The sequence below is a fragment of the Alteromonas halophila genome (assembly GCF_014651815.1).
Classification (GTDB): domain Bacteria; phylum Pseudomonadota; class Gammaproteobacteria; order Enterobacterales; family Alteromonadaceae; genus Alteromonas; species Alteromonas halophila.
On sequence record NZ_BMXP01000003.1, the window covers coordinates 115344 to 173014 of the forward strand.

Here is a 57671-nt window from a genome sequence, read left to right on the forward strand (position 1 = left end):
GACTGTCGCCTTTACACCACCACTCATATTCAGCAGTTTCATGCCGCGATTGTACGACGCGACCAGCGTGCCTTCTGTGGTCGCCAGCGGCACGGTAAATTCGCCTTTTGCATATTCGCCGTCAATGTTAATCGGACCGGCAATCCCCATGGGGACCTGCGCAACCCCGATAAAATGCTCGATATTGCCTTTCAGCGCCTGCGGATCGATGGAGTACTTGCCCACATGGTCGACCTTGCCGCCACTTTGCTGCTCAAAATATTGCTGGCGGGTTTTGATGATCTTCTCGCCATAATCATCAAAATTATCCCGTGGAATATGGCCGCCGCGTGATTTGGGTGTGGTGATGTTATCTTCCACTTCAAATTTCAGTTTTCCAAAGGGCGAGGCAACGAAGGAAATACCTATTTTACGCTTCTCCGGACTGGCTTGTTCGTCAAGCTTCAGGTGTACCGTAATAATCTGCTTAAGATCAAAGGGTGTCTCACCCGCACGGTTCAGCTCGTCTACCGATAACAGAGTATCGCTGCCGACCTGAAGCGTAATTTTGTCATCACTGATTTTTTCACCGTCCAGAGCGATCCATTTCAGCTCTTTTAGCGACGCGTCCTTCAGCCGGTTTTTCAGCATGAATGACAGGCCATCCTCGGTTTTGGTCAGACTGCCGTGCGTATAGAGCTGCTTAAGTAATATACTGGGTACAAACATGCGGGTTCCTTACACTGCCTGGGTACTGTTATTTTTTTGTAAAAACTTTTCACGATTTATGGTTTATAGCATAGCCTTTGTCCATAAAAACAGCAGTAATTTTGCCTGTCCTTTGCCGCTTTCAGTGGCATTCTGAATACAAAATTGGGCCATCGGCTTATAAAATCGCGACATTACCCACCTCTCTAGCCCCCCGTTTTGGCCGGTCTCCGGCCAGAAAGAGCAAAAAACACCGCCTGCATAAAGTTAATAGCGTCAGCACGGATGACTGACGATGCGCAAACGTACCCGGCAAGTTGCAAACGGAGGTGTCAGGGAAAGACGCCAGGGATTGCCAGCCCCGCATGGAAGCGGGAAGCCGGGTGCGGCATGCTCACAATACAGGCAAACAGGAATGAGACGAAAATCACTTTTCAGACAACAGGCAATCGATCATCAGCAACAGCGTCTGCCGGGCGATGTGCTGTTAATTCCCCGCTTATCTTATGCCGTTGTCACCGGGATCATACTGACCTGGCTGGGTGCACTGGTCTACTTTCTGTGTACACACAACTACAGCCGGCACGCCACCGTCACCGGGTGGCTGGAACCCGAGCGTGGCGAAATACGCACGTTTGCACAACGTCAGGGGACTGTAACCCGTCTGCTTGTTACACAGGGGGAGCGTGTGGAGGCGGGAACGCCTATCCTTGAGCTGGACGTGACCGCGCCATTATTAAGTGGTGCCAGTACGCAGGGCGAGCAAATTGAACAGCTTCAGGAGCAGGTGGCACGTCTTGAAACACAGCAAACGCATGGCACCAGCCTGTTTAAACAGCAGCGCAATGCCGCTCAGCGCAAGCTGACTTTACTCACCCAGGACTTAGAAACCCTCTCAACCATGATGACCCTGGCCAGTCAGCGCCTCGAGCTTGCTGAAACCCGCCATAGAAGTATGCGCCTGTTGTCTGACGACGGGTATATTTCAGCCCGGGAACTGTCGCTTTCTACTGCCGAGACCTTACAGGTGCGCCAGGAATTTCAGCAACTCAAACGGGAACAAACCGCCCTGACCCGGCAATATGATGAGACGGCGTCGACGCTGCAGAGCCTGCCCGATGAGTTTGCCCGCCAGACGCTTACGCTCAACAACCAGATAAGCGATTTGCAACAGCGAATTGTGCAGCTTCAGAGCCAGCAAAATACGGTTGTGCTCGCCTCGCGGGCTGGCATTGTCAGCCAGCTTGACGCCTATCAGGGACAGCAGCTTCGCGCAGGTCAGCTGGTTATGACCCTTGCACCGGACAATAGCAACATTGAGGCACGAATGGTGGTGCCTGTTACCGCAGCGGGTTTTCTGGCACAGGGCCAATCGGTACAGCTTCGCTATGACGCCTTTCCGTTTCAGAAATACGGACTTCACAGCGGCCAGATTACCCGTATCTCCGACACGCTCATGCTGCCCGGCGACTGGCCTGACGCGCCGGTTGTTTTCAGCGAACCGGGGTATCTGGTGCGGGTAACGCTGGATAAAGCCCAGCTTACTGCACATGGCAGTACCATTGGCCTTAAATCCGGCATGACGTTTTCTGCCGACATCCACCTTGGCCAGCGTTCGTTGCTCGAATGGTTGCTTGAGCCACTGCTGAGTATTAAAGGAAGGGTATGAACATGGCAGGGAACGAAAACGTGTCGCAGGGACTGCTGAACAGACTGACTACCGGGCGCCGGTTGCCACTGCGGTTTCAGGCTGAGTCAGCAGAATGCGGTCTGGTTTGCCTGAGTATGGTGGCCGCTTATTTTGGTGACAACACCAGCCTGACCCAGTTGCGCGAACGCTTCGCCGTATCAATGCGCGGTGCATCCCTCAAGTCGTTAATGGACATGGCCGCGTCAATGCAACTGAGCCCGCGAGCACTGAAGCTGGAAATGCAGGAATTAGACAAGCTTCGCTGCCCCGCTATTTTGCACTGGGACATGCAACACTTCGTCGTTCTTAAAGCCGCAGAGCGCAACCGCGTCATCATTCATGATCCTGCGATTGGCCGCCGTACTCTTTCTTATGAAGATGTATCCCGGCACTTTACCGGTGTTGCGATGGAATTACAGCCAACCCAGTCGTTCACGCCCGTACGTCAGCCTTCCCCGCTGTCGCTTTTTCGACTGTGGGATCAGGCTCGCGGCCTTAAACGTAGCCTGCTTATTCTGTTTGTTCTGTCACTGCTGTTACAACTTGCTGCGATAGCCTCACCCTATTATTTACAGACCATCATTGATGATGTGTTACTAAACAGCAACCGTGATTTGTTGCTGACACTGGCGATTGGCTTTGGTTTACTGCTGATGATGGAACTGCTGCTAAGCGTGCTGCGCCGAAGCCTGATCCTGTCTATGTCCACACGGCTACAACTACAGCTGTCTGCCAATGTGTTCCGGCACTTAACGCAACTGCCTATGGATTATTTTGCCAAACGCCACACCGGCGACCTGGTCTCGCGTTTTGGTGCCCTTAACCATATTCGTGAGTTTATCACGGTGGGACTGGTTACCGCCTTTCTTGATGGCCTGACCGCCAGTCTGACGCTCGTTGTCATGTATCTCTACTCGCCGTTGCTGGCCGTCATCACGCTGGCAGCGCTGCTACTGTATCTTGCGGTAAGACTTGCGCTTTTGCCCTGGGTAAAACGGGAAACGACTGAGCGCATTGCCATGGCGGCCAGTGAACAGAGTCATTTTATTGAAACCCTGCGTGCCATTCAGCCCATTCGCCTTTACCAGCAGGATGGACGGCGGCAGAGTCAGTGGCAAAATCACCTGGTAGAAACCCTCAACCGTGATCTGCGCCTGGGAAAACTGGATATCGGTGCCAGTGCCGCCAACCAGTTGCTGTTTGGGCTTGAGCACATTGTGGTTATTTATCTTGCAGCGACCCTGGTTATGGACAGCCAGTTTACCATCGGAATGCTTTACGCGTTTACCGCCTACAAAACCCGCTTTGCTTCATCGTTTGACAGTCTTATCACCAAACTGATTGAGTTTCGTATGCTGGGTGTGCACCTTGATCGACTGGCCGATATTGTCCTTACTCCCGCCCTTCCACCACCTGTCTCCCCCGGTATTTCTGCGTTGCCCGAACCGCAGTCAGCCGCACTGAAGGCAGAACGACTGGCATACCGGTATGGCGAACTGGAGCCAGATGTATTCAGTAATATTTCTCTGCATGTTGCCCCTGGTACCACCGTCGCCATTGTCGGCAACAGTGGGAGTGGCAAAACGACGTTACTCAAATGTCTGATGGGATTGCTGACACCCTCTGAGGGAAAGATCCAGTTTGGTCAGCAGCAAATATCACCGAGATGTGCATTCCGCCATCTGTTCGCTTCAGTGATGCAGGACGACACCTGTATGAATGGCACGCTGATTCAGAACATTGCCTGCTTTGATGAGCCACCGCAATTAGAAAAAGTCGCTCAGGCCGCGCAGCTTGCCTGTCTGCATGATGAGATTATGCGCATGCCCATGCAGTATCAGACACTGATAGGCGATATGGGGAGCGCACTTTCAGGTGGTCAGCGTCAACGCCTGCTGCTGGCCCGCGCATTATATCGTGAGCCTGCCGTCCTGTTTCTTGATGAGGCCAGCAGTCAACTGGATATCGACAACGAAGCACAAATTAACCGCCATTTGAAGTCAATGGCGATCACCCGGATTGTCGTGGCACACCGCCCGCAAACCATCGCAATGGCCGACCAGATTTACTCACTTTCCAGTGAGGGGCTGACGCGACTTGACCGTTCTGCCATACCCGGTATTGCAGACACTTAACCCAGCATAAGGAGATACGTATGTATCCGTTAAATGAGAAGGAGTTGCCCCTGTCACAACTGTCCAGACGTGAACTGCAGGTGGCACGAAAAATCATGGAAGGTCTGCCCAACAAGGCAATTGCCGCAGACTTGTTCATTAGCGAGCGCACGGTGAAGTTTCACTGCGCCAATATCTATCGCAAACTGGCGATACCTAATCGCGCTGCATTGATGGCCGCTTACTTTCGGTCGCTGTACATCCCATCAAGCGCAGCCTGACAGAACCATACACACCTGTTTACGGGTGATGATATGCAGGGCTGCATGGTGTAGCCCGCCCTTAACCGGCAATGATGCCGTAACGACATAAATAAGGAGATACTTATGTCAGCTATTACTACTCCCCAGCAAGACCTGACCCACGACGACATTGAGCACGTCAGCGGTGCCGCGTTTATTCCCTTTCCCCTGCCTGATGTTACGGTTAGACCACCGGTCTACACCACCCAGGCAATAGGTGAAGACGGTGGCGAATACCCACCTGAAGTCCTGTACTAACAGTGGTTGGCCACACCGTTCAAGGTGTGGCCGTATACAGATGATCATTTTACTTGGCTCAGAGACCGACCCACAAATCCGCCACCTGTACAATCGTCTGCTCGAACGCGGGCAAACGCCCTGGGCACTCGATACGCAACAGTTTGGCTGTCAGTGGACTTTATCCTTTCTTCCGGATAGCGCTGTCGGGGCCATTGAATGCACAAATCAGCGCGTTCCCTGGACCCACATCACAGCAGTGTACTGGCACCAGTACAGGCCACCCGCGGGAACACAGGATAGTGCCCGCAGCCATATGATGGACCATGTAAGCACACTGCAAAGCTGGTTTCGTTGCCCGGCAATACACTGGGTGAATGGCATTGATGCGATCCGTTATCATCAGTGTAAGCCCATACAACTTCAGCACGCCAGACAACTGGGTGTCCAGATTCCGGCTACCTGGATAGGCAATAACAGTGAGAGCGCCCTGGCGTTTGCCCGTGACCATCAGACACTGATAGTAAAACCGGTGCATGGCGGTGAGACCGCCACCCGTTTAAACAGCCAGGATACTGAGCGGCTTTGCGCGCGGCTTGCCCTGTCACCCGCCACCGTGCAGGCCTGCATACCCGGCACCAATATTCGAACCTATGTGATTGGCGAAAAGGTTTTTCACTTTGCCCTGGATACCACGCACACTGATTTTCGCACCGATACCACGGTTGTACCGGAAGTGGCTAGCGCGCCTGACGCTGTAACCCAGCAAGCAAAGGCAATATGTCGTGCATTCGGCATGCACTGGTGTGCCATCGACTGGCGGCGAACAGGCGATAATACTTACTACTTTCTGGAAGCTAACCCCTGCCCTTACTTTCTGTATGTAGAAAACACTACGGGTGTGGATTTGAGCGGCGCATTGATGACCTTGCTGATAAGTCGCGATAAACAAAAAAGCCCCTGATAAATACCAGGGGCTTTGACAGACATTCGCGCTGTTTTTAAAGAATGAAGCGTGACAGATCGTCGTCTTCTATCAGTGAGTCAAGATGCGCGTTAACATAGTCTGCATCAACCACCAGCGATTCGCCGGTTTTCTCAGAGGCGTCGTAAGAAATATCCTCCATCAGACGCTCCAGCACGGTATGCAGGCGCCGCGCACCGATATTTTCGGTTCGCTCGTTAACCTGCCAGGCGGCTTCGGCAATCCGCTGAATACCCGACTCCTCGAATTTCACATCCACGCCTTCTGTTTTCATTAACGCAATGTACTGCGCCGTGAGTGACGCATTGGGCTCGGTCAGGATCCGCTTGAAGTCTTCAACCTTCAGCGCCTGTAGCTCTACCCGAATTGGCAGACGGCCCTGAAGCTCAGGGATCAGATCCGACGGCTTACTCATCTGGAACGCACCGGAGGCGATAAACAGAATGTGGTCGGTTTTCACCATGCCGTGCTTGGTTGACACGGTAGAGCCTTCAACCAGCGGCAGCAGGTCGCGCTGCACCCCTTCGCGGGACACGTCGCCGGAGGTATTGCCTTCGCGCTTACAGATTTTGTCAATTTCATCGACAAACACAATGCCGTGCTGCTCTACAGCTTCGATGGCCTTTTCTTTCAAATCGTCCTGATTCACCAGACGCGCCGCCTCTTCTTCAATCAGCAGCTTGTAAGCTTCTTTGATTTTCAGCTTTTTCTTTTTCGATGACTGTGAGCCAGATAAGTTCTGGAACATGCCCTGCAGCTGGTTTGTCATCTCTTCCATACCAGGCGGTGCCATGATCTCCACACCCATTTGCGGCTGTGCGATATCAATCTCAATTTCTTTATCGTCCAGCTGGCCTTCGCGCAACTTCTTACGGAAATTCTGGCGCGTGCCCCGGTCTTCGACGTCTTCTTTTTTGCCCCAGGCGTCTTCCGGTGGCGGCAACAATACGTCTAAAATTCGCTCTTCCGCTGCTTCTTCAGCCCGGTAGCGAACCTTCTTCATTTCCTGTTCCTTGGTTAGCTTGACGGCTATATCAGTAAGATCGCGGATAATCGACTCCACTTCCTTACCTACATAGCCAACTTCTGTGAACTTGGTCGCTTCGATTTTTAAAAACGGCGCATTTGCCAGTTTCGCCAGCCGGCGGGCAATTTCCGTTTTTCCGACGCCGGTCGGGCCTATCATCAGAATATTTTTAGGCGTCACTTCCTGGCGCAGCTCTGGTTCAAGCTGCATGCGGCGCCAGCGGTTTCTCAATGCAATAGAAACCGCACGTTTCGCCCCTTGCTGACCGATAATATGGCGGTCAAGTTCATGAACTATTTCTCTTGGTGTCATCTCAGACATGCAAAACCCTTATTTTTTCTCGCGGCCAGCGGCCACGCAGCGACCTGTGTTGTCGCTAGTAATCCAGTACTTCAATTGTTTGATTCTGATTGGTGTATACGCAAATATCACCCGCAATGCTCAGACTTTTCTCAGCGATTTCTTTGGCTGACAGCTCGGTGTTGGCCAGTAACGCTGTGGCTGCTGACTGGGCATAAGGCCCCCCTGAGCCAATGGCAATCAAATCCTGCTCAGGCTGCACCACGTCACCGTTTCCGGTAATGATAAACGACGCGGTTTCATCTGCGACCGCAAGCAGCGCTTCCAGCCGCCGTAAATGACGGTCCGTTCGCCAGTCTTTTGCCAGTTCGACCGCAGCGCGGGTTAAATGACCCTGATGGGTTTCCAGTTTTGCTTCGAAGCGTTCAAACAGGGTGAAGGCATCTGCCGTGCCGCCAGCGAACCCGGCCAGCACTTTGTCATTGTACAAACGGCGCACTTTGCGCGCGTTGCCTTTCATTACTGTGTTGCCAAGTGATACCTGGCCGTCACCCGCAATCACGACCTGATTGTCGCGCCTGACTGATACTATCGTTGTCACGTTGATTCCCCGTTGTTGTGGGTACGCAGCAATGCCACGCAGGTTAACTTGATGATAGGGAAGTGGGGGGCGTTAACGTAAATTCAAGAGGCACCGGGGCGGTACAACCGCCCCGAATGTTAAAGCTACAGATTCCAGTACCAAATCTGGCAGGTAGAGATATTCACCTTGCGCAGGCTGTGTTTAGCGCGTTCAGCGTCTCGCTTGGCGTCAAATGGCCCCAGGATCACACGAAACCATTCGCCGTTGTCACCGCTACTGGGGCGGATTTGCGCTTCCAGCCCCTGAAACGCAATTTTTGCTTTCATTTCTTCAGCCTGTGCGCGTGTCCGAAATGACGCACACTGCATCAGATAACGTTTATCTGACGCTTCCTGTTCTTTTACTTCCACTTCTACTTCATAGCCCGGCAGCGTTTTAATGTACTCCCATTCTTCTTCGGGCAATTCTGGCAATGCGTCTGGCGATGTCCTTCCAGCGCGCTCTGCAGGCGCATCCGGTGTGGTGTCAGACGCATCTTTAATTGACCACAGGAAATAACCAAAGCCAATTAACAGCATGATAACCACCACCAGCCTCGCTTTCGGGAAGGACGCCACAGGCGATGACGCTGGGGATGCCTTGCGGCTTTTACCGGTTGTTTTTTTATTCTGTTTTTTCTGTGGCGCACGACCACGGGATACATAATCTCGCTGAGCCATAAGCAGCAACTTACCCTTACAAATACGAATTCCTGCCATACCGATGACAATACATGTGAGTATTTCCGGCCCAAGTGTACCCACTATTGCGACGGAATGCTGCCCACAATCTCCCCATTTTTTATAAATTCTTAACCAAAGGTATCTGTGTGCTTTACTTCTGTTTGCGGGAGTCCACAAAAAACACGCCTGCGGTTACCGGTTGAGGCTGCCCTGGGGTGTGGACTGGATGTGATGCATGTTACTGGTCCGGCAGAGCTTAACTGAAATCGGTGGGATCAACGTCGACTGACCAGCGCACTCTGCCCGCTTCGGGTAGCGCACTAATGCCGGGAAGTGCCAGTCTTAGCGCCTCATGCAGTGGCGCTCGCTTCGCGTGCGTGAGTACCAGCATAAAACGGTAGCGCCCCTGACGTTTTTCAATCAGTCCTGGTAACGGGCCTGCCTGCGCGGGCGGATTGTGGGTCGCAACGCGGTGGATTTCAGCCTTACACTGGTTTAAGAACCCGAAGGCCTGACCTGCCTCACCCGCTTCAGCCCGAATCACAATCTGGCTGGCGTGAGGTGGTAGCAGTGCGGCCTTTCGTTCGGTCAGCTCGTGACGGGCAAAGTGTGCATACCCGTTATGAATCAGATCCAGTAACAACGGATGATCGGGGTTGTGCGTTTGCAGCCACATTTCTCCTGGCTTCGAGGCGCGGCCTGCCCGCCCGGCCAACTGTGTCACTAGTTGACCAAGTTTCTCCGATGCGCGAAAGTCACCACTAAACAGCGCCCCGTCACAGTCTAAAACAACGACCAGCGTTACATGAGGGAAATGGTGACCTTTCGACAGAATTTGGGTACCGATCAGCAACTGATAATCCCGACGATTGATGGCGTTCAGGGTATGCTGCAGCTTGTCTTTACCGCGCACAGCGTCACTGTCAATACGCACCTGTGGTGCATCCGGAAACAGATGAGCCAGCGCACCTTCTACCTGTTCGGTGCCCACTCCCGCAGTAACCATGTCCTGGCTGTGGCACTGCTCACACTGTTTGGGAATGGCGCGCGTGCCCGCGCAATGGTGGCACTGCAGAACATTCTGCGCGCGATGTACAGTGTAAGGTCTGTCGCAACGTGAACAGTGCATGGTATATCCACAGTGATGACACAGCAGTGCTGGCGCAAAGCCCCGCCGGTTAATAAACACCAGCACCTGATTGCCCTGTTCCAGATGGCGCCGCATAACGGGCAAAATGCCATCGGCCAGGCCGGCGTTAACTACCTGGTCGCGGATATCCAGCAAATGCATATTGGTAGCACTGGCCCCGCCCGCACGCTGACTGAGCGTTAGATGGGCATAACGACCCGCCAATGCATTATTTAACGACTCCAGAGACGGGGTAGCAGTACCCAGGACCAGCGGAATATTTTCTTCTTTTGCGCGCATGACGGCCAAATCGCGTGCATGGTAGCGCACCCCGTCCTGCTGCTTGTACGATTCATCATGTTCTTCATCAACAATCAGCATGCCGGGAAATTTAAGCGGCGTGAAAATCGCTGACCGGGTGCCAATGATCAACCCCAGCTCACCGTCTTTGGCCTGCTGCCAGACTCGCAGCCGCTGACGGTCGTTAAGCTGCGAGTGCAGCACACCAACATCAATACTAAAACGTTCCTGAAATCGCGCCACTGTCTGCGGGGTCAGGCCAATCTCCGGAACTAATATCAGCACCTGCCTGCCATTTTTCAGTATCGATTCGATCGTCTGTAAATACACTTCGGTTTTGCCACTGCCCGTGACACCTTCCAGCAGGCTTACCGAAAAGCCTGATGTATTTGTCAGCGCTGCCACGGCAACGGCCTGTTCTTTGTCCGGCACAGGCTTTTCAGCGATTGCGAGCGTGTCCAGCCAGCGTTGCGGCTGAGGGCCAGGGGTATGACGTGATTCTGTGATCAGCCCCTTTTCTTTCAGCGCACTGATAACAGCTGCTGAATAGCGCTGTGTTAACACGCGTTTTGTTTCTGCCCGGGTCTGAATATCGTGAAGACAAGACTGTTGCTTCGGCGCTCTCTCCAGACTGCCCTTTTCCGCCTGCATAGCTGATGGAACGAGATAGGTTTCTTCATCAGGCCCGGTTTTCTCACCTTTTCTGATTTTGACCGGCAACATGGTGTGCAGGACCTCACCGGGGCTGTGGTGATAATATTGCCAAAGCCACTGGGCCAGCCGGACCATCACCGGTGCTAAGACAGGCGATGTATCCAGTATTTCTTCGATGTCTTTAATGTTAACCGACGTATCCCTGGGCGTCGCCGCCGCCCCGATAACAATGCCTGTGAGTTGACGGTTTCCGAAGGGCACCCGCACACGCACACCGGTTTGTAACTCAGTCTCAGCCCGGTATGTGAACGTACGGCGCAGAGGGACGGGCACGGCAACATCTATAAAATGCAATGATGGCTCCTTCAGGTGCCGGCTGGCGTGGATCAACGACGGAAGAAAACGGATTGATTGCCTGTTTACTGGACAATTCACTTGATTCTTATGCCTCCATACATTAATATGCGCCGCTCTTTACGGCAAGGCCTGTCTTTGATTGCCCGCAATCTGCGATGGGCGTTGCATTGAATATAGTTGCGTATGGTGTTCAGCTTCGGGCTGGATAGCGATACGGCCTTATATGATGAGGTAATCCATGAAACAAGGTATCCATCCTGACTACAACGAAATTACTGCAACCTGTTCTTGCGGTAACGAAATGAAGATCCGTTCTACTCTGGGCAAAAACATCAACCTGGACGTGTGTTCTTCATGCCACCCTTTCTATACTGGTAAGCAACGTAACGTTGACACCGGTGGTCGTGTTGATCGCTTCAAAAAGCGTTTTGGTGGTCTGGGCAAAAAGTAAGTCCATTGAATACCCTGAAAAGGCGCCGTCAGGCGCCTTTTTTGTATCCATTGCCAGCGCCCCACCATATCAGCCCTCTATATTTATTCTCACCTTGATAAATATAATAAATGACAACTATCTTGCAGATAGATTAGCAATTCGTCTGTCATTCCAATAGATTAGCATCGTAGATTCAGTGTGTGTCTCATCACAAATGCAAACAATGTCTATCTGAATTTCAGGTAAAGCGTCTGATCAGATATGTCTGGTAATTAGCATCATGATAGAGTTCGCACCGCTGTAGCAGCGAGCCGAGCAAGGCTCCTCATGAATCCAGGCGATAAAAAAAGCTAATAACAAATTGTCCGCCATACATCATAATTTCGTGCATCACAGCATCAACCTCAACCCTATTTAAGGATACTGTTACGATGTCAGATTTCAGACAACGCGCTCTTGATTATCACGCTAAGCCGACGCCCGGAAAAATTCGCGTAGAACTCTCTAAACCCGCAGACAGTGTTAACGATCTTGCGCTGGCCTACAGCCCAGGCGTAGCCGAGCCCGTCCGTGAAATTGCCGAAGACCCGAATGCCGCCTATCAGTATACGGCTAAAGGCAATATGGTGGCAGTGATCAGCAATGGCACCGCCATACTGGGACTGGGTAACCTGGGACCATTAGCTTCAAAGCCAGTCATGGAAGGAAAGGCATTACTGTTTAAGCGCTTTGCCAATCTTGACGCCATCGACATCGAAGTGAAACACCGGACCACAGAAGAATTTATCAATACGGTTGCGAATATTGCCGATACATTTGGTGGGATTAATCTGGAAGATATTAAAGCACCGGAATGCTTCGAGATTGAGCAGGAGCTGATAAAACGGTGCAAAATTCCGGTATTTCATGATGACCAGCACGGGACAGCCATTGTGACGGCTGCAGGTATGCTCAACGCGCTGGAAATTCAGGGCAAGTCTATCGAAAAGGCAAAAATAGTATGCATGGGCGCCGGCGCAGCCGCGGTTGCCTGTATGGAACTGCTGATAAAATGTGGTGCACAGCGTGAACGTATTTATATGCTTGACCGCAAAGGCGTCATCCACACACGTCGCGATGACTTAACGGAACATAAAAAGCTTTTCGCTAACAATACCGACAAGCGAACCCTTGATGACGTCATGGACGGGGCAGACATTTTCGTTGGTGTCTCTGGTCCCGATTTACTGCCACCAGAAACACTCGCGCTTATGGCAGAAAACCCTATTGTTTTTGCCTGCTCGAATCCCGACCCTGAAATTAAGCCTGAACTGGCACACGAAGTTCGCGACGACTTAATTATGGCGACCGGCCGCTCAGACTACCCTAATCAGGTGAATAACGTGCTGTGCTTCCCTTTCATTTTCCGTGGTGCGCTGGATGTAAGAGCGTCCGCTATTAATGATGAAATGAAGGTGGCTGCAGTAGAAGCGTTACGCGATATATCAAAAGAGCCCGTACCTGATGAAGTACTTAGCGCCAGCAATTCTGACGCACTCTCTTTTGGCAAAGACTACATTATTCCAAAACCCATGGATCCCCGCCTGTGTAACCGCATTGCCACTGCAGTGGCAAAAGCCGCCATTGACTCTGGGGTTGCCAGAGTTGAAGAGCTACCTTCCAGTTACCGTTAAACCACAATGCCACCCTTAACCGGGTGGCATGGCTTAGGGCCTCTGGTAAAACTCGGCTCATGTGAGTCACCTGTCAACAGAGCGGTATATCTGGCACCGTTATACTGTCATACAGGTGAAAATTACTCTCCCGCCTCGTTATCCGGCGTGGGATCGATTCCCATTTCTTCCATTATCCGTCTTGCTTCAGCGGGCACCCGGTTTGGGTTGTCCTTGCGAAGATCATCATCGCTCGGCAGTGGCTGTCCGGTGAATGCGTGAAGAAAGGCTTCGCACAGCAACTCTGAGTTGGTAGCGTGGCGCAGATTATTGATTTGACGACGGGTCCGCTCATCCGTTAACTCTTTCAGCACATTAATTGGGATAGAGACAGTCACTTTTTTCACCTGCTCACTTTTTTTGCCGTGCTCAGCGTAGGGATGAACGTATTTTCCGTTCCATTTTGCCATGTGGGTGTCCAATATTGTTTTTATGATATAAACCGAAATTCTAAACAATGCACAGAAAAGGTCAATTCAGCAGTGTAAACCGCTTGACGTCTAGACACACATAACATAATTTAGACGTCTAAACGTCTATATGGGAGCACGCTATGGTGTCGTATGCACAGGGGATTGATGCCCTGAACCAGTCTTTGTCCGAATTGCGTGACATAAATGTGTCCTTTGAGTTTTTCCCGCCAAAATCTGAAAAGATGGAGCAAACTCTGTGGAAGTCTGTGGAACGCCTGGCACCGTTGAAGCCCAGTTATATGTCTGTAACCTATGGGGCTAATAGTGGCGAGCGTGATCGTACCCACGATGTGGTTAAACGCATTCACCAGCAAACCGGGGTCGATGCTGTGCCACACCTTACCTGCGTAGATGCTACGCCAGACGAACTGAGACAAATCGCTCAGGATTACTGGAACTCTGGAATACGCCGGATTGTTGCTCTGCGTGGCGACTTACCCCCAGGCACAGAGAAAACTGACATGTATGCTGCTGACCTGGTGTCGCTGCTTAAAGATGTAGCAGACTTCGATATATCTGTGGCCGCCTACCCCGAAAAACACCCTGAAGCGCCGAATGCACAGTTTGACCTGCTTAATCTGAAGCGCAAAGCAGAAGCGGGTGCCAGTGAAGCGATAACCCAGTTTTTCTTTGATACCAGTATGTTCCTGCGGTTTCGGGATCGTGCTGCGGCGGCAGGTATCGATCTTGATATTGTGCCTGGGATCCTGCCGGTGACCAATTATCAGACGCTGGTGAAGTTTGCCGGGTTTACCAATGTACATGTCCCCGCTTACTTGCACCGGCTTTTTGAGGGTCTGGATGATGATGATCAGGCAACCCGGAATCTGATTGGCGCCAACATTGCCATGGATATGGTGAAAGTACTGGCCAAAGAGGGTGTAAAGCATTTTCACTTCTACACCCTCAACCGCAGTGAATTAAGTTACGCCATCTGTCATATGCTAGGTGTCCGCGGGTGATTGCGGATGTCCGCATTTACCCCGTGCGGGGTCCTGGGAGAGAAAAATTTTGCCCCCTGTTAGCCTGCCGGTATACCATCTACCCTAGTTAAACAGGTGAAAAGAGGGAGCAGTCCTGTGAATTTTGAGCGCTTTGAACACTACTGGCAAAGGCTAACGCCACGTTTGCGGGTGTTTGGCAGCCTGTTCCTGAAGCGCTGTCGTGAAGATAATATTACTGTATCTTCAGGCCACTTAGCCTACGTCACACTGCTCTCGCTGGTACCGTTTATCATGGTGACATTCACCATTATGTCGGCATTTCCGGCTTTTTCATCGGTAAGGGGAAAACTGGAAAACTTTATTTTCAGCAACTTTGTGCCCACGGCGGGAGATGTTGTACGCGAACACATGGTGAGCTTTGTCGGCAACGCGTCTGAAATGGGGGCAATTGGTATCTTGTCGCTGCTGCTGGTCGCGCTGATGCTGATTTCCAATGTTGATAAAACGCTAAACCGCATCTGGCGGACCGAAAGCGATCGTCCGCTCATTTATACACTGGCTATCTATTGGATGGTGATTACCCTTGGGCCTCTGCTTATTGGTTCGAGCGTGGTGATATCCTCTTATCTTACCGGTCTGGCCACATTTGCACAGGAATACACACCGGGCCTGGGCACGTTCATCCTCAAGCTTATTCCCAGCTTTGCTGCGTTGCTCGCGTTTATCATTCTGTATATGGTGGTGCCTAACCGGCAAGTGAAGGCGCGGCACGCCATTGGCGGCGGTTTGCTCGCTACCGTAGCGTTTGAGGCAACCAAAGCGGGATTCGCCCTCTACGTCACCAACTTCCCATCTTATCAGGTTATCTACGGCGCGCTGGCCGTGGTCCCCATTTTATTTTTATGGGTCTACCTGTCTTGGGTGGTTGTGCTGCTAGGGGCTGAATTTACCTGCAGCCTGGGCGAAGCCCTCGATCATGAACGAACCGAGGACCAGCCAAGAAAAGTACCTGAAGAGTAACGCTTACTTTTGCAGCGTTTCAATAAAGGCATCAGACTCCGCAATGGCTTGCTTCATTTCATCGATGAGTCGTGCCACATCCCCTTCAATAGTATTAAGCTCTCCCTGTAGCGAACCGATGGCACTGGCGTTAAGGTTGTGTTTAAGGAAAAGAACATTGTCATTTAGCGCGGTAAGTACCGGCTCCATACGGCTTTCTGCACGACGCATAGCGTCCAGCATTGTCTGATAACGACGCCGGGTTTCGCGCAGTTTTGCCGCACTTTCACGCTTGAATGACGCGCTCTGGTACTGCTCAATTTCGGTTTCCCATTCATCGAACAATGCGCCCGCAACACTTTCAATTTTGTCGATGCGATTACTGACATCGTCGGCGGCCGCTTTGCTGTCTTTATACTCGGCATTCAGCGCGTCGTATACGTCCTCAAGTTCACCGCCATCGAATTCAATCAGTGCACTGAACTCTTCCAGCGCCGAGCTAAATTGCTTTTGCGCGTCTTCCTGAGAGTCCCGGGCATCTTCCACCCGGTCAACCAGAATATCTCGTTTCTCTACCCCCAGCTTTTCCCACGCGGAATAGTAGGCCGACTGACACCCGCTTAAGCAGGCCAGACTTAATACGCCAATTATTCCAAGCTCCACTAAACGCATTATACCCCCTGAACGCTGCGGTATCGCGCAGCACTGATGATGCTAATAATATGAAGTATTACGCCAAGCGGCCAGAAAAGGATTGCCAGCACCACGGTAGCCGCCAGCGCATAGCTCACACCCACCGCAATGAAATAAAACAATGCGCCCAAAATCCGCCCCTGAACCAGATGGCCGAGACCGGGAATAAAAAAATTACAAATTGCGGCGAGTACATTTCCGCCTGAACCTTGTCCTGCCATACCTTCATCCTCGCAATTATTCACAGAATATGATTGAGTAGTGTCTGATAATAAATTAAAACAAATAGTGCATCTGCACAACGCATTGAAACAAAATGAAACGTCTTTATCCTGACACGGGAAGTTTTAACAGTGACCGGCTCGATACACTGGACGGGCACTCACTGTACTTTGAACAAAGTGGCAACCCCGATGGTATTCCGGTGTTGTTTATTCATGGCGGTCCTGGAGCAGGGCTGTCGTCTAACTATACCCGTTTCTTTGATGCAAACCGATATCATATCATTGGCTTTGAGCAGCGCGGTTGTGGCCGCTCCAGACCGTTTGGCAGCCTGAAAAATAATACCACGGCACATTTACTTGACGATATTCAGCGACTGCGCAGTCATCTTGGCATCGATAGCTGGCTGGTGTTTGGTGGCTCCTGGGGGTCAACCCTTGCGCTACTCACAGCCATTGATGCACCAGAACGGGTTAAAGGGCTGATACTACGTGGCGTGTTTTTAGGCCGCCAGACCGATCGTGACTGGTTTTTATCACCGTCGGGCGGCGCCGCACAGCTGTTTCCTGAGCATTACGCTGCGTTTACCAGTGCCGTTGCATCGCCATTGACCAGTGAGCGTATCTGCCAGTGGTATCAACGTGCATTTGAAGACAGTGATAACGATGTTAAACGACTGGCCGCCCTGAAACGCTGGTATCTGTGGGAAGAGCGGCTTTCAAGGCTTACGCTGCCACCCGGCACAGGTGATGTTACTGCGCACTATCCGGTACAACTGATGACCAGCCTGGCATTGCTTGAATGTCACTATTTAACCAACAAGTGTTTTATTGAAGAAAACTACATCCTTGATAACATTGATAAAATTAATCATATCCCCGGAACCATAGTACAAGGGCGCTACGACGTAATCTGTAAAATGGAAGCCGCCTATACGCTCAGTCAGGCGTGGGATAACAGCGAAATGCTAATCGTGCCTGACGCCGGACACAGTACGTCTGAGCCCGGTATCGGCTATGCGCTATGCCGGGCTACCCGGGATATGGCGCGATTTTTGAGGGAGAAGGAATCATGATAGGTTTGCTGCAACGCGTATCTGAAGCCAGTGTCAGTGTCAATGATGAGACTATCAGCAAAATCGGGCATGGCTTACTGCTGTTGCTGGGTGTTGAACGTGACGATACCGACGTTCAGGTCGAAAAGCTCGCGCGCAAAATAAGCAACTACCGGTTGTTTGCGGACGACGAAGGAAAAATGAATCTCAACGTGCAACAAGTTGGCGGCGAAGTGCTTGTTGTTTCTCAGTTTACACTGGTCGCCGATACGCAAAAAGGAAACCGCCCCGGCTTTTCCCGTGGTGCGACACCTGAGCATGGTGAACATATGTATGCGCAATTTGTGCGCGAATTACGCCAAACCGGCATTCCGGTTCAGACGGGACAGTTTGGTGCCGATATGCAGGTAGCCCTTGTCAACGACGGGCCCGTCACTTTTCAGTTCCAGGTCTGAACGTCATTCGTAGTCTTTCCCTTGTGACCTGCCCGAGCATAGGGTTAAATGGTTGCCGATTCACTAATCTAAGAGCATGTTGTCGTGTATAAAGTGGTTGCCCCTGAGTCTGATGAAGCCTTTGACGCGTATTTCCAGTTCCGCTGGCAACACCTGCGTCAGCCCTGGAATTTTCCGCCGGGCTCAGAGAAAGACGAGTATGAGCAGGTGTCTGAGCATCGCATGATTGTCGATGGCAAAGGCAACATTGTCGCCTCTGGACGGGTACATTTAAATACGGCTGAAGAAGCACAGATCCGGCATATCGCTGTGCACCCGGATCATCAGCGAAAGGGCATTGGTCAGATGATGCTGGGCGCGCTTGAAAATGTTGCCCGTGAACTGGGGGCGACCCGCGCAGTGACAAACAGCCGCGAAACCTCCATCGATTTTTTCAGCTCCTGTGGCTTTGCAATTGAACGCGAGGCCCCCAACGAATTAGGACTGCTTAAGCGTCAGCAGATGGTAAAGAAACTGTCTGCAACCGACGCGCTGGTTTTGCATCCAAAGTGGTGTGGCGAATTACAGCGCACCTGGACCGACACGATTCCCATTACTGAACACATGGGGATCCGCCTGCATCAGTACACGGGCCGCACGCTGGAAACCCGGGCCTCATTAAATAAAAATATTAATATTCACGGTACCATGTTCGCAGGCAGTATTTTTTCGCTGGCGACCCTGACGGGATGGGGAATGATTTTTCTGCAGTTAAAGGAGCGGCAGTTAAGAGGCGACATTGTTTTAGGTGATGGCGATATACACTATCATAAACCAATCACTATGAAACCCCGCGCTATCAGCAATATAGAAACAATGAGCGGCAAGTTCGCGGTACTCGAAAAACGTAAAAAATGCCGGATAGAGCTTGAAGTGGAAATTCTTGACGGTGATACGCCAGTGGCAGAGTTTAAAGGCATTTACTGGGTGTTGCCAGAGCCGAAGGCAGACTAATCAGCAGAGGTGACGCGTTGCCTAAAGCGATAGACTTGTTGGCAACTTGGTTTATTCATTTCAGACAAAAAAAGCGCCATACAGGCGCTTTTATTCTTTTTGTGATGCCCATCAGGCAACCATCGCTGCCTGCAGTTTTTTCATCGCGTTCTTTTCAATCTGACGAACCCGCTCAGCAGACACCTCATACTTATCAGCCAGATCCTGCAGCGTGATCTTATTGTCTGCCAGCCAGCGCGTTTCAATAATATCCTGTGAACGCGCATCCAATGTCTTAATCGCCGAATACAAGCGCTTACTGGCGTTGCTGTCCCAGTCAGCATTAATCACATCGGTTTCGACATCAGTGCTTTTATCTTCTAAAAACTGAACCGGCGCAAAATTACCGTTTTCGTCATCATCTGCGCTTAAATCAAACGCCTGATCCTGACTACTCATGCGCGCTTCCATCTGCAGCACCTCTTTGGTACTGACACCCAGCTCATCAGCAACTGTTTGCACTTCGGCGTGAGTAAACCAGCCAAGGCGTTTCTTCGCCTTACGCAGGTTAAAAAATAATTTGCGTTGCGCTTTGGTCGTTGCAACTTTCACGATCCGCCAGTTTTTCAGTACGAATTCGTGGATCTCGGCTTTAATCCAATGCACAGCGAACGATACCAGGCGTACGCCAACCGTCGGGTCAAACCGCTTAACGGCTTTCATCAGGCCAATATTACCTTCCTGAATCAAGTCAGCCTGTGGCAGACCGTAGCCCGAGTAGGATTTAGCAATGTGAACAACAAAACGCAGATGTGACATAACCAGTTTGCGCGCGGCACCCAGGTCCTCTTCGTCACGAAGCCGCTGTGCCAGGCTGCGCTCTTCCTCTGCGCTTAGCATGTCAATACTACTCACAGCCTGCATGTAACCTTCAAGGCTACCGCTGTGAGGCACTGAAAGGGCCATTGATTGCATTTTTTCGCTCATATTCACCTCATTATTCATGGGTACGCATGGTATCAAAATTGTGAGCTTTACGCGAGTTTCGCAATAGCGAACCCACCTACGCCAAACTGGGAATATAGTGTCTTCCCAGCAATTATCAAGACCTGCTTAGCATAAAAAAGTTCATTTCAATTTAACGGCGATCCGTGTCACTATCCGTAATGCAAAGTGCAAGGAAAGATGCGGCTAAAAGCCTATTATATTAAAACTGCTGGATGCAGCCAGACAGTTCGTCGTATGGCGACGCTACCGGGCAGGCTACCTGTGATGTAGTTACGCGCGACTGCCCCGTGCAGATTAGTGTTGCTAAAACTGATTGTGTGAGAAAGTTATGTTTGCCTATGTAGCCCGGCAGCCAATATTTAATGCAGAACGGGAAGTCTATGCCTACGAACTGTTGTTTCGCAATGGCGACAACAATTGCTTCCCTGATATCCCCCCCGATGAAGCCACATCAAAAATTTTGACATCAACGCACCTGAGCCTGGGAATAGAAGAAATTACCGGTGATAAGCCGGCGTTTATCAACTTTCACCGCGACACCCTGATGTACCGTTTTCCAACGTCTCTGGATGCCTCAAACGTCGTCATTGAAATCGTTGAAACTGTCGATATTGATGATGAGCTGGTCGGCGCCTGCAAGCATATCCGGGGCCTTGGCTACCCTATTGCGCTTGACGATTATGATTTAACCGGCCGCTGGGAGCCCTTTTTGCCGTTTACCAGTGTCATAAAGCTGGATATTACTGAAGTCGATCATGCAAAAATTGCCGATATAATCCCCGTTCTGAAGAAAAATAAGGTAAAGGTAGTTGTCGAAAAAATAGAGACCTACGATGAGTTCGCTAAGTTTAAAGCCATGGGCGCAGATTATTTTCAGGGCTACTTTCTGGCGAAACCGGAAATTGTCCGGCATCGTAAACTTGGCCCTTCGGGTCTCACGATGCTCGAATTAATCGCTGCCAGCGCGACGCCCAAACTCGACTTTGACAAAGTTAATGCAGTGATTGAGCGCGATCCTGCGTTATCTTACCTGCTGCTGCGGTTCATCAATAACCCCTTGTATAACAAGCGTCATCAAATCACGTCGCTCAAGCATGCCCTGACCTACATGGGCGAAGTTGAAGTAAAAAAATTCATCGCCTTGCTGGCGCTGGCCAACCTCAGTGACGGCCAGCCCAACGAGTTATTACAGATGGCACTGGTACGGGCTAAGTTCTGTGAACTGGTCTCTGTTTTACTTAAGGAACTGGAAAATCCGCCGACAGGGTTTCTCACTGGCCTGTTGTCTCTTATGGATGCCATGATGCAGCAAAGCATGGACGAGCTTATGCAGAAAGTTCCCATTAGCGAACCCGTCAAGCAGGCGCTTCGTGGCGAACCAAATCTGTTACGGGACTGCCTGGAAGCTGTGCAGCACTTTGAATCGGCAAACTGGAAGGGCATAAAGCGGTTTGCGGTTAAGTATCAGATAAAACAAACCCAGCTACACAGCTTTTACAACGAGGCAATCAAATGGGGCCGCCAGATGAATAGCAGTACTGCAGCCAGACGCAGCTAGCAGCTAATAGCAGCGAAAAGCGGCAAAAAATTAAATCTGCCCGGACGGCATATGTGAGATGGCATAAACGTTAACCATAGGTTAAAGTGAGATTTTACAGATAACACTGCCGAGGTCAGTCGCCTGGCAGGTTACGTGGCCAGTATCGGCAAATCGCGCACTCTCCAGGAAAGGAACAGGGTCGCGGAACTGGACGCAGCGGGAGCGTAAAAGCCGGTTACGCCGCACGTCTGTATTTAATTTTTTGCGGCAGACACTGCCGCCGGTACTAACAGGGAACTTTACTGCCTATGTTTGCGTTTATTGCTCGTGAGCCAATACTTGATCAGCAAAAAAATGTCTTCGCATATGAACTTATCTTTCGAGACGGTAAAGGCGGCACGTTCCCAGAAGAGTTAGGCAGCCAGAAAGCACAGTATATCGCCGAGCACTTCCACCCGCTTGGGCTGGACGACATCAGCGGTGAAAAAACATCGTTTATTAATTTTTCCAGCGATACGCTTATCTCACGTTTCCCAACGACACTCAACCCGGACACAGTGGTTGTCGAACTGGCAGATAACCCCTTTAACCAGGCGGGTCTGCTCGAAGCATGCCAGCATATTAAGCAATTGGGGTTTAAGCTGGCCATTGATGATCCCATGATGCTCAGCAGCAAGCATGAAATATTTCCGCTTATAGATGTACTGAAAGTCGATGTATCAAAAGCCCGGTTTGAGCAAATTGAAAAAAATATTCCACGCTTTCTGGACTCCGAAGTCCGGCTTGTTGCAGAGCAGGTGAACACCTACGACGATTTTAATACCTGCAATACACTGGGCTTTGACCTGTTTCAGGGGTACTTTTTTGCCCAGCCCGAAGCGCGCATCATGCGCCAGCTTCCTGCATCTAAATTAAACCTGGTTGATCTGATGGGCGAAAGCGCAAGCAGCAACTTCGACCTGGACCGCATTAACAGCATTATCGAGCGGGATGCGGCGCTCAGTTACCTGCTCCTGAAATTCATCAACAATCCGACCATAAATAAACGGCACAAAATAAACTCGTTGCGCCACGCACTGACCTACATGGGCGAGGTAGAGATTAAAAAGTTTATTGCGCTGTTGTCACTGGCTAATCTGGGTGATGATAAACCACTGGAACTGATCCACATGTCGCTGGTGCGGGCAAAATTTTTCGATTTGCTGTCACAGGCAAGAAACGTCAGCACCAATCCGCCAATCGGCTTTTTGGTGGGACTGTTTTCACTGCTTGATGCCTTGCTTGACCAGACCATGCCGGACGTTCTGAAGCAACTGCCGCTAAGCGACAATGTCAGTGATGCTCTGCTCGGTAAAACTGACGAGTTTAACTGTTACGTGTCACTGGTTCGCTCCTTTGAAGGGGCGCTATGGATGAATGTCATCAAGCAGTCGAAGAACCTGAATATAGATCAGAAGCAGTTGCATGGCATGTACAATCAGGCCATCACCTGGGGCAATGGCGTCAGAAGTGCGATTTCATCGTACTTCCCACGGGCAGTGGCAAGAGCCTGATCCAGGGTAGGTGCTTATTTAGGCTCTATTTCCTTTACATGTCGCTGCACCGAAATCATCGAGCCGGCCAGGCCTAAGCCTACAGACAGTGCCAGCATCGTCAGCAGTGCACTGCCGCTTAGCCCGGTGATGGCAAAGTCTTTTTGATATAAAGCGGCAAATGCCTGAATGCTGCTGTCCATCCACCAAAGAATCAGGATCACTGCCATCCAGGCGATCACACCACCCAGTAATCCGTACCAGAAGCCCGTGTACAGAAACGGCCGGTGAATAAACGCATCCGTCGCGCCGACCAGTTTCATAATAATTATCTCGTCCCGCTTATTGAGGATGTTCAGGCGAATGGTGTTACCAATAATCAGTACCACAGCAATAAACAATAAACCGCCGATCAGTGTCACCAGGTCGCGAACAATATCCAGTACCGCATACAGCCGCTCCAGCCATTCAATATCCAGCTTGCCAATATCTACTTCGCGCTGTTGCTTGAGCTTTTGCAGTAACGATTCAGCCGCTTTCGGTCCGGCAAACTTTTCAGTGGGTCTCACCAGGATCACATCTGGCAACGGATTCGACTCGAGGTACGCAATTGCGTCGCCCAGTCCCGACAGGTGCTGAAATTCTTTGAGGGCATCATCAGCGGGCACATAGGTCAGGCTGTCAATCTCCGACCAGGTGGAAAGCCGGGTCAGTAGCTGTTGTGCAGATGCTGGCGATGTATCGGTTTTCAGAAACAGTGAGATTTCCGATGCCTGTTCCCACCCGGCACTGATTTTTTCGGTATTTTTCACCATGATGTAGAGGGTGCTCGGCAGGGTGATGCTTAACCCCAGTACGCCAATCGTCATGATTGACGCGGCCGGCTGCCGCCACAGTTCACCGAGGCTGTGCAGCGCCTGACGTACATGGCTGACTAATACCATGACGAGGGTTTGTAGCAGGCTGATATTGGTATCACTGGCGCCACTGCGGCGGCCTTTAAACAAAATACTCATCAGTCTGCCTCCAGGTCGCTGTCCGTCAGACCATCGGTGATCATTTTTCCCTGCTTCAGGGTCAGGGTACGATAGCGCATACGGGCAATCAGCCCCAGATCGTGGGTAGCAATAAACACGGATACCCCCGCCTGATTAAAATCCTCAAACAGACGTACTATTTCCATCGACAGCTTGGGATCGAGGTTACCGGTTGGCTCATCTGCCAATAGCAACGGCGGCTTATTGACGACGGCTCTGGCAATCCCTACCCGTTGCTGTTCACCGCCTGACAGAGTAATCGGCAGGCTGCGGCTTTTGTCACTTAAGCCCACCATTTCCAGTGCCGCTTCAACGCGCTTGGTGGTTTCTTTACGGGTATAGCCCTCGATAATTAGCGGCAGCGCAACGTTATCAAACACACTTTTGTCCATCAGTAGCTGATGGCTTTGGAAGATCATGCCGATATCACGACGAATAAAGGCGATATCACGGCGACGAATCGTGTTCAGATCATGGCCATTGATTAGTACCCGCCCTACCGTAGGCCTTTCCATTATACTAATCAGTTTTAGCAGCGTACTTTTACCAGCACCTGAGTGACCGGTGAGAAACGCCATTTCCCCTTTTTCGATATGAAAATCGACTTTACTAAGCGCCCGCTGGCCGCCCGGATAGGTCTTGCTTACCTGCTCAAACTTTATCATGCTCTGGTCCTGCCCGGCACATCCCGACCCTCGCCGTGCCTGCCTTATGAGTTCTCTGCCGCCTGCTCAACTTCGCTGAACAGGGCATCAATAAATTCCTTACTGTCGAAGGTGCGAAGGTCATCAATACTTTCTCCCACACCGATGTAACGAATAGGTATACCAAACTGATCGGCAATAGAGAAGATCACCCCGCCTTTTGCGGTGCCATCCAGTTTGGTCAGTGTAATGCCCGATAAACCAACCGCTTCATTGAACAGCTTCGCCTGACTTACGGCATTCTGACCGGTACCGGCATCCAGTGTCAGCATGACTTCGTGGGGCGCATCAGGGTTAAGTTTCTTCATCACCCGCACCACTTTTTTCAGTTCTTCCATCAGATTATTTTTGTTTTGCAGCCGGCCAGCAGTGTCGGCAATAAGTACATCCATCTTACGTGCTTTCGCCGCTTCCAGCGCATCGTACAGCACAGACGCGCTGTCAGAGCCGGTAGGCTGGGCAATCACCGGAATGGCATTGCGCTCCCCCCATACCTGCAGTTGCTCCACTGCAGCGGCCCGGAAGGTATCACCGGCTGCCAGCATGACTTTCTGACCCTGTTGCTGGAACTGTTTCGCCAGCTTGCCGATGGTGGTGGTTTTGCCTACCCCATTAACCCCAACCATTAAGATAACAAACGGACCATTGGCGGGATCGTGCTTCTCCATCGCGGTGGTCAGGGGCATCTCAACATTTTCGAGCATAGTGTGCATCTGTGACTTAAGAATGCCCAGCAACGCTTCTGCATCTTTAAGGTCACGCCGTGACGCGCTTTCGGTTAGCTTGTTAATGATGGTCTGGGTGGTGTCCATGCCCACATCGGCCACCAGCAGCTGGGTTTCCAGCTCTTCGTACAGATCATCGTCAATAGTTTTGCCTTTAAACAGGCTGACAAAGCCACTGCCTAAGTTACTACGTGTGCGTGATAACCCGGCCTTCAGGCGGCTGAATAATGACGATTTTTTCTTTTCTTTGGGCTGCTCAGGCGACGCCGTTTGTGCGACTTGCTGCTCGTCTGGCGCTGGCTTGGCGGCAAACTGATCAGACACATCCGGCTCGGAGATGTCTTCCGGTGTCTGAGCTGGCGCGGACGCGCTTTCCCGGGCATCGGTTACTGGCGCAGTTTGTTCAGACTGAACGTCAGGCTCGGCTTCGGCTTCGGCTTCGGCTTCGGCTTCGGCTTCGGCTTCGGCTTCGGCTTCGGCTTCGGCTTCGGCTTCGGCTTCGGCTTCGGCTTCGGCTTCGGCTTCGGCTTCGGCTTCGGCAGCAGTGTGTACGGGTGATTCCGGCGTTACCACCTCACGCTGCAAATTGTCCTGCTCATGGCTGTCTGTATTGCCCTGCTCATGGCTGTCTTGCTTTTCGGCCTCCTTGTCAGATTGCCGGGCAGCAACCTCCTGCTCACCCTCCTTTTCAGGTGTATCGGTGACCTGCTCTTCAGGTTTGTCAGCGTGTTTTTTATCTTCGGTTTTGGCCTTATCGGCCTGCTTGTTCTTACTGAACCAGCCAAAAAGTTTCGACATGGAGGGGACAAATCCTTATAAATTCTACGCAAATTCGGCTAAACTGGCCGGCTATTGTAAGCACCCATAGTAGCATTGTCAGCCTTAATGAAGCGAGTATCTCACAAGCGCAATACAAAGCGGCGCAACGCAACCTCTGACAGAGGCGGCGTGGTTCGGGTTATCGCTGGTCAGTGGCGTGGCAGACGTCTGCCGGTGAGGGATGCCGAAGGCCTTCGCCCCACCACCGATCGCAACAAAGAAACCCTGTTTAACTGGCTAATGCAAAGCATTACCGACGCGCATTGCCTGGATATGTTTGCCGGCTCCGGCGCACTGGGTATCGAAGCCTTATCCCGGTATGCGGCATCCTGTTTGTTTCTGGAGCTGGATAGCGCCAATGCGCAACAACTAAGCAGCAATCTGAAAACACTCAGAGCGTCAGGTGAGGTCCGTCAGGGTGACGCCCTTGCTCTTGTCTCTGCGATGACAACGCGCACTTTTGATGTGGTGTTTATTGACCCGCCGTTTGGCAAAAATCTGGTGCAGCCCGCGCTCGACGCCCTGTTTGAATCATCATGCCTTTCATCGAACAGTCTGATTTACGTTGAGCAGGAAACCCAGACTGCCGAGCCCCGGCTTCCTGATGGCTGGCACTGGCAGCGCCAAAAAGTCACAGGCTCGCTTCGCTATGGTTTAATCGCCTGCGAGTCATAGCCCTGTAACAACGCCGCTTTAGTCATCGTTAAGCGCTAGCCCGATATTAGAAATACCGGCTTCCAGGGCGATGTGTCTGGCATTGGCGATGACTTTGGCCCGCGCGGCATCACGCTCAAGCTCATCCAGCAATGCCTGCTGAACCTCAACTTCAAACTCCATCAGTGGATGATGTTTAACGCTGGCGTCATCGGCTTCTCCATTGGCCAGCAAATACGCTTCCACACTGCCCTGCGAGAGCTTACTGGTGACCACGGCGCCTTGCGTGTCCTCGCCGGTGATAAGATTAATGGTCGCCGCCAGTGCAATTGCCGCATCAATGGCCGGATACACGCCATAGTTGTCAAAATCGGCGGTATCCGGCGTAGCCGTTTCCACCTTTTCCAGTTGTACCGCAAAATTAATCTTACTTTTAGGGGCGGATACCGATTCCCAGATTAAATCCAGACACGTTCGGCAGGCCTTGCCATCGTCGAAGCCGGTCAGCTCGCAAAACAGCAGGTAGTTAGGCAGCATCCGCTCCAGCAATGCGGCGCTGAATGTCACGGCCCGCCAGTCTTTAAGTGCCCTGACCCGGGCAAACGTATTGAGTTTGTTATTGCTCATTGTGCAGCCTCTGCAGCGTGTAGAAAATATTGCGTCGCGCCGTCCAGCAGCATCTGAATAGAAATCATCACCAGGATCATGCCCATCAGACGTTCCATAGCGATGAGCCCGCGTTCACCCAGCAGGCGATGAAACAGATTTGAAAACATCAGGATCACGGCACTGATTAACCATGCCACCCCCAGCGCCAGCGACCAGTCTGTCATGCGGTCAGGGTTTTGGTTTGCCAGCAGGATCAGCGCCGCCAGCGTTGACGGCCCCGCGATCATCGGTATCGCCAGAGGCACCAGAAACGGCTCTTCGCCTACCGCAAGGCCACTGACACTGCCCGACTGCGGAAAAATCATACGCAGCGCGATCAGAAACAGAATGATACCGCCGGCTATACTCACGGTTTCCTGCTCAACATTCAGAAAATCCAGTACCGACTGCCCGCTGAACAAAAAGGTGAACAGAATTGCCAGCGCAAACAACAGCTCGCGCAGCAAAATAATTTGCCGCCGCTTAGGCTCAATGGATTTGAGCACCGACATAAAGACCGGCAAGTTGCCCAGCGGATCCATAATTAAAAACAGCATCACCGCTGCTGACCAGGTATCCATTTTTCTCTACTCTTCTAGTTATTCCAGTTTTGCAGCTAGTAGCGTTACAGCCTCGTGAGGGGGCTTGTAGCCAGTGCGCAACACGTCGTAAACCCATCTCTGGGGACTCTGCCGCCGCTTCCATGCGACGGAAGGTTGCGCCCCGGCTACCAGCCCCCTTCTGCGGAGCGAAGCACTACAACTCCCCGCCTTGCCGAGAAATGCGCTTTTGCCTTGCCTTTTGCGGGGTGAAATGCGAAATGCAAGCACGCACCGGACAGAGATTAACCAAAAAACATTAGTAAATTGTCGCATTTACCATTAGATTTTACTATCGCTAACAGGAGGATAATAACAATGAGTCTTATGACGGTAAGCGAGGTGGCCGAGTACCTCAATGTTCAGGATATTCGCATTGAGCGTTTGGAGCGTGAAAGTTTGCTGGTGTCCAAAGATAAAGACGAGGCGGGGAATCCGTTGTTTGATAGTGATGATGTAGAACGCTATAAAAAACTGGCGGAACGCTTGGGCGGTCTGTAACCGCAGCGCCGCAATACAGTGGAAAAGCCCAGCGGCACAACCACTGGGCTTTACTATTTTAGCTAAAACTCGTGCAACATTCTGGCTACCGACTTTATGCCAATACCGGACGCGCCTACCGGCATTTCAGATGTGGCTGAGCCGTTATAGGCTGCCGCCAGATCCAGATGGATCCAGCCTTTGCCCTGGGGGTTAACAAACCGCGCCAGAAAGCCCGCGGCATTCGATGCGCCACCGGCACCACCGCCTTTCATTGGGCGGCTGTTCGCTGTATCGGCAAACGGGGACGGACACCGGTCTTTGTGAAAAGGCTCCAGGGGTAACGGCCAGAAGCGCTCGTATTCCGCGCTGGCACAGCTAAGCATTTTCTCGCGGGCCTGCGCATCCATCGAAAACACCGCATGGTAGTCTGGCCCAACTGCCACCGACGCGGCTCCGGTTAACGTGGCTGCATCGATAATCAACGGGGCGCCGGTTTCCGTCGCCGCCATCAGTCCATCGGCCAGTACCAGCCGGCCTTCTGCATCGGTATTGACGACTTCTACCGTGGTTCCGTTTTTATAGGTCAGCACATCGCCCAGCTTATAAGCGTGACCGCTAATGAGGTTTTCCGCACAGCACAGGATCAGTTTAACCCGTTTTTGCAGGTTCTGTGATATCGCCAGGCCCAGCGAGCCGGTGACCGTGGCCGCTCCACCCATATCACACTTCATGGTTAGCATGCCCTCACTGGACTTAATGCTGTAACCACCACTATCAAAGGTGATGCCTTTACCCACCAGTACCGCGTCGACCGGTGCATCGGCGTTACCGGTGGGGTTATAGTCCAGCTCAAGCATAGCTGGCGGGCGCTCACTGCCTCGTCCTACATTGTAAATACCAATCCAGCCCGCCTCGTTTAGCGCTTCGCCGCTGGTAATGGTATAGGAGACGTTGTCGCCGCCAAGTTCTTTTAGCCAGCTAGCCGCGCGCATCGATAAGGTCTCAGGGGATAAGTCTTCCGGCGAGTCATTCACCAGTTTGCGGGTAAACAACAGTGCACTGTACTCGCGGGCCAAATCGTCAGCATCCTCGTTATCGGCCCAGATAATACTGCCGGGATTGCGTGCACGGGTGTAGCTTAACGCGAACGCCCACTGCAATGATTTGCTCCACTCGCCGGTAAGTGCGACAGCGCGCAGGCTTAAGTCATCCAACTTACGGGCAGCTTGCTGAACAATTCGTTCAGGCGCTGCATCTTCACTCAGGTGAATTGTCGCGCCCGTTTCACTGAAACTAAGCCGGGTGTTTTCTCCCCAGGCTGGTGCAGCAGGTGCCGTGGACAATGCGACAGTAAAATCACTCATGCTTTTTATTCCTCACTTGATAGACTTAGCTATTTTACGGATGAGTCACTATGCAGTTCAGTTCCCCTCTTATCCCCGGCACGTTAATCAAACGCTACAAACGCTTTTTCGCCGATGTGCGCCTAGACGATGGTGACGTAGTTACCGCCCATTGTCCGAACACCGGTGCCATGACGGGCTGCGCCGAACCCGGTTACCGGGTCTACCTCAGTCCCGCAGATAATCCGAAGCGCAAACTGCGTTATACCTGGGAGCTGGCGCAAACTCATGAGGATCACTACATAGGCGTCAATACGCATAATGCTAACAAACTCGTCGAAGAGGCGCTAAAGAATCGCATGATTGACGCTGACGGCCTGCGCAATTTTGATACCTACAAGCGCGAAGTCACCCCGCCGGGTAGTAACAGCCGGTTTGACTTTGCACTTTATCAGGAGGGCGATGTACGGTTTGCAGAAGTGAAGTCGGTGACCCTGGCGCGTGGTAATGCCGGCTATTTTCCCGACGCTGTCACTGCCCGGGGCGCAAAACACTGTGAAGAGCTTGCCGCACTGGCGGCGCAGGGCGTGCCGACCATGCTGCTGTTCTGTGTGCAGCATACTGCTGTACAGTCGGTCAGCGTCGCTCGCGATATTGATCCGAATTACGCCCGTGCCGTAAATGGTGCTCTGCACGCGGGCGTGACCCTTGTTGCGCTTGGGTGTGAAATCACAAAAGAAAAAATAGAAGTAAATCAGTCACTCCCGCTCAAAATTTAAAAAACAGGTTGATTTTTAAATTAAGGGAGTCATATTTGCGCGTTGTTCTGCGTTGTCAGAGGTTTTCACTCTGACAGGGAAGCCGGCAATTCGGCCTTCATTGTGAAGTGTCCGCATTGCTGTACTGCTAAAGAAAACGCTCAAAGACACTTTCGTTGCCTGATATGACCGATTCTGCTATATATCATCGATTCATTCAGGACATTGTGGATGTCGTAGTGTAGGAGATGTGGCACATGCCAACAGGAAATGAACCTAAATCCCTTGGACTGTTAGCACTGGCAGGCTTACAGCCGTACCAGCCTGGCGCTGACGAAGAGTACATGAATGAAGCACAAACGGAGCATTTCCGGTTGTTGCTTAAAGCGTGGCGCAATCAGCTTCGTGAAGAAGTAGACCGTACCGTGACCCACATGAAAGACGAAGCGGCTAACTTTCCTGATCCGGTCGACCGTGCCGCACAGGAAGAAGAATTCAGCCTTGAATTGCGTACTCGCGACCGTGAACGCAAGCTCATCAAAAAGATAGAAAAAACGCTGAAGCGCATTGAAGAGGATGACTTTGGTTTTTGTGATCAGTGCGGCATTGAAATTGGCATTCGTCGCCTGGAAGCTCGTCCTACGGCTGATTTGTGCATCGACTGCAAAACCATGGCCGAAATCAAAGAAAAGCAGCTTCAGGGTTAATCCCGAAGCTGGCCTTTTGTCAGGGTATGGTTTGAAGACCATACCTATGATTACCTGCAGCCTGCAAAACGATGGCTGAATCACGTCGTTACACTGGCCGTTTCGCGCCCTCTCCTTCTGGTCATTTACACTTCGGCTCACTGATCGCCGCCCTTGCCAGCTACCTGGATGCCAAAGCCAGTCAGGGCACCTGGCTGGTGCGTATGGAAGACATTGATACGCCGCGCTGCGTGCCGGGCATGGATACCGCTATTCTGAATGCGCTTGAATGCCACGGACTGCACTGGGACGGTGAGGTAATGTACCAGTCTCGTCAGCATGCCCGTTACCAGCAAACCATTGAAGATTTGCTGACCTCTGGCCGTGCCTATTATTGTCGCTGTACACGCAAGCAGGTTAAAGCAGCGGGCGGCGTTTATCCTGGCACCTGCCGGCATTTGCAGTTAGGCCCCAGCAATGCGGCACTGCGGGTGAGGTTGCCAGTACAAGTTACAGCGTTTGACGATGAAATCCTCGGTCATCAGTCACTAAGTAGCCCAGCTGGAAGCCTGCCACCACTGGAAGATACCATTGTCCATCGCCGGGACGGCCTCTATGCCTATAACCTGGTGGTGGTGATGGATGATATTGCACAACAGGTCACCCACATCGTCAGAGGCAGCGACTTACTGCCCACAACGCTGACCCACCTGAATATGTATGCATTGCTTGATGCGCCGCCCCCCGCATACGCCCATGTGCCGGTAGCAAGTGTCGCGCCTGGCCGCAAGCTGAGTAAGCAGAATCACGCAGCGCCGCTGGATACATCGGTTCCTGCCGATAACCTGATACGGGCACTCCGCTTCCTCGGGCAGCAGGTAGAAGATGGCTGGCAGGGGCTGTCACCAGAAACACTTTTACACCATGCTGCTGATGGCTGGGACAGGAAAAAGGTCGCAAAACAACCTGAAATCATTGTCGATCAGCACGAATCCACTTATTATAGCGGGCCTTAATTTCTCAGGGAGACATCATCATCATTAATCGCGTGCTAAAAACCGTCCGGGGTGCCTTCAGCAAAGATAAATCATCTGAGGCGTTAACGGCGACGGTGATCCCCCGTGCCGGGCACGATATCTCCCGTGACGACATTAGTCCCAATGCGCTCAAGGTATTATACCGGCTCAATAGTGCCGGCTTTGAATCTTACCTGGTGGGTGGCTGTGTACGCGATTTGATGATGGGCCTTAAGCCCAAAGACTTTGACGTCGCCACCAATGCCACGCCAGAGCAAATCAAGGCAACCTTTAAAAACTGCCGGTTGATTGGTCGGCGCTTTCGTCTCGCGCATATCGTCTTCGGCCGTGAGGTCATTGAAGTTGCCACCTTCCGTGGCCATCACGCTGAGGGCGGTGAGGATGACAGCAAGCCGGCAGGCAAGCAGTCTGAATCCGGTATGCTGGTTCGCGATAATGTGTTTGGGTCGATTGAAGAAGATGCACAGCGCCGCGACTTCACCTTTAACGCCATGTATTACAGCGTGGCCGACTTTGCCATCCGCGATTTTGCCGATGGCCTCAAATCTATCGAAAAGCGCGAAGTCAGACTGATTGGCGACCCCGCCACCCGCTACAGCGAAGATCCGGTACGGATGCTGCGGGCGGTGCGTTTTGCCGTCAAGCTGTCAATGGACATCCACCCGGATACTGCCGCCCCCATTTACGAACTGGCGGGCCGCCTGGCCGATATTCCGCCCGCACGTTTGTTCGAGGAAACGCTGAAACTGTTTCTCAGCGGCCAGGGTGACGCCACCTTTATGCTGCTGCGCGAATACGGACTGGTGCAATTGCTGTTTCCGCAGCTTGTGCCATTTATAAAAGACGATAACAGCCGGGAAATGCAGTTCATTCGCAAAGTCTTGCAAAATACCGATGAGCGTATAAATACTAATCAGCGTGTGACACCGGCCTTCCTGTATGCGGCGCTGCTCTGGTATCCGCTTGAGGAGCATACCCAGAAGCTTCAGGCCGAATCCGGGCTTAATAATCATGATGCCTTTAATATTGCCTGTGGCGAAGTTATCAGCCGCCAGACCCAGCGCATTATGATCCCTAAGCGGTTCTCAACCGTCATCCGCGATATCTGGATCCTGCAGCAACGCCTGCCTAAGCGTTTTGGCCGCCGGGCTTACCAGTTGCTTACTCACCCTAAGTTCCGTGCTGGCTTTGACTTTCTGCTCGTGCGGGGGCAGACCGAAGGCGGCGACTTGCTCGAATTAGCCGACTGGTGGAGTGTGTTTCAGCATGCCGATCCGGGTAAGCAAAAGGGCATGGTAAATTCGCTGCGCCGCAAAGAAGGCAGCCAGAAGCCCCGCCGGCGACGCCGCCGCGCAAAGAGCAACAACGGCAATGAATAAAGAGCATGTCTACATTGGCCTTGGCAGTAATCTGGATGCCCCACAGGCGCAGATTGCCCGGGCTTTAGAAGCACTGGATCAACTTGATGATACCCGCGTGCTTAGCCGGTCCTCGCTGTATGCCAGCAAGCCTATGGGCCCGCAGGATCAGCCTGATTTTGTGAACGCAGTCTGTCTGCTTGAAACAGGCTATCAACCTGAGGCGTTTCTGGGTGAACTGCAGAAGATCGAAAACACTCAGGGTCGCAAACGTAAGTCTGAACGCTGGGGGGCACGCACACTTGATTTAGACATTCTGCTATTTGGCAGTCAAACCATCGATACGCCCACACTGACCGTCCCGCATTACGGCATGAGTGAACGGGAATTCGTACTGGTGCCCCTGTTCGAAATTGCGCCCAGTATGATCATGCATGACGGCAAACCCCTTGCTCAGTGGGTGGCCCGGTGCAATCTAGACGGTCTTCGCCGCCTGCCGCCTTCCAATTAGTGTAAAAATCCGTATAGTTCGCCATCAGACTTGTGCGTAAAGGACGGGAACATGAAAAAGGTCACGATCTCAGCCCTGCAGAAACAAAAGCAGAACAATCAGAAAATTACAGCACTGACGGCCTATGATGCCAGCTTTGCGATGATGTTTGATGAACAGGGCATTGATGTACTGCTGGTCGGTGATTCACTGGGTATGGTGCTGAATGGTCAGGATGATACCTTGCAGGTCACCGTGGCGGATATTGCCTATCACACCCGCGCCGTACGACGCGGCACTGAGCGTGCGTTTGTTATCGCTGACATGCCGTTTATGAGTTACGCCAGCGCACAGGACAGTTACCAGAATGCCGCGCAGCTAATGGCTGCGGGTGCCAGCATGGTCAAAATTGAAGGCGGCCGCTGGCTGTGCGATACGGTGACAGGTCTGGTACAACGCGGCGTACCGGTCTGCGGTCATCTTGGGCTTACCCCACAATCGGTGCATGTGTTTGGCGGCTTTAAAGTACAGGGCCGCGAGAAAGACAAAGCCCAGCAACTAATCGATGAAGCCCTGGCGCTGGAAGCGGCGGGCATTCAGTTACTGGTGCTGGAATGCGTACCAACCGAGCTGGCTACCCGGGTGACCAGTGCGCTGTCCATTCCGGTCATTGGTATCGGCGCCGGACGCTTTACCGATGGTCAGATCCTGGTGATGCATGATATGTTCGGCATTAGCGCGAACTATATGCCAAAATTTTCTAAGAATTACATGGCAGACGGCGGCACCCTGCGCGACGCAGTAAAACGCTATATTGATGATGTCCACGCCGGTGACTTCCCCTCCGATGCCCACAGTTTTGAGTAACAAGTAACACTATGCAGGTTATCGAATCTATTGATGCGCTTCGCGCGCAAACCAAGGCCTGGCGTGAGCAGGGTAAAACCATCGGCTTTGTGCCAACCATGGGCAATCTGCATCACGGGCACCTGACCCTGATCGACGAAGCCCGTCGCCACTGTGATGTAGTGATTGCCAGTATCTTTGTTAATCCCATGCAGTTTGGTGAAAATGAAGATTTGGCCACGTACCCGCGTACACTGCCTGAAGACAAACAACACCTGACTGACCACGGCGCTGATGCGTTATTTCTACCAAGCGTGAAGGCGATGTACCCGCGTGGACTGGCGCAGCAAACTATTGTAGAAGTACCGGGGTTGTCTGATGTGGTGTGTGGCGCGAGCCGCCCGGGGCACTTTCGCGGCGTCGCTACGGTGGTCTGCAAGCTGTTTAATATGGTCGCGCCTGATCATGCCTTTTTTGGTAAAAAGGATTATCAGCAGCTTAAAGTCATCAAAATGATGGCGATGGATCTGTCCATGGATATTCAGATCCATGGTGTACCGACCCAGCGCGCCGATTCAGGCCTGGCACTGAGTTCCCGTAATGGCTACCTCAGTGAAAACGAGATGCAGGTGGCGCCGACACTGTATGCGGTGATGTGCGCGCTGAAAGCCGATATTGAGGCAGGCGAGCGAGACTATCCGGCACTGATTGCATCACACACTAACACCCTGAGAGACGCAGGGTTCCGGCCTGATTACATTGAAGTGCTCAATGCCGATACACTGACCGCCCCTGCTGCCAACGACACCTCTCTGGTGATCCTGATAGCCGCCTTTTTAGGCACCACCCGACTGATTGATAATATTGAGGTGTCTGTTTAGCAAGCGAGTGCTATCCACTTCAGAAGTGAAAATTAAGAAGTAAGAAGTAAAAAGTAAAAAGTAAGAGACGCCTTACTTATCCAGACGCAGCGGCTGTTTCAGTATCCGAATCCACCAGCTCACAGAGTTGCTGCCACAGCGGTTGTGTGGTGGCAATAAGATGTTGCTCAGCCAGGATTGCAGCCAGGTCATTATGGGTGGTTAACGGATTGGCCAGTACCACGCGAAAGACCGTCATGGAGTAATCCGGATAGCGCGGCGCTTCCAGGCGTGTCCGAGAAACGAACGATTTACCCGCTTCCCGTTGCTGTTTCTGTACTTTGACGACCAGCCGGTCAAGTTTTTCGTTGATGATCCGTCTTTCTTCGTCGCTTGCCTGCGCCAGTTTGTTTTGCACGGCAGCCGGACAGACCCGGTAGGTTAACAGCGACAATGTGGGTGAGGTGACCAGCTCAAAATCCGGATGCCGATCAATCATATCTGCAAAGGTACTGGCTTTCTCGATGCTCTGATCAATAAGCAATTCGTAGCCGCGGCGGCCAAAAATATGCAGCGACGCATACACCATCATAGCCATACCGTTACGAGAGCCTTCCAGTGTTGTCGCCCCGAGATCCTTCGAGCCCTCACGCAAAATGTACTGTGCATGATGACGCACTGCATTCGCATCTTCCGGGTTCTTAAACAGTGCCATGCCCGCCCCCATTGGCACATACATCTGCTTATGGGCATCAATGGTGACAGAATCTGCGCGCTCGACGCCCTTAAGGCGTTTACGATACGTAGAAGAAAACAGCGTTGCGCCGCCCCAGGCGCCATCAACATGGAACCAGCAACCCAGCTCTTTAGCGACATCTGCCAGCTCGTCCAGCGGATCGACATGCCCGGTTTCCGTCGTACCACCGACGCCAACGATAGCCAGTAACTTATTCCCCGCTTGCTGGTACCGTTTACCTGCTTCAAGCGCCATGGCCGGATCCAGAGTCTGATCCGGACACGGCAGAGTAATAAGCTGCTCACGGCCAATACCCAGTACATCGACTGCCTTCGACAGCGAATAGTGACCGCGACGCGAGCACATAACACCCAGGTTATTGATGCCGTAGTGCTGGTACGCCGCATTTAAGCCTGCGCGGGCAACGCCAGCAAAGCCTGGCTGAGGACCCAGTATTTTATTTCGGGCAACCCACAGTGCGGTGATATTGGCGACTGTACCGCCGGAACAAAACGCGCCCAGTGCATGCCGGGCACTGTGCAGGTGCTGCTCGTAAAAGGCATCGGACTCGTCATAAACCAGATTATGCATCATTCCAAGCACCTGACGCTCAAGCGGCGTAAAGGCTTTGGAGGTTTCTATTTTGACCAGGTTCTGATTAAGTCCCACCAACAGCTTAGCCAGCGGTAAATGAAAATACGGTAACGCCGAGGTCATATGCCCGATAAACGTAGGCGAGTAGGTGTTAACCGAATGCGCAACCAGCTTATCCAGTAACGATTCGGCATGCGACGAGACAAACTCCGGAGACTCTGGCACGCGGGAATCAGAAAAATCCTGTTCGATTTCCTCCAGCGAGGTTTTCTTTGTCACCACATGCTGGGACAGAAAATCAAGGATGTTGTCTGACAAATGCTGTTCGATTTGTGCAAGCTTGGAGTCATGGTGTTCAGGTTTGGTGAAGACCCGATACATATGCTCCAGACTAACTTGAGCCTTTACCACTAAACACCTCTACACACGGTTCATTTCGGCTTTCTGACAAAGCCCCCTGGCGTCACGAACGTTAGCTGACTATGTCTGATCGCGCCCACGTTAGCCCGGCTGAAAACTTAACACAATGCTTTCAGGGAGGCGAACTTTACCCCAGAATAGGCGCTGAGCCAAGAGTGCGCCAACCGATGAGGGTATTTATACGTCTAATGTCTACTATTTCGCGGGCGCATAACTGCAACCTGGCCGTGCTGGTTCAACATCCACTTGTCTCCACGTTAACCTCTTGCCACTGCGTATCTTCTGCTATCTTTAAGGAAAATACGATGAGATTTGTAAGGACTATGACAACACAAGCACCGCGCAGCCAGGTGACAATGGATAATATCGTTCCTTATTTTCAGCCAATCATGGATCTGGAGACTGAACGGGCCTGCCGGTATGAGTGTCTGGCCAGGCTGGTCACCAGTGACGACCGGACGTTTCTGCCCAGCCAGTTTCTGCAGGTGCTGGAACGCGAAAGTAACGTGCAGCAACTGGCAGCCCGTATGTTTTTGCAGTCGGCACGCTACTTTCAGTCATTGACGATGCCCTGGAATATTAACCTGGGAGAGTACGATCTTACGGATGCAGGGCTGCTTGAACAGTTCATTGATATTCTGTCGGACTACCCGACCCCTGATCGCGTGAGTGTTGAGATCAGCGCCAAGGATGCGCTGCGTCACCCTGACGCGGTGGATACGTTCATTGAACGGGCTCTTCCCCACGGCCTGGGCGTGTTCATTGATAATGTAGGGACGCCACCGGGCAATATAAAACGGCTGCTGGCTCTGCCTGTACGCGGAATAAAACTGGCAGGCGGACTAATTCACCACTACGACAAAGAGCCGGAAGTCAAAGAGTTTGTCGACAACCTGATTGAACAGGGTACGATGCGCAGCATTTCCATCATTGCCGAACATATCGAAAACCCGCAACTACTGTCGCGGGTTAAGAAACTTCCCATCCGCTATGCACAGGGCTTTGTGTTCAGTCGCCCCCGTCCCGTCACCCTGTCTGATACGCAACGTTCAGCGGCGCCCTGACAGGCGCAGTAGCAACGTCTCTAGTCCGCTTCCTCACTGCGGCATACCAGTTGCCAGCAGCTCTGCCCACTGGCCTGGTACTTACGCTCAAATGGCGTAAATGCCTGTGACGCGGTAATTTCCTGAATATCACTCACCCGCCCATAGTGTTGTGCCGCCTGGGCAAATTCCAGCAGATACACCAGCCAGTTGCTTCTGACTTCAATACTTTCGCAGGTCGACATAAGCGCCTTCATCGCCGGCGAGCCGTGCCAGCGCTTCTGTATCTGTGACGCCTTGGGATAAGGGTTTGGATACAGCAGGTAATGCTTTTTGACCGGCCAGCCAGCGGCAACAACCAGTCGCCAGAAATCGTTGACGTCGGCGCGGATAATCCGATAGTTGTCGAGCTCGGCGGCGTATTCCGAATGCTTATTCAGGCGCGCTTCAGATTTGTCGATGCCTATGACACGACAATCCGGATACAGGGCCGCCAGCCGCGCGGTACTTTCCCCCACCCCGCAACAGGAGTCCAGAATCACAGGGAGATCACCGCTGGTGGCCCATGCAGCAATATCATCAAACGCCTGCTGTGTATGGGCGCTTACGGGTCGCTGATTGTCGGTCTGCTGGTAGCGCAGGGCCAGCGCATCCAGCTTGTCATGTGGCCCTTGCTGATTGGTGCTGATGGTGCGTGAATTGCCGGTGCTCATCAGCTTCGGATACCTTTCCCGGTTTTTAACAGGTAATAGGCAATGCCGTACATTAGCGCATTGAAGGCAACCAGCAAGATCATTGATATATCAATGCCCACGTCTGATTTACCCAGAAAGCCGAAGCGGAAACCATTGACCATATACACCACCGGGTTAGCCTGGCTGACGACCTGCCAGATATCGGGTAGCAGCTTCAGCGAATAGAATACGCCGCCAAGATACGTCAGCGGTGTCAGCACAAAGGTAGGCACCACGCTGATATCGTCAAAGGTTTTGGCAAACACAGCATTAATCAGGCCCGCCGTTGCAAACAGCGTGGCTGTCAAAATCAGTGTTACGATTACAACCACTGGATGCTGAATATTCACATCCACAAAGAACATCGAAACCAGCGTCACCAGTACGCCAATGATTAGCGAGCGTGCAACGCCGCCACCGACGTACCCCAGAATGATCACGGAGGTCGGCACGGGTGAAATTAGAAGTTCTTCGATGTTGCGCTGGAACTTAGCGCTGAAAAATGATGAGGACACATTGGAGTAAGCATTGGTGATCACGGACATCATAATCAGGCCCGGAACAATAAACTCCATATACGAAACACCGTCCATCGGACCAATACGCTCACCGATCAGATTCCCAAAGATAATGAAGTACAGGCTCATGGTGATGGCAGGCGGTACCAGTGTCTGCACCCAGATGCGCAAAAAGCGGGTACATTCCTTAATCCAGATCGTCTGAAGGGCAATGTAATTTTGCTTAAACCAGCTTTGCTGCTCGCTGTCGTGTGTCATGTCTGCAGTTTTCTCCTGACTCATCTTACGCCTCCTCCGCCGGGCTGTCTTCTTCCACCAGCCTGACAAACAATTCCTCCAGACGGTTTGATTTATTACGCATACTCATCACCTGAATGCCTTGCTCGGACAGCTGCGTGAAGACCGGATTCAGGCCTTCCTTTTTCTCAACATCCACCTCCAGTGTGTGGGAGTCAGCCATGCGGTATTCAAAGCCCTTGAGGACGGGCGCCGTTCCGGTTTCATTAATATCCAGAATAAAGGTTTCGATGCTGAGTTTAGTCAGCAGTGACTTCATACTGGTATTTTCCACAATGATGCCTTTATTGATGATGGCGATATTGCGGCATAACATTTCAGCTTCTTCCAGATAGTGGGTAGTGAGGATAATAGTGATCCCCTGCTCATTGATTTCCTTCAAAAATTTCCACATCGAGCGGCGAATTTCTATATCCACGCCAGCGGTCGGCTCATCCAGAATCAGTAAACGGGGTTCATGCATCAATGCCCGGGCGATCATCAGGCGTCGTTTCATGCCGCCAGAGAGTTCACGGGCACGGGCATGTCGTTTGCCCCACAAATCCAGCTGGGCCAGGTACTTTTCAGCTCGTTGTTTGGCCACGTGACGGGGCACACCATAATAGCCTGCCTGATTCAGCACGATCTGCATCACCGTTTCGAACTGGTTAAAGTTAAATTCCTGAGGCACCAGACCAATACAGGCCTTGGCTTTTTCCTTCTGGTTTTTCAGATCATAGCCACACACGGTAACGCTACCGGCCGTCTGATTCACCAGTGAACTGACAATACCGATGGTTGTGGATTTGCCGGCACCGTTTGGGCCCAGCAGTGCGAAAAAGTCCCCTTCTTCAACACTGAGGTCGACGCCCTTCAATGCCTGCACGCCACCTTTATAGGTTTTGGTCAATCCAGAAATATCTAATGCTTTCATGCTGTGCCTGTAAGTTGAGAGTTGCCGTTATTCTGTTAAGGTCAACAGACCGTGGTTGTGTTAATGCGTGCCGACGGCCGTAAATTCAAGATTCGCGTTGTTATAACAAATAAATAAAGGAGCGGGCGAACGTACTTCGGCACGACTGAGTGGCCACAGACGTGTTCGCACCCTCTGAGGAGAACAGTATGTCACACCTTTCACCGTTGCCGGTAGAGACCAGCCCCGAGCTTGCCGACGACTTTGCCGTATTCATCGATATTCTCGGATTTGTCCCAAACTCCCTGCTTACCATGCAGCGCCGCCCTGAAATGGTGAAAGGGTTTGCAGCGCTGACCAAAGGCGTGATGGGGGATGGCAGTACTGTCGACCCAGGCTTTAAACGTCTGATTGCGCACTTTGCCAGCCGCGCCGCGGGCTGTCAGTACTGCGAAGCCCACTCTCTGATAGCAGCAGGTATTCATGGTGTCAGTGATGAAAAAGTGGCAGCTGTCTGGGAGTACCAGACAAGTCCATTGTATAGTGAGGGAGAGCGTGTCGCGCTGGATTATGCACTGGCAGCCGGCAGTGTGCCCAATCAGGTCGACGAGCAACTAGTCGCACGTATGAAGCAATACTGGGACGAGGGGCAGATTGTGGAAATACTAGGCGCAGTCAGCCTGTATGGTTTTTTAAATCGCTGGAATGATTCAATGGCTACCGATTTGGAAGACAGCCCGCGGGCATTGGGGGATAAGGTATTGCGCAAAGGCGGCTGGACCGGCGGCAAGCATGTTGAGTAATCGAACACCTGTCTGATGAATCTGTCTGGCCGTTGGCAAACGTCAGTACCGCACTGCGCGTTGCAATGTCAGGTGGTGTAACCCACCTGACATACTCTGATACGCTCGTCGCTATAGACTGTGCCTTAACGTTTTGCGGTCATCACTTCGCCACTGCCAGAGACCTCCAGCACTACCTTGCGATCAAAGAAGGTTTCTTCATAAGATGCCCCGTCACTGTTACGCTCACCGACAGCCACCGTCAGGATTTGCTTCGGTGACACGCCTTTCTCAACCAGATAGCGTTTTACATTCAGTGCTCGTTGCATCGACAGCGCCTCATTGAACTTCTCATCCCCCCGGTTATCAGCATGCCCGGTCAGCCGAACCTGCAGCTGATTATGTCGGGTCAGTGCGTCGGCAATCAGATCAAGCTGCTGATTGTAGTTGCTTTCAATATTAACGGAGGCTGTCTTAAACTGGATGCTGCTTTCTATGGCCAGTACCCGCTCTTTAGGTTCTTCCTGGTAAGCTACCCGTGTTACCCGCGCCTGCTCTTTCATCTGATGCAGCGCATCCCGCATGGCAAATAACTCATCTTCACTGGATTGAAGTGCCGCCTGCGCCATCTCCAGCTTTTCATCGGTCACCTTATCGTTGGCAATCATGGCACCAAACATACCGGCGATGACGCCACCTGCCGGGCCAGCGACAAGCGTGCCAAGAAGTGCGCCAGAGCCCATACCTATAAATACTGATTTGTCATCTTCATTGTCTTGTGCGTGAACCGGCGCGGCCAGTGTAATGATAATGGCCAGTGTTGCTGCAGATTTGATCATGGTTTTCATCTTTTTCTCCACCTTAAAAAAAGCGCCGGGCCCGGTTGGTAAGAGACCCGGCGCAATGGGTCAAACATCGTTGCTGATGGGTTTATTAAACACCCGGATTCGGGCAGGCTGGCGGTTGATTTATGGCAAAGTGGAGGAATAGTCAGGCAAATCAGGGCAGTGTTGAACCGATACCTGATACCCAGGCAAATCAGTCCGCACTCTGCGGAGCAGCGCCGGCGTTTTGGCTTATAATGAAATAAATCACGAATTGGCAGGACGGTACCACAATCATGGATGACTATGGCTTACTGCGTTCAATGTTAAAGCCGGTGTGGCAATGAAGTGGCGCATTGCCCATGACACCAGCGACATTGTCCCTTACACATCAATGCCCTTTAAGTTCATACAGGTAGGGCGCTTTGATGAGCGGATGATCATGCCCTGTCTCGGGGCGTTTCCGCGTTCGCTTACCCAGCAGGTCCGTTTTTGCCCAGGCCAGAATGTCATCGGCCTTTTCTTTATTGAAGGTAAATTCTACCCGGCCAAACTGATCTTTGAGGCCAACCACCAGCCCCCAGTTTTCATTTTCGTTTAGCGGCGGCCTTATTACCGAGACGACTTCGCGTGTGTCATAGGTAATATCTTCGTCATCAAAAAACAGCTTTCTTCGCCCCACCAGTTCGTCTGGCTTTTCTGACGACCAGATAAACACTTCATAGCCATCATCTTTACCGAAGAACTGGTTGCCGCGCCAGCGGTACACGGTGCCATCTTCTGCCTGCACCTGTGTTTCCTGAACCTGTCGCAATGCGATATATTTCCTTGAAATGGCGTGTGTTTTTACCAGTTGATCGTCGCTGAAAAATTTAAATGTCAGGTGTATATTTTCTTGACCAAAATCTTTACCTGAAAAATCGAGATTTTGCAGACCAAACTGAAACTCAAACCGCATACTGGGATTGACGGCAGTCCGGGTTTCATTCTCCTGCCAGCCATTCAGATAAATAGGAGAGTGGTTGACCGACAACGCATACGAAAAATTATTTACCCTGTCCGGCAGTCTTAAGTCCGATGCACTGACATGAAAGTCAACATAGGTAATATGCTCAGTTTCATTCATTTCTTCCAGCGTAGACAATGAGGGGGTGATCCAGCCCCGTTCTTCCGATTGCGCATAGGCGCGTGAAAAAAGCCCCCATCCGTCCGAATTGACTTTGGCTGACTCAGACTCACAGGGCGTGATGTTGCTGGCATTCTCGGTAAGCGTGCAGGTCCTTGACTGACACTCAAATTCTGCACCGATGACAAGGTCGTTTGAACGATGAAAGCAGATGTTAAAAGTTGGGATAGCACTAACCGGGCCGGGAAACGAGGTCGTTACCTTGCGTTTAGCGACAAGGTGCATTTTATCGCCGATGGCATCCAGCTTTCTTTCTATAACTTTGTATTTGCCCCACTCACTGCCCACATTTTCCAGCGGCACGATAGGATAGTCCGACAACGAAAAGTTGATGGGGGCAACCTGCGTAATCACCAGTTTCTCTTTGTCGAACAGCCGGTTTTGGCTTTCCAGATACAATGGCGAATGAAATACAATATCAAAAGCATCCATGGTGGGCGTCGGGGGTGGCACAACCTGCTCATCGTCGCTGATCATCAGAAACACAACCACAAAACCGCCTGCAGCGCCTGTCAGACTGATCCCCTTGCCTAACTTTACGCCATTAATCTCGGTTAATGTCACCTTTGACGTTGAGTCGAGTAAGCCAAACAGGATGAGCGATATGCTCAGCGCAATCAGCGCAATGGTGACCTTATCGGAAAACGCCAGGACCTGCACAGACAGTGCCGCAAGCAGGAAAAAGATAAGCGCGACAACCACAAAAAAAGTGGCCTTTTTCACGTTGAAAGCAGGAGCGGGATCGTTTTCTTTATCGTTCATGTGCTGATTCCTTTCGTGAGTCGCCGCCAGGCCAGCACCACACCGTCATAAACAGACGCAACGACCTCGCGTGCCCACATGTAGGCCCAGTTAATAACCCCCGTTTTGGTGTGACCTGACACAATCCAAAGCGGCGTTGCTTTTCGGCCCAGGATAAACAGTAAAAATACAATTCTGAGAACGTGGTAATTATCGCTACAAACAAAGATATGTTCTGATGTACTGACCTGTGCATGCAGTGCCAGTACAGATGCCAGCGTGTCTTTTGAGTCGTGATCGCAGAGGATGTCTGATGCATCAATACCATTTTCAAGCAGTACATCTTTCATCACAGCCGCTTCTGTAGGGATGCGTTCATCAGATGTTCCGCCGGTAACAAAGAATCCCGGAGACATCATGGTTTTTGCTGCTTCAAGCCCTCCCAGCGTTCTTCGCAACAAACTGCCGCTGGGTGTTCCGTCCTCTAATACCCTGGAGCCAAAAATGGCAATCCGTTCATTGTGATTCATACCCGGTTTCCGGTAGGAGATAAAACCATGTGTCTTACCCTCTTACTATTATGAAAACAAAAACGGATTGTGCAATATTTAACCTTTCGTAACCTGGTTCTGATCCTGAATATGCAGCTTTGATAGTTTGAGGAAGACGGAAATACCAGTCGGTCAGGACTGCGGTACCGGCCTTCGCCGGTACGACGATGCTTCGATATCACTTCGGTAAAAACGAACGCGCTCACCCCAAAATGTGGCAAAATCATGGCGCCTTTATGGATTTTTCGCCCGGGTCCGGCAAAGCCATGGCCAGATACGGTATAGTGGTGACAGTGAAGTAAGACGAGACGGACTATGCCACGAACGATTGCGCTTGTAGAAGATGATGCCGCTATCCGTGATAACTACGCCACGGCCTTAAAAAGCCAGGGTTATCAGGTAAATACCTATTCTGACCGGCCGTCTGCAGCGGCAGCATTTGATACCACCTTGCCCGATCTGGCGATCATCGATATTGGCCTGAATGAAGAAATGGAAGGCGGCTTTATGCTGTGTCAGCAATTACGCCAGTTGTCTCAGTCGCTACCCATCATCTTTTTTACAGCCCGCGACAATGACGTGGATACCATTAGCGGACTGCGCATGGGTGCAGACGATTACCTGACCAAAGATATCAGTCTTGCCCACCTGCTGGCGCGTATTGCTGCGCTCTTTCGCCGTACCGATCTGCTGGCCACGCCTAAACAGCAAAGTGAGCAGATCCGGTTAGGTCACCTGGATGTTGATGTGTCGCGGATGACGGTAAGCTGGAAGTCCGAGCCGGTAGCACTAACGGTCACCGAGTTCTGGATGCTGCATGCCCTGATTAAACGCCCCGGCCATGTGAAAAGCCGCCAGCAGTTGATGGACGAATCACGGATGGTGGTGGATGACACCACCATTACCTCCCATATTAAGCGGATGCGTAAAAAGTTTGTCCAGTTAGACGATACCTTTGATCATATCGATACCGTGTACGGTATGGGTTATCGCTGGCAACAATAAACTGATGCGTATTCGCTTTTCCATTCGTCTGCAGCTTTTGCTGCTGTCACTGTTTTTATTCGCCATCCCCTGGCTGGGCTACAAGTATGTGTGGGAGTTAGAGCAATACCTGCGGATTGGTCAGGAACAAACCATGATCGGCACAGCGCGGGCCGTTGCCACTGCACTGCATGAGCGCCCGGCATTATTCGACAGTCAGTCTGCCTACCTGCAAAACGTGCGTCCGGGTACCGATTTATATGCGCCGCCTATCCCCAATCCTATTCGCCTTGATGGTGAGCTTGATGACTGGCAAGGCGTACAGCCTCTGATGCGGGACTATGGCGATGCGCAGGTAGTGAACTGGTTTGATACCACCTACCCGCGCCCTGAGCCCAGCCTGTCTTTTACTCATATGGTGGGACGCTATGGTCAGTTTCTGTATGCCATGTTCGATGTGAAAGACGATGTGACTGTATGGAGAAAACCGAATAGCCTATCTGTTGACAGAAGTGACCACTTACTAATTGGCATCAAGACTGAAGACGAAACACTCAGGCGCTATATTATAGCGCCGTATCAGGAGGGGTGGGTGAATGCTTACCGGCTGGACGAGGATTTAAGCCGCTACCGGGCCAGCGACAATGCACTGTCAATTCAGGGGCGCTGGCGACAAACCAGTGACGGTTACGTGGTGGAACTGCGATTCCCATTGGAGATGACCGCTGGCTCACTGGCGTTTGCGGTGGTTGATGTGGACGACTCGCGCACCGGCACCAAGAAATATGCCATCGGCACGGCAAACCCGAATCAGGTCGATGCGCTGGGCACGGTCGTGACGCCTTCACCGGAAATTGAACGTATCTTAGGCGGACTGAAATACGCTGACTCACGGGTGTGGGTGGTCGACAAACATAAACGTGTACTGGCCCGCGCCGGTGATATTCAGTCAGCGGATGGCTTTCGCGTCTCCCGCCGCCAGCAAAGCGGTAACGGATGGTGGCGCTGGATTGAAGAGAACTGGCTGTTGCCGCTGTATTATCACATTCTCACCAAGCCACCTTCCGATTTTGTTGACGAACTGGACGACGCGTATGCCCTGGTTGGCCAGGACATCAGCGCTGCTCTTAAAGGTAAGGCTGACTCGCTGTGGCGACTGACGCCCGACAACAAAGCCGTCGTATTATCGGCCGCCTACCCGATTTACATCGGTGATTCGGTCATGGGCGCGGTCGTGGTTGAACAAACCACCAACGGTATTCGTACACTGCGGAATCAGGCACTGGAGCAGTTGTTTCACGTCATCCTCGCAGTCATGCTGGTCGGTACACTGAGCCTGTTACTGTTTGCCAATCGTATTTCCAGCCGCATTCGTAAACTGCGCGATGACACCGAAGCGGTGATCGATGACAACGGCAAAATTATTGGCAGCCTGCCACTCGCCCGCCAGGGCGATGAAATTGGCGATCTGTCACGAGCGTTTAAGGATGTACTGGATCGCTTGCAGCAATATAACAGTTACCTGGAAAATATGGCGTCGCGGCTGTCACACGAATTGCGTACCCCCATTGCCGTAGTGAAGTCGTCACTGGATACCCTGAATCAGGTCGACAACAACAAAGAGCACGAAGTATTTATTGGCCGCGCACAGGAGGGCATTCGCCGATTGAGTACGATATTGAACTCTATGAGCGAAGCCACCCGCCTTGAACACGCGATTTCTCAGGAAGAGCCGGAAAGTTTTGACGCCATCAAGGTATTGAGTGGTTGTGTTGCTGGCTATCAGCAGGCTTATGCAGGCCGTCGCTTTCAGCTAAAATTATCGTGTGAGGCGGCGGTGATTACCGGCTCGCCTGAACTGTTTGCGCAAATGCTCGACAAGGTCATTGCGAACTCCGTCGAGTTCAGTGACACCGATGACACGATTTCCCTGCATGCCTGGCTGGAAAACCGTCAGCTCCAGCTCACCATCACCAACCCCGGCCCTCTGCTGCCAGACGGTATGCATGACCAGTTGTTGCAATCGATGGTGTCAGTGCGTGCTGAAGCCAGTCGTCAGGCCACCAGCGAATCACCGCACCTGGGACTTGGTCTTTACATTGCCAACATGATTGCGCAATATCATAAAGGCCGGGTGGTGCTCGAAAATTTACCGGATCATACTGGCGTATGTGTCAAAATCATGCTGCCGGTGAATTCGGCGGTAAAAAGTTAAAACAGATTAATGGTGCGCGTAGTGCGGCCCGGAGATCATTCAACCATGCCCAGCGGCAATTAATATTATGACCGACGACTCAGTCCCGCCTCACCCTGCTCTGGAAAAACTGGAGCCATGGTTTGCGCAAATGCATGTGCAACTTTTCGATACGTTACAACAGGCTCAGGCGGCCGTTGATGAAGCCGAGCGTACCGGCCAGGATCTGGATGTATCCTGTGAGTACTATCAGCAGCTTCAGCGGGATTTTAAGGTTACTGTAGCCAGCTTTCCGGCTGAAAATCACTTTACACTACCGATGATAAAACGCACCCAGGCACTGGAGGAATCGGAGTCAGGATTGCGTCTGCATCTCGCGCAGGTGTGGGCGGCCGCTGTCTGCACGCTGACATTGCACAGAATGCTCAGTGCGGTTCCCCTTGAACTGGCTGATGACGAAAATATTACCGGCGAGCTTAAAATGAAGGCCGCTATGCACTACGCGATGTGGCAGCACCTGTTAAGTGATGCCTGATAAATCTGCCACTGCCCGCCCAGACCTGGCAGTGACGTTAGCACGTGCAAGATACTCAAACTATTCACCGGCCCCGTGCCGTTGAAATATCTCTTTACAAAGCAACGCCCTGATAACTCACCATTAAATCGACGGGCCGTCATCCGTAGGCTACTATCGATTGCGATCATGCTATTTTACCAGCCAGCGCCTGCTGTTAAGGCCTTGTAGAACGCAGGCGGTAAAAACCGATAATAAACAACTGAGTGTGTAGGAGAATCTGTGAGCTTACTTCGAACTTTATTAATCAGCGGCGCGGTAATGACGCAAGCCGCACTGCCGGTGATGGCAGACGTATCGTCGACCGGCAGCCAGACCGCAACGCAGCAACAACAAAGTGAACATGACCGCCTGTTCGCCCTGTTTGCCGACTCTAACGAGCGCGAACTGGCCCTTAACCCTATTTCCGGACTATTTCGTGGCGACATGCGCCGGGCCGATCAGTTGGGCGACTACCTGACAGAAGCCCATGGCATTGCGACACGCACAAACACCCTGCTGAACATCGCCAGACTGGAACAGATCGACCGTGACAAACTAAGCAAAACCGACCAGCTTGCCTATGATGTATTTGAATATAATCAGCAGCAGGCGCTAAAGGCGAGCAGTGATGAAATCGAGGCACTAACGGAAGTCCGCCCTATCAACCATATGAGTGGCTTTCACACATTTTATCCTACCTTCGCCAGCGGCAAAGGCGCGGCACCATTTAAGACAGTAGAAGACTACGAGAACAACCTGTCCCGTCATGAGGACTATATAGAAATTGGTGAGCGCGCTATTGATATGTTTCGTGAGGGCATGGAAACCGGCGTGCTGGAAACCAGGCTGACTATCGACCGCGTGATCCAGCAACTTGATAAGCAATTGTCGATTCCGATGAAAGAGTCACAATTCTGGGGCCCGGTTAAAAACTTCCCGGATGACTTTACGGCTGAACAAAAAGAGCGCCTCACTAAAGAGTATGAAGTCGCCACACAAGCGCTATATGACTCTACTGAACGTATGCGTGACTTCCTGCGCGATGAGTACCTGCCGGTAGCCCGTGAGTCAATCGGGTTAAGTGATATGAAAGGTGGCGAAAAGCTTTACCGCCAGATGGTAGAACGCACCACCACACTGCCCCTTGAACCGGACTACCTGCACAACCTGGGCTTAAGCGAAGTGAAACGTATCAAACAGGACATGCTGGATATCATGGAGGAAGTCGCGTTTGACGGTACGTTAAATGAATTCTTTGATTACGTGCGCACCGATGAGAAATTCAAACCAGAGAGTCGTGAGGCACTGACTCAGAGTTATTACGATATCGGTAAGGAAGTCGACCAGAAAATTGACGAGTACTTTTCGCTGCTGCCCAAGTCAGAGCTGGAAATAAAGCCTTACGATCCGGCCATTGAGCAATTCAGCGCCGGCGGCTCGTATCAGAGCGGTACGCCGGACGGCTCACGTCCTGGCACATTCTACTTTAACGCCTATGACCTGCCCAGCCGCCTGACCACCGGCAATGTTACCCTTTACTTACACGAAGGGGCCCCGGGTCACCATTTCCAAATCAGTCTGGCGCAGGAAAATGAGGCGCTGCCTGCCTTTATGCGCTTTGGTGGTAATACGGCCTATGTCGAAGGCTGGGCGCTGTATGCGGAAACTCTGGGTTATGAAATGGGCTTCTTTGACGACCCGTGGAACCGTTACGGTACATTGCAGGATGAACAGCTGCGCGCCATGCGCCTGGTGGTGGATACCGGCATCCACGCCAAAGGCTGGAGCCGCGAACAGGCCATTGATTTTATGCTGGACAACTCTGGCATGACACGTACTGAGGTTGTGGCGGAAGTCGAGCGTTACATCGCTATTCCTTCACAGGCCCTGGCCTATAAAGTCGGCGCGCTGAAAATTCAGGAACTGCGTGAAAAGGCAGAAACAGAACTGGGCGATGCCTTTGATATCAAGGCCTTCCATGCACAGGTGTTAGGTACTGGTGCGCTGCCGCTGACTATTCTGGAAGAAAAAATCAATCGCTGGATTGAGAGCCAGAAAAGCTAAGCCGAAGCAGGTAGTCACCCATCATACAAAAGCTGACCATGAACATGGTCAGCTTTTTTTATGTGTGTGGATTTTTTTGACGTCAGTCTGAAACACAGCAGGTGACTTGTCAGGTAGCACGCAGATACTTTATTGCTCGTTTCCCGAGCGATCTGAGCCTGTCGGTTCATCGCTTTTTCCCAGCGATGAATCCGGCACATTCTTGAGCATCATACGCTCGCGTCGGCGGCTCATCATTTTAGCCAGACGGCGCATGCTTACAGTAGTGTCTTTCTCATCAACGATGTCCACACCCAGCAGCCGCTCAAGCATATCTTCTAACGTCAGAATACCTTCCAGGCCACCGTATTCATCGACGACCAGCAGCATATGGACATTCTTGTCCAGGAAATGCTCGAAGGTACTGGACAAGGGCATCGTCCCCAGAATCGTGACCAGATCTTTCGCATAGGCACTCAGTGGTTTATCCGTGTTTCCCCGTGCCTGTGCCACCAGTAGTTCGGAACGCATGACGTAGCCGGTGACATTCTCAGAATCCTTGTCTTCGTAAACCGGGATACGCGAATACTCAATGTGGGCATACTTATGGAAAAAGGTTTCCACCGACATAGATTCGGCAACCGAAAACAGCGCTGTCCGGTGGGTGATGGCATCTTTCACTTTCAGCTCATGCAGACTCAGCAGGCTTTGCAAAAATGCCGCTTCGTGGTTGGCCAGCTGCCCCTCCTGACCGGACAGCTCTGCCATCGCATGCAGCTCAGAGCGGCTCAGCCCCCGCAAGGGACTGTCTTCTTTGAAGCCACGGGTCAGCAAGGCCGACATTTTAACAAAGGGCTTCAGCAGCATAGTCAGGTACTTCAGAAAATACGCCGTTGGCGGCGCAAGTGCGCGCCAGTAGGTTGCGCCCAGCGTTTTGGGAATGATTTCCGAGAAAATCAGGATCAGCAGTGTCAGCACAGCAGAAATAACACCGAGATAGGCCTCACCAAACACAACCGCTGCCTGCGCACCCGCACCGGCAGCACCCATGGTATGAGCGATGGTGTTAAGCGTAAGAATGGCAGACAGTGGATTGTTAATATTGTCTGTCAGCTTTCTCAGCACCTTGCCGCTGGGGCGCTGGTCTTTTTCCATGACCGAGATATAGGCCGATGACACACTTAAGATCACCGCTTCGGCGATAGAGCACAGAAAAGAAAACCCCAGTGCAATAAGCACATATACAATTAATAAAAACATTATCCCTGAAACCGCAGACGGCGTTCGTTTGGCAGGCCCCTATTATGCGTGACTCACAGGTATGTACAAGTCTTGCGGACAAAACCGTATTACGCACCAAAGTACTATGGCAGGGTCGCGGCTGCGCCCCTACGCTGATAACAACTTATTAACAAAAGGGTGCAATATGAAGCTGAAAATAATGAGTCGGCAACTGGTCGCGTTAGGTCTGCTACTGCTGGTATCAGCAAGTGCAGCAGCAGTTTGTCGCGACAGCGTGGTACTGGTACACGGCAATGCAGCATCACCTTCAAGCTGGGAAAATACCGTAGATGCGCTACTTGCAGACGGGTACGGTCAGCAGGATATCTTCACACCTGACTGGGGGCTGTCATCCTGCCCGGCCTGCAATAACCATAACGGCAGCGAAGAAACACCGGTTCGCACTGCCATTAATACTGCGATTAGTCAGTCCTGCACTGGGAAAATTGATGTCATCGGTCATTCAATGGGGGTCACACTGGCGGCGCAGCAAATTGATAAACTGGCGGCGTCTGCCTACGTTGACACCTTTGTGGGGATAGCCGGGGCGATGCGGGGCCTGTGGAGCTGCGGTGTTTACCCGTACAATGTCTGGAACAGTACCTGTGGGTATTACGGCCTGTCTGTGCAAAGCCCCTTTTTAGATGGCTTATACGGCATACCGCTCGGAGATAAGGTGTACTCGATAAAAAGTTATATCGACCAGATTGTCTGTTCGTCCGGGACCTGTACTGTCGGCGGTATTCACAGTAGTCGTATCTGGAACGAAGACGCCTCCTTTACCTACAGCCTGGGCCATTTTGGCCTGCAATCCGATACGGTGACAAAACAAATATCGTTAATTCAGTAGTATTGTGGCGGGCGCAGGCCATTACCTGCAAAACCTGCCTTGCAACTACGCACTTCAGGCCTCGCTGAGTGACGGTAGACTTGTTCGCATCTTCCCTAGTGGCAGCAGTCGGAGTGAGTATTCACTGGCGATAACTTTTCCGCTATCAGTCGCCACACATTACGAATTATCAGCGCACCAAGCACTACCGCAGATGTGCTATAGATAGCCTGCATAATACCGCCGCCATGCTGATGCGCCTGTGCGGCACCACTGATATAAGTGGACAAATCCCAGCCTGTAACCAGTGCATTCAGCCCATAGCCGGCCACAATACTGGCACTGACTACCGCAAACAGATACAGACTTAGTGTGCGTTTCCCCATTTCCTGCATGATCATGCCCATGGTGGAAATATTGGTCGCAGGCCCTGCCATTAAAAATACCAGCACCGCGCCGGGCGACAAGCCTGCAGCCAGAAAACCTACTGCCAGAGGCGTAGAAGCCGTTGCGCAGATATACATGGGAATGCCGATAACGGCCATCACCAGCATGGCGACCAACCCGTCGCCCCACCGGGTAAGAAAATCAGTCGGCACCCAGGTTTGAATAACGGCGGCCAGCGCCAGCCCAATCAGCAGCCAGATGATGATGTCATCCAGTAAGTTACCACTGGCATAAGCCAGCACATTACGCAGTTTACTTCGCTGTGCTGACACCGCCTTTTGAGTACCGGCCTGAGTATCACAGCTTGATGACGTTGCCTTGCTGTCGCAACAGCTGCTCACTGTTTCCGGTTCGGGCTTGGGTGCCGTTTTGTGAGAACAGCAGGCGGTCGCTACTGTATTCCGTGGCGACTGCGATGCCTCGCGGGCAAACAGGCGCACCAGTATGCCGGCATAAATGGCACTGATTATTGCCGCAATCGGACGTACAATGGCAAAGAGAGGACCAAGCAATGCATACGAGACCGAAACGCTGTCGACACCGGTTTCTGGCGTAGACACCAGAAACGAGACCGTTGCCGGTTTTGATGCACCACTACGGCGCAGACCTACTGCCGCAGGAATAACCCCGCAGGAGCACAGCGGAAGCGGTGCACCGATAACCGCCGATTTCACGATGGCAGACAGGCTGGCATTCCCCATGTGTCTTTGCAGCAGCGAGACCGGCACAAGCTCATGCATAATCCCGGCGATAAGCAGCCCGAGCAGCAGCCACGGCGCTGACTCAATAAACAGGCCGAGGAAATTTTCCAGAAGTAAAACTATGTCGTTCATCGTCACTATATCAGTTAGTCGGTTTGCCAGTCACCCACACCAGAAGCGCGCACGTTACCAGCACCAGTCCCAGCCATATCAACAACGTAGGCCAGACTGCCAGCCCATTACGGCTCTGCTTAACGACACGCTCTCGCGAGGGATAGCGAATGGGAAAAAGATGTGCCGCAAACCACAGCGCTACTCCAAAAAAAATCGCATTAAGCGGTGACGGCAACAACCAGAAGTTCAGCCAGGTCAGCACGACAGCAATGAAGAGTTTAAGCCACATCCGGTGAGCACATTCTGTTTTCCGTTTATTTCTCATGCTAACAAAAAAGCGACTCTACGTCGCCTTTGATACTCATTGCTGCACACGGGTACCGACCTATTGGACACATTGTTTGACACCCGCTGCGAGCGACAGCAGGTGTCAGTTAACAATGTATTAGTGCGGTTGTGTCACATTGCCGGCTGCACTTTCAACAAACGGCCGTTGCCGCCGTCTTCCAGCACATAGATATTACCGCGATTATCCTGCTCAACCTCCCGGACTCGCATACCCCACTCGTAACGCTCGGCTTCTTTAACGTCCCAGTCATTATTGTCGCCCTGGTTAAAGGTAACGCGCACCAACGCCTGGGAAGAGAGTCCGCCGATAAAGCCATCGCCGGTCCAGTCACTGTGTTTTTTGCCGTGGTAAATAATGAACCCGGCCGGACTGATAGCAGGCACCCAGGCTTTCTCAGGTGCTTTGAATACCGGATAATCCTCGTGGTTAGGAATTTTGACACCTGAATAATGATCACCCTGGGAAACCATGGGGTAGCCATAGTTACGCCCCCTTTCGATGATGTTTAGCTCATCGCCATGGCGCGGTCCCATTTCATGCGCCCACAGATTCCCCTGGGCATCAAAATCAATACCCAGCGGATTACGGTGACCCAGTGTCCAGATTTGCTCGGTGACAGCGCCATTGCCATAGAAAGGATTGTCTTCAGGTGCACTGCCGTCTTCGTTTAATCGTAGAATTTTTCCCAGGTTCATTGCCATATTTTGCGACGGCGTAAACTTCTGTCTCTCTCCCGACGTGACGAACAGGTAGCCGTCCGGTGAAAACACCATACGGTGGGAATAGTGACCGTTGCCTGTCATTTTCGGTGACTGCCGCCAGATAATTTTCCGATCTGCCAGACTTGCCTTGTCGTTGGTGATCGTTAATGTGGCCCGCTCGATCACCGCACCACTGTATCTGTCGTCGTCTGGGTCACGCTCAACATAGGACACATAAATGGTGTTATTGGCGGCAAAATCAGGATGAATGATCACATCGCCCAGTCCGCCCTGATTACGCGCTACTGTGTCGGGCATATTCGATACCGATGCCAGTTTCTGCTGATTTTTGTCCAGCAGCCACATCGCACCGGTTTTCTCTGTCACCAGACTGTGCCCGTCCGGTAAAAAGGTCATTGCCCAGGGGTGGTCGAAGGTAGCCAGTGCCTGTCCGGTGAGTTCGGTGCCCTGGCTGCCTGTCATGGTTACCTGCGTGTTCTGCGCAGACTGCGCCAGTGTAAATGTTGAAGTTACCAGTAGTAGTGCTGAAAAAACGAGTTTCTGTCGCATCATAGGTCCTGTCCTGTTTAACATTGATGTTGCGGATTCGTTGCCACCACGCCTGATGCACTGACAGCGCGACCGGCAGTCAGGCGTAAAGTATGGATGTCTACGTTGTCGCGCTCTGGGTGGCTCAGTTTCTCAGCAGACAGTGATGGCCGTTTAAACGTCTGGCGCAGGCCCTAGTCGCCGCGACGAAACCGCTTAATCACTGCGGCAGCTTCCAGCATCACCAGTACCGACACAATCAGCACCACGGCGTCTAAAAATACCAGCAGATAATTGTCGGCCAGCCAATACTCCTTGAGTTTTATCACCCCGGCAAAAAACGCCATCACCAGAACAAACACCATGGGCACCAGCGTATAAATAGCGGGGCGTTTGAGTTTAATCAGCATCACAGAAATCACCAGCAAGGTCAGGCTTGCCAGAATTTGATTGGTTGAGCCGAACAGCGGCCAGATGATCATACCGCCGGAGCCTGATGAGCCGCCCGCACCAAACGCCAGCAGCAAACAGCTACCGACCGCCACCAGCGTAGCGACAGCGCCTTTTTTCAGAACATTCAGGTTATAGATATCACCCCATTCCTGAATAATATAACGCTGTAACCTGACCCCCGAATCCATGGTTGTACCCGCAAACAGCACTACCATGACAGCCAGAATGGTCGACGCAAACTCCACTGGCAGCCCCCAGCCATTCGCGATCAGGTTGGCACCGCCCTTAATAAAGGCATCTACGCTTCCTGCGCCAAGGTGAGAGTACACTGCATGCCACTCTTCAGGTGAGGCTGCCAGGGTTACACCGCTCACCGCGATGATGGTGATCAGTGCAAGCGAGCCTTCGCCAACCGCTCCGAGGTAACCGACAAACCGGGCATCGGTTTCTTTGTTCAGTTGCTTGGAACTGGTGCCGGAGGACACTATGCCATGGAAGCCCGATACCGCCCCGCAGGCAATGGTAACGAATAAAAGCGGTATTATGCTGGGTGTTTCGGTCGCGGTCTGTGAATTGAACGCCGGGGCAGTAATATCCGGCAACGAGAAAAAGACAGCGCCGTACAACAACAACAGCCCCACCAGCAGTTGCATACCATTAATGAAGTCGCGGGGCTGCAGCAGCATCCAGACCGGCAGCAGCGACGCAATAGCTGCGTAAATAAACAGAATAATAATCCAGTTGGCCGTGTCGGCCAGCCCAAACAGGGTCTCGGGAAGCGCAACTGGGATATAGCTGCCCGCAAACACTGAGGCATACAACACCAGAATACCGATAAAACACAAAGGGATGAGTTTAAAGTTGCGCTTGATAAGCTGACCGATAATCAGCGCGACAGCAATGGCTGTCCAGGCAGGAAATACCGCATCTGGCTGGGAAACAAATGAATTGGCGATGACTACGCCAAACACCGCATTAACC

At 51.9% G+C, this 57671-nt stretch carries 57 protein-coding genes (2 of these 57 cut by a window edge); 30 read left to right on the forward strand and 27 right to left on the reverse strand.

The annotated features are described in order from the left end of the window. A protein-coding gene (locus IE054_RS07595) for a hydroxymethylglutaryl-CoA reductase (RefSeq protein ID WP_189404976.1) crosses the window boundary here: on the reverse strand, positions 1 to 708 show its start. 837 nt of this gene lie to the left of the window's left edge; 708 of the gene's 1545 nt are visible here — the first part of the coding sequence; it begins with the start codon at positions 706 to 708; the stop codon falls past the left edge of the window. A gap of 394 nt (positions 709 to 1102) precedes the next feature. Between IE054_RS07595 and IE054_RS07600 the strand changes: the two genes are divergently transcribed. From IE054_RS07600 to IE054_RS07620, 5 genes are all read left to right on the forward strand, one after another. Next, positions 1103 to 2356: an HlyD family secretion protein gene (locus tag IE054_RS07600; protein ID WP_189404978.1), complete on the forward strand. Its 1254-nt coding sequence runs from the start codon at positions 1103 to 1105 to the stop codon at positions 2354 to 2356. A gap of 2 nt (positions 2357 to 2358) precedes the next feature. After that, complete coding sequence (locus tag IE054_RS07605; RefSeq protein WP_189404980.1) at positions 2359 to 4512, forward strand: peptidase domain-containing ABC transporter; 2154 nt, start codon at positions 2359 to 2361, stop codon at positions 4510 to 4512. 20 nt (positions 4513 to 4532) lie between these two features. Then, a complete protein-coding gene (locus IE054_RS07610) occupies positions 4533 to 4772 on the forward strand; it encodes a helix-turn-helix domain-containing protein (RefSeq protein WP_189404982.1) in 240 nt (79 codons plus the stop codon). A 105-nt stretch (positions 4773 to 4877) separates the two neighbouring features. Then, positions 4878 to 5051 (forward strand): hypothetical protein, encoded by a 174-nt coding sequence (locus tag IE054_RS07615; RefSeq protein ID WP_189404984.1) that lies wholly within the window; start codon positions 4878 to 4880, stop codon positions 5049 to 5051. Between the two features lie 40 nt (positions 5052 to 5091). Then, complete coding sequence (locus IE054_RS07620; protein WP_189404986.1) at positions 5092 to 5994, forward strand: ATP-grasp domain-containing protein; 903 nt, start codon at positions 5092 to 5094, stop codon at positions 5992 to 5994. A gap of 37 nt (positions 5995 to 6031) precedes the next feature. On the opposite strand, the gene hslU is transcribed toward IE054_RS07620, so the two are convergent. The 4 genes from hslU to priA all read right to left on the reverse strand — a co-directional run bounded on the left by hslU (position 6032) and on the right by priA (position 11084). Continuing rightward, the gene (gene hslU, locus IE054_RS07625) at positions 6032 to 7363 is read right to left on the reverse strand and encodes an ATP-dependent protease ATPase subunit HslU (RefSeq protein ID WP_189404988.1); all 1332 of its coding nucleotides are present in this window, start codon (positions 7361 to 7363) and stop codon (positions 6032 to 6034) included. A 55-nt stretch (positions 7364 to 7418) separates the two neighbouring features. Then, the gene (gene hslV, locus IE054_RS07630) at positions 7419 to 7943 is read right to left on the reverse strand and encodes an ATP-dependent protease subunit HslV (RefSeq protein WP_189404990.1); all 525 of its coding nucleotides are present in this window, start codon (positions 7941 to 7943) and stop codon (positions 7419 to 7421) included. A gap of 125 nt (positions 7944 to 8068) precedes the next feature. Continuing rightward, positions 8069 to 8644 carry an SPOR domain-containing protein gene (locus tag IE054_RS07635; RefSeq protein ID WP_189404992.1) on the reverse strand — a complete coding sequence of 192 codons (576 nt, stop codon included), beginning with the start codon at positions 8642 to 8644 and terminating at the stop codon, positions 8069 to 8071. 259 nt (positions 8645 to 8903) lie between these two features. Then, positions 8904 to 11084, reverse strand: a complete 2181-nt coding sequence (gene priA / locus IE054_RS07640) for a primosomal protein N' (protein WP_189404994.1) — start codon at positions 11082 to 11084, stop codon at positions 8904 to 8906. A 241-nt stretch (positions 11085 to 11325) separates the two neighbouring features. Between priA and rpmE the strand changes: the two genes are divergently transcribed. Together rpmE and IE054_RS07650 are read left to right on the forward strand one after the other, a co-directional pair. Then, positions 11326 to 11538, forward strand: coding sequence for a 50S ribosomal protein L31 (gene rpmE, locus IE054_RS07645; protein WP_189404996.1), 213 nt, complete (start codon positions 11326 to 11328; stop codon positions 11536 to 11538). Between the two features lie 413 nt (positions 11539 to 11951). Continuing rightward, positions 11952 to 13193, forward strand: coding sequence for a malic enzyme-like NAD(P)-binding protein (locus IE054_RS07650; RefSeq protein ID WP_189404999.1), 1242 nt, complete (start codon positions 11952 to 11954; stop codon positions 13191 to 13193). 122 nt (positions 13194 to 13315) lie between these two features. On the opposite strand, the gene metJ is transcribed toward IE054_RS07650, so the two are convergent. Then, the gene (metJ, locus tag IE054_RS07655; protein ID WP_189405000.1) at positions 13316 to 13642 is read right to left on the reverse strand and encodes a met regulon transcriptional regulator MetJ; all 327 of its coding nucleotides are present in this window, start codon (positions 13640 to 13642) and stop codon (positions 13316 to 13318) included. A gap of 143 nt (positions 13643 to 13785) precedes the next feature. Between metJ and metF the strand changes: the two genes are divergently transcribed. Both metF and IE054_RS07665 read left to right on the forward strand, forming a co-directional pair. Continuing rightward, positions 13786 to 14667: a methylenetetrahydrofolate reductase gene (gene metF, locus IE054_RS07660; protein ID WP_189405003.1), complete on the forward strand. Its 882-nt coding sequence runs from the start codon at positions 13786 to 13788 to the stop codon at positions 14665 to 14667. A gap of 117 nt (positions 14668 to 14784) precedes the next feature. Then, complete coding sequence (locus tag IE054_RS07665; protein WP_189405005.1) at positions 14785 to 15669, forward strand: virulence factor BrkB family protein; 885 nt, start codon at positions 14785 to 14787, stop codon at positions 15667 to 15669. 3 nt (positions 15670 to 15672) lie between these two features. Here IE054_RS07665 and IE054_RS07670 read toward each other — a convergent pair whose 3' ends face one another. Together IE054_RS07670 and IE054_RS07675 are read right to left on the reverse strand one after the other, a co-directional pair. Next, positions 15673 to 16320 (reverse strand): DUF2959 domain-containing protein, encoded by a 648-nt coding sequence (locus IE054_RS07670; RefSeq protein ID WP_189405008.1) that lies wholly within the window; start codon positions 16318 to 16320, stop codon positions 15673 to 15675. Further along, a complete protein-coding gene (locus IE054_RS07675; protein WP_189405010.1) occupies positions 16320 to 16562 on the reverse strand; it encodes a hypothetical protein in 243 nt (80 codons plus the stop codon). Before IE054_RS07675 ends, IE054_RS07670 begins: the two co-directional genes overlap by 1 nt. 95 nt (positions 16563 to 16657) lie before the next feature. Between IE054_RS07675 and pip the strand changes: the two genes are divergently transcribed. From pip to IE054_RS07690, 3 genes are all read left to right on the forward strand, one after another. Further along, positions 16658 to 17638, forward strand: coding sequence for a prolyl aminopeptidase (gene pip, locus IE054_RS07680; protein WP_189405012.1), 981 nt, complete (start codon positions 16658 to 16660; stop codon positions 17636 to 17638). Continuing rightward, positions 17635 to 18072 carry a D-aminoacyl-tRNA deacylase gene (gene dtd / locus IE054_RS07685; protein WP_189405014.1) on the forward strand — a complete coding sequence of 146 codons (438 nt, stop codon included), beginning with the start codon at positions 17635 to 17637 and terminating at the stop codon, positions 18070 to 18072. Before pip ends, dtd begins: the two co-directional genes overlap by 4 nt. A gap of 84 nt (positions 18073 to 18156) precedes the next feature. Next, positions 18157 to 19065, forward strand: a complete 909-nt coding sequence (locus IE054_RS07690; RefSeq protein WP_189405016.1) for a bifunctional GNAT family N-acetyltransferase/hotdog fold thioesterase — start codon at positions 18157 to 18159, stop codon at positions 19063 to 19065. A 111-nt stretch (positions 19066 to 19176) separates the two neighbouring features. Here IE054_RS07690 and rpoH read toward each other — a convergent pair whose 3' ends face one another. Then, a complete protein-coding gene (gene rpoH, locus IE054_RS07695) occupies positions 19177 to 20031 on the reverse strand; it encodes an RNA polymerase sigma factor RpoH (RefSeq protein WP_189405018.1) in 855 nt (284 codons plus the stop codon). A gap of 349 nt (positions 20032 to 20380) precedes the next feature. On the opposite strand from rpoH, the gene IE054_RS07700 reads away from it, so the two are divergent. Further along, a complete protein-coding gene (locus tag IE054_RS07700; RefSeq protein ID WP_189405020.1) occupies positions 20381 to 21610 on the forward strand; it encodes an EAL and HDOD domain-containing protein in 1230 nt (409 codons plus the stop codon). 290 nt (positions 21611 to 21900) lie between these two features. Further along, positions 21901 to 23145, forward strand: coding sequence for an EAL and HDOD domain-containing protein (locus IE054_RS07705; protein WP_189405022.1), 1245 nt, complete (start codon positions 21901 to 21903; stop codon positions 23143 to 23145). Between the two features lie 14 nt (positions 23146 to 23159). On the opposite strand, the gene ftsX is transcribed toward IE054_RS07705, so the two are convergent. Genes ftsX through ftsY form a run of 3 tightly spaced genes read right to left on the reverse strand, consistent with a single transcriptional unit; the run spans position 23160 to position 26388 of the window. Then, the gene (gene ftsX, locus IE054_RS07710) at positions 23160 to 24140 is read right to left on the reverse strand and encodes a permease-like cell division protein FtsX (RefSeq protein ID WP_189405024.1); all 981 of its coding nucleotides are present in this window, start codon (positions 24138 to 24140) and stop codon (positions 23160 to 23162) included. Beyond that, entirely contained in the window at positions 24140 to 24826 is a 687-nt protein-coding gene (gene ftsE, locus IE054_RS07715) for a cell division ATP-binding protein FtsE (protein WP_189405026.1), read from the reverse strand. Before ftsE ends, ftsX begins: the two co-directional genes overlap by 1 nt. A gap of 44 nt (positions 24827 to 24870) precedes the next feature. Continuing rightward, positions 24871 to 26388, reverse strand: a complete 1518-nt coding sequence (ftsY, locus tag IE054_RS07720) for a signal recognition particle-docking protein FtsY (RefSeq protein ID WP_189405027.1) — start codon at positions 26386 to 26388, stop codon at positions 24871 to 24873. Positions 26389 to 26475: 87 nt separating this feature from the next. Here ftsY and rsmD point away from each other — a divergent pair, with 87 nt between their 5' ends. Next, positions 26476 to 27084 (forward strand): 16S rRNA (guanine(966)-N(2))-methyltransferase RsmD, encoded by a 609-nt coding sequence (gene rsmD, locus IE054_RS07725; protein WP_189405029.1) that lies wholly within the window; start codon positions 26476 to 26478, stop codon positions 27082 to 27084. Positions 27085 to 27102: 18 nt separating this feature from the next. Here rsmD and IE054_RS07730 read toward each other — a convergent pair whose 3' ends face one another. Together IE054_RS07730 and IE054_RS07735 are read right to left on the reverse strand one after the other, a co-directional pair. Continuing rightward, positions 27103 to 27690: a YjaG family protein gene (locus IE054_RS07730; RefSeq protein WP_189405031.1), complete on the reverse strand. Its 588-nt coding sequence runs from the start codon at positions 27688 to 27690 to the stop codon at positions 27103 to 27105. After that, a complete protein-coding gene (locus tag IE054_RS07735; protein WP_189405033.1) occupies positions 27687 to 28292 on the reverse strand; it encodes a YhgN family NAAT transporter in 606 nt (201 codons plus the stop codon). The genes IE054_RS07730 and IE054_RS07735 overlap by 4 nt, the downstream gene beginning before the upstream one ends. A 336-nt stretch (positions 28293 to 28628) precedes the next feature. On the opposite strand from IE054_RS07735, the gene IE054_RS07740 reads away from it, so the two are divergent. Further along, positions 28629 to 28811 carry a MerR family transcriptional regulator gene (locus IE054_RS07740; protein WP_189405035.1) on the forward strand — a complete coding sequence of 61 codons (183 nt, stop codon included), beginning with the start codon at positions 28629 to 28631 and terminating at the stop codon, positions 28809 to 28811. A 62-nt stretch (positions 28812 to 28873) separates the two neighbouring features. Here IE054_RS07740 and pepB read toward each other — a convergent pair whose 3' ends face one another. Continuing rightward, positions 28874 to 30157: an aminopeptidase PepB gene (gene pepB / locus IE054_RS07745; protein WP_189405037.1), complete on the reverse strand. Its 1284-nt coding sequence runs from the start codon at positions 30155 to 30157 to the stop codon at positions 28874 to 28876. A 50-nt stretch (positions 30158 to 30207) separates the two neighbouring features. On the opposite strand from pepB, the gene sfsA reads away from it, so the two are divergent. The 7 genes from sfsA (at position 30208) to panC (ending at position 36192) form a co-directional block, all read left to right on the forward strand. After that, a complete protein-coding gene (sfsA, locus tag IE054_RS07750) occupies positions 30208 to 30915 on the forward strand; it encodes a DNA/RNA nuclease SfsA (protein WP_189405040.1) in 708 nt (235 codons plus the stop codon). A gap of 236 nt (positions 30916 to 31151) precedes the next feature. Next, on the forward strand, positions 31152 to 31601 hold the full coding sequence (gene dksA, locus IE054_RS07755) for an RNA polymerase-binding protein DksA (protein ID WP_189405041.1): 450 nt from the start codon (positions 31152 to 31154) through the stop codon (positions 31599 to 31601). A gap of 71 nt (positions 31602 to 31672) precedes the next feature. Then, positions 31673 to 32596 (forward strand): tRNA glutamyl-Q(34) synthetase GluQRS, encoded by a 924-nt coding sequence (gluQRS, locus tag IE054_RS07760; protein ID WP_189405044.1) that lies wholly within the window; start codon positions 31673 to 31675, stop codon positions 32594 to 32596. Between the two features lie 98 nt (positions 32597 to 32694). Continuing rightward, positions 32695 to 33996, forward strand: a complete 1302-nt coding sequence (gene pcnB, locus IE054_RS07765; protein WP_189405759.1) for a polynucleotide adenylyltransferase PcnB — start codon at positions 32695 to 32697, stop codon at positions 33994 to 33996. Then, complete coding sequence (gene folK, locus IE054_RS07770; protein WP_189405045.1) at positions 33989 to 34486, forward strand: 2-amino-4-hydroxy-6-hydroxymethyldihydropteridine diphosphokinase; 498 nt, start codon at positions 33989 to 33991, stop codon at positions 34484 to 34486. Before pcnB ends, folK begins: the two co-directional genes overlap by 8 nt. Positions 34487 to 34537: 51 nt before the next feature. Continuing rightward, positions 34538 to 35332, forward strand: a complete 795-nt coding sequence (gene panB, locus IE054_RS07775; RefSeq protein WP_189405046.1) for a 3-methyl-2-oxobutanoate hydroxymethyltransferase — start codon at positions 34538 to 34540, stop codon at positions 35330 to 35332. An 11-nt stretch (positions 35333 to 35343) separates the two neighbouring features. Next, the gene (gene panC, locus IE054_RS07780; RefSeq protein ID WP_189405051.1) at positions 35344 to 36192 is read left to right on the forward strand and encodes a pantoate--beta-alanine ligase; all 849 of its coding nucleotides are present in this window, start codon (positions 35344 to 35346) and stop codon (positions 36190 to 36192) included. 76 nt (positions 36193 to 36268) lie between these two features. Here panC and panP read toward each other — a convergent pair whose 3' ends face one another. Then, positions 36269 to 37912, reverse strand: a complete 1644-nt coding sequence (gene panP / locus IE054_RS07785) for a pyridoxal-dependent aspartate 1-decarboxylase PanP (protein WP_189405053.1) — start codon at positions 37910 to 37912, stop codon at positions 36269 to 36271. 314 nt (positions 37913 to 38226) lie between these two features. On the opposite strand from panP, the gene IE054_RS07790 reads away from it, so the two are divergent. Beyond that, positions 38227 to 38985, forward strand: coding sequence for an EAL domain-containing protein (locus IE054_RS07790; protein ID WP_229805038.1), 759 nt, complete (start codon positions 38227 to 38229; stop codon positions 38983 to 38985). A 20-nt stretch (positions 38986 to 39005) separates the two neighbouring features. Here IE054_RS07790 and trmB read toward each other — a convergent pair whose 3' ends face one another. The 3 genes from trmB to IE054_RS07805 are packed head-to-tail and all read right to left on the reverse strand — an operon-like array spanning position 39006 to position 41426. Next, positions 39006 to 39677, reverse strand: a complete 672-nt coding sequence (gene trmB / locus IE054_RS07795; RefSeq protein ID WP_189405055.1) for a tRNA (guanine(46)-N(7))-methyltransferase TrmB — start codon at positions 39675 to 39677, stop codon at positions 39006 to 39008. Further along, positions 39677 to 40474, reverse strand: coding sequence for an ABC transporter permease (locus IE054_RS07800; protein WP_189405763.1), 798 nt, complete (start codon positions 40472 to 40474; stop codon positions 39677 to 39679). The genes trmB and IE054_RS07800 overlap by 1 nt, the downstream gene beginning before the upstream one ends. A 25-nt stretch (positions 40475 to 40499) precedes the next feature. Next, positions 40500 to 41426, reverse strand: coding sequence for an ABC transporter ATP-binding protein (locus IE054_RS07805; RefSeq protein ID WP_189405057.1), 927 nt, complete (start codon positions 41424 to 41426; stop codon positions 40500 to 40502). Between the two features lie 188 nt (positions 41427 to 41614). Here IE054_RS07805 and IE054_RS07810 point away from each other — a divergent pair, with 188 nt between their 5' ends. Next, entirely contained in the window at positions 41615 to 42208 is a 594-nt protein-coding gene (locus tag IE054_RS07810; protein ID WP_189405062.1) for a carboxymuconolactone decarboxylase family protein, read from the forward strand. A gap of 125 nt (positions 42209 to 42333) precedes the next feature. Here IE054_RS07810 and pdsO read toward each other — a convergent pair whose 3' ends face one another. The 3 genes from pdsO to IE054_RS07825 form a co-directional block, all read right to left on the reverse strand. Continuing rightward, positions 42334 to 43026 carry a sortase-associated OmpA-like protein PdsO gene (gene pdsO / locus IE054_RS07815; protein WP_189405064.1) on the reverse strand — a complete coding sequence of 231 codons (693 nt, stop codon included), beginning with the start codon at positions 43024 to 43026 and terminating at the stop codon, positions 42334 to 42336. Between the two features lie 376 nt (positions 43027 to 43402). Continuing rightward, entirely contained in the window at positions 43403 to 44959 is a 1557-nt protein-coding gene (locus IE054_RS07820; protein ID WP_189405067.1) for a hypothetical protein, read from the reverse strand. Further along, positions 44956 to 45468 (reverse strand): YdcF family protein, encoded by a 513-nt coding sequence (locus IE054_RS07825; RefSeq protein WP_189405068.1) that lies wholly within the window; start codon positions 45466 to 45468, stop codon positions 44956 to 44958. Before IE054_RS07825 ends, IE054_RS07820 begins: the two co-directional genes overlap by 4 nt. 336 nt (positions 45469 to 45804) lie before the next feature. On the opposite strand from IE054_RS07825, the gene pdsR reads away from it, so the two are divergent. The 4 genes from pdsR to IE054_RS07845 all read left to right on the forward strand — a co-directional run bounded on the left by pdsR (position 45805) and on the right by IE054_RS07845 (position 51287). Then, on the forward strand, positions 45805 to 46494 hold the full coding sequence (gene pdsR, locus IE054_RS07830; protein ID WP_189405069.1) for a proteobacterial dedicated sortase system response regulator: 690 nt from the start codon (positions 45805 to 45807) through the stop codon (positions 46492 to 46494). Positions 46495 to 46498: 4 nt separating this feature from the next. Continuing rightward, positions 46499 to 48688, forward strand: a complete 2190-nt coding sequence (gene pdsS / locus IE054_RS07835) for a proteobacterial dedicated sortase system histidine kinase (protein WP_189405070.1) — start codon at positions 46499 to 46501, stop codon at positions 48686 to 48688. A gap of 67 nt (positions 48689 to 48755) precedes the next feature. Then, positions 48756 to 49202 carry a hypothetical protein gene (locus IE054_RS07840; RefSeq protein WP_189405071.1) on the forward strand — a complete coding sequence of 149 codons (447 nt, stop codon included), beginning with the start codon at positions 48756 to 48758 and terminating at the stop codon, positions 49200 to 49202. Between the two features lie 261 nt (positions 49203 to 49463). After that, entirely contained in the window at positions 49464 to 51287 is a 1824-nt protein-coding gene (locus IE054_RS07845; protein ID WP_229805039.1) for a DUF885 domain-containing protein, read from the forward strand. A gap of 129 nt (positions 51288 to 51416) precedes the next feature. Here the strand turns inward: IE054_RS07845 and IE054_RS07850 are convergent, their stop codons facing one another. After that, a complete protein-coding gene (locus IE054_RS07850) occupies positions 51417 to 52526 on the reverse strand; it encodes a CNNM domain-containing protein (RefSeq protein WP_189405077.1) in 1110 nt (369 codons plus the stop codon). A gap of 181 nt (positions 52527 to 52707) precedes the next feature. On the opposite strand from IE054_RS07850, the gene IE054_RS07855 reads away from it, so the two are divergent. Continuing rightward, positions 52708 to 53397, forward strand: a complete 690-nt coding sequence (locus IE054_RS07855; protein WP_373293863.1) for an esterase/lipase family protein — start codon at positions 52708 to 52710, stop codon at positions 53395 to 53397. 95 nt (positions 53398 to 53492) lie between these two features. On the opposite strand, the gene IE054_RS07860 is transcribed toward IE054_RS07855, so the two are convergent. The 4 genes from IE054_RS07860 to IE054_RS07875 form a co-directional block, all read right to left on the reverse strand. Next, entirely contained in the window at positions 53493 to 54656 is a 1164-nt protein-coding gene (locus IE054_RS07860; RefSeq protein ID WP_189405082.1) for an SO_0444 family Cu/Zn efflux transporter, read from the reverse strand. A gap of 10 nt (positions 54657 to 54666) precedes the next feature. Then, positions 54667 to 54927 (reverse strand): hypothetical protein, encoded by a 261-nt coding sequence (locus tag IE054_RS07865; RefSeq protein WP_189405083.1) that lies wholly within the window; start codon positions 54925 to 54927, stop codon positions 54667 to 54669. Positions 54928 to 55097: 170 nt separating this feature from the next. Continuing rightward, the gene (locus IE054_RS07870) at positions 55098 to 56258 is read right to left on the reverse strand and encodes a PQQ-dependent sugar dehydrogenase (protein ID WP_189405767.1); all 1161 of its coding nucleotides are present in this window, start codon (positions 56256 to 56258) and stop codon (positions 55098 to 55100) included. Positions 56259 to 56431: 173 nt separating this feature from the next. After that, positions 56432 to 57671 carry the 3' portion of a carbon starvation CstA family protein gene (locus tag IE054_RS07875; protein ID WP_189405085.1) on the reverse strand. It continues 425 nt past the right edge of the window, so only the last 1240 of its 1665 coding nucleotides appear in the window; its start codon lies beyond the right edge, outside the window; it ends in the stop codon at positions 56432 to 56434.

Coding starts and splice junctions, on each gene's coding strand:
- IE054_RS07600 (WP_189404978.1), top strand. CDS start 1,103: ATGAGACGAAAATCACTTTTCAGACAACAGGCAATCGATCATCAGCAA.
- IE054_RS07605 (WP_189404980.1), top strand. CDS start 2,359: ATGGCAGGGAACGAAAACGTGTCGCAGGGACTGCTGAACAGACTGACT.
- IE054_RS07610 (WP_189404982.1), top strand. CDS start 4,533: ATGTATCCGTTAAATGAGAAGGAGTTGCCCCTGTCACAACTGTCCAGA.
- IE054_RS07615 (WP_189404984.1), top strand. CDS start 4,878: ATGTCAGCTATTACTACTCCCCAGCAAGACCTGACCCACGACGACATT.
- IE054_RS07620 (WP_189404986.1), top strand. CDS start 5,092: ATGATCATTTTACTTGGCTCAGAGACCGACCCACAAATCCGCCACCTG.
- hslU (WP_189404988.1), bottom strand. CDS start 7,363: ATGTCTGAGATGACACCAAGAGAAATAGTTCATGAACTTGACCGCCAT.
- IE054_RS07635 (WP_189404992.1), bottom strand. CDS start 8,644: ATGGCTCAGCGAGATTATGTATCCCGTGGTCGTGCGCCACAGAAAAAA.
- rpmE (WP_189404996.1), top strand. CDS start 11,326: ATGAAACAAGGTATCCATCCTGACTACAACGAAATTACTGCAACCTGT.
- IE054_RS07650 (WP_189404999.1), top strand. CDS start 11,952: ATGTCAGATTTCAGACAACGCGCTCTTGATTATCACGCTAAGCCGACG.
- metJ (WP_189405000.1), bottom strand. CDS start 13,642: ATGGCAAAATGGAACGGAAAATACGTTCATCCCTACGCTGAGCACGGC.
- metF (WP_189405003.1), top strand. CDS start 13,786: ATGGTGTCGTATGCACAGGGGATTGATGCCCTGAACCAGTCTTTGTCC.
- IE054_RS07670 (WP_189405008.1), bottom strand. CDS start 16,320: ATGCGTTTAGTGGAGCTTGGAATAATTGGCGTATTAAGTCTGGCCTGC.
- IE054_RS07675 (WP_189405010.1), bottom strand. CDS start 16,562: ATGGCAGGACAAGGTTCAGGCGGAAATGTACTCGCCGCAATTTGTAAT.
- pip (WP_189405012.1), top strand. CDS start 16,658: ATGAAACGTCTTTATCCTGACACGGGAAGTTTTAACAGTGACCGGCTC.
- dtd (WP_189405014.1), top strand. CDS start 17,635: ATGATAGGTTTGCTGCAACGCGTATCTGAAGCCAGTGTCAGTGTCAAT.
- rpoH (WP_189405018.1), bottom strand. CDS start 20,031: ATGAGCGAAAAAATGCAATCAATGGCCCTTTCAGTGCCTCACAGCGGT.
- IE054_RS07700 (WP_189405020.1), top strand. CDS start 20,381: ATGTTTGCCTATGTAGCCCGGCAGCCAATATTTAATGCAGAACGGGAA.
- IE054_RS07705 (WP_189405022.1), top strand. CDS start 21,901: ATGTTTGCGTTTATTGCTCGTGAGCCAATACTTGATCAGCAAAAAAAT.
- ftsX (WP_189405024.1), bottom strand. CDS start 24,140: ATGAGTATTTTGTTTAAAGGCCGCCGCAGTGGCGCCAGTGATACCAAT.
- ftsE (WP_189405026.1), bottom strand. CDS start 24,826: ATGATAAAGTTTGAGCAGGTAAGCAAGACCTATCCGGGCGGCCAGCGG.
- ftsY (WP_189405027.1), bottom strand. CDS start 26,388: ATGTCGAAACTTTTTGGCTGGTTCAGTAAGAACAAGCAGGCCGATAAG.
- rsmD (WP_189405029.1), top strand. CDS start 26,476: ATGAAGCGAGTATCTCACAAGCGCAATACAAAGCGGCGCAACGCAACC.
- IE054_RS07730 (WP_189405031.1), bottom strand. CDS start 27,690: ATGAGCAATAACAAACTCAATACGTTTGCCCGGGTCAGGGCACTTAAA.
- IE054_RS07735 (WP_189405033.1), bottom strand. CDS start 28,292: ATGGATACCTGGTCAGCAGCGGTGATGCTGTTTTTAATTATGGATCCG.
- IE054_RS07740 (WP_189405035.1), top strand. CDS start 28,629: ATGAGTCTTATGACGGTAAGCGAGGTGGCCGAGTACCTCAATGTTCAG.
- pepB (WP_189405037.1), bottom strand. CDS start 30,157: ATGAGTGATTTTACTGTCGCATTGTCCACGGCACCTGCTGCACCAGCC.
- sfsA (WP_189405040.1), top strand. CDS start 30,208: ATGCAGTTCAGTTCCCCTCTTATCCCCGGCACGTTAATCAAACGCTAC.
- dksA (WP_189405041.1), top strand. CDS start 31,152: ATGCCAACAGGAAATGAACCTAAATCCCTTGGACTGTTAGCACTGGCA.
- gluQRS (WP_189405044.1), top strand. CDS start 31,673: ATGGCTGAATCACGTCGTTACACTGGCCGTTTCGCGCCCTCTCCTTCT.
- folK (WP_189405045.1), top strand. CDS start 33,989: ATGAATAAAGAGCATGTCTACATTGGCCTTGGCAGTAATCTGGATGCC.
- panB (WP_189405046.1), top strand. CDS start 34,538: ATGAAAAAGGTCACGATCTCAGCCCTGCAGAAACAAAAGCAGAACAAT.
- panC (WP_189405051.1), top strand. CDS start 35,344: ATGCAGGTTATCGAATCTATTGATGCGCTTCGCGCGCAAACCAAGGCC.
- IE054_RS07790 (WP_229805038.1), top strand. CDS start 38,227: ATGAGATTTGTAAGGACTATGACAACACAAGCACCGCGCAGCCAGGTG.
- trmB (WP_189405055.1), bottom strand. CDS start 39,677: ATGAGCACCGGCAATTCACGCACCATCAGCACCAATCAGCAAGGGCCA.
- IE054_RS07800 (WP_189405763.1), bottom strand. CDS start 40,474: ATGACACACGACAGCGAGCAGCAAAGCTGGTTTAAGCAAAATTACATT.
- IE054_RS07805 (WP_189405057.1), bottom strand. CDS start 41,426: ATGAAAGCATTAGATATTTCTGGATTGACCAAAACCTATAAAGGTGGC.
- IE054_RS07810 (WP_189405062.1), top strand. CDS start 41,615: ATGTCACACCTTTCACCGTTGCCGGTAGAGACCAGCCCCGAGCTTGCC.
- pdsO (WP_189405064.1), bottom strand. CDS start 43,026: ATGATCAAATCTGCAGCAACACTGGCCATTATCATTACACTGGCCGCG.
- IE054_RS07820 (WP_189405067.1), bottom strand. CDS start 44,959: ATGAACGATAAAGAAAACGATCCCGCTCCTGCTTTCAACGTGAAAAAG.
- IE054_RS07825 (WP_189405068.1), bottom strand. CDS start 45,468: ATGAATCACAATGAACGGATTGCCATTTTTGGCTCCAGGGTATTAGAG.
- pdsR (WP_189405069.1), top strand. CDS start 45,805: ATGCCACGAACGATTGCGCTTGTAGAAGATGATGCCGCTATCCGTGAT.
- pdsS (WP_189405070.1), top strand. CDS start 46,499: ATGCGTATTCGCTTTTCCATTCGTCTGCAGCTTTTGCTGCTGTCACTG.
- IE054_RS07840 (WP_189405071.1), top strand. CDS start 48,756: ATGACCGACGACTCAGTCCCGCCTCACCCTGCTCTGGAAAAACTGGAG.
- IE054_RS07850 (WP_189405077.1), bottom strand. CDS start 52,526: ATGTTTTTATTAATTGTATATGTGCTTATTGCACTGGGGTTTTCTTTT.
- IE054_RS07855 (WP_373293863.1), top strand. CDS start 52,708: ATGAGTCGGCAACTGGTCGCGTTAGGTCTGCTACTGCTGGTATCAGCA.
- IE054_RS07860 (WP_189405082.1), bottom strand. CDS start 54,656: ATGAACGACATAGTTTTACTTCTGGAAAATTTCCTCGGCCTGTTTATT.
- IE054_RS07865 (WP_189405083.1), bottom strand. CDS start 54,927: ATGTGGCTTAAACTCTTCATTGCTGTCGTGCTGACCTGGCTGAACTTC.
- IE054_RS07870 (WP_189405767.1), bottom strand. CDS start 56,258: ATGCGACAGAAACTCGTTTTTTCAGCACTACTACTGGTAACTTCAACA.